The following is a 57,671-nucleotide window of genomic DNA, read 5'->3' on the forward strand; positions in this document are numbered from 1 at the left end:
CTCCAAGGCCCCGTTCACCGCCGTGGACGGCTGGCAGCGGGACGAGTACACCGTGCCGGCCGACGCCCTGGCCTGGACCTTCCTCCTCGACGAGCTGCCCGAACTGGCCTACCGGGCCGCCTCGGAAGCCACCTCCCCCGAGCACCGCGCCGGCCTTCTCGTGCTGCTGGACACCCTCGCCGCAGGTCCGCTGGCCGACCCGGCGGGCACGGTCCGGCAGGTGGAGCTCGTCGAGCCGTTCGTCGGAGGGGCAGCCGGGCCGGGACGACCCGAGGCCGTGCACCGCCTCGGCCAGGTGCTGCGCAAGGGCGCCCGCACCGTCGTCATCGTCGCCCACCGCGGCCGGAACTACCGGAACGACGCGGCGTGCTGGCTCGCCCTGGACCATGACCCGACCGGTGCCTTCGGCCCCGTCCCCGGCTTCACCCTGGACCGCGAGCACGTGTACCGGCAGGGCATCGCCCGCGACCGGCTCACCCGGCTCACCGCCCTGGTACGGAAGCAGGGCCCGGCACCCTGGCGCCCGGAGGCCGTCGAGGCGTTCCACACGGCCACCGGGATCGGTCCTCTCCAGGCCGCCGCCCTGCTGTCGGCAGCCGTCGAGGAGCCCGGCGCCGACGCGCTCGCGCTGCTCGGGGCGAAGACACGTGCCTTCGAGGCGACCCGGGCCAGGCTGGCCGCCCTGCCCCGTGACGACCGGCACGCCGTTCTCCGGGCTCTGCTGCCCGCGGACCCGGCCGAGCTGTGGTCCACGGGCCCCGACGTCCAGGCCGCCGCCGAGGTCTGGCAGAAGCGCCTGGCCTCCCTCGTCCGTGTCCCCGAAGAGCTGGACCTCGACCTCTCGGGCACCACCCCGGGCGCCGTCGACCTGGTCCTCAACGCGGGCCACCGGACCTGGCTCGCCCACGGCACCGACATGCGGGACGGAACCGGTCGCCCGGGCCTGCGCCGGGTGAGCGCACGCGGTGCCGTCCACACGGCCCTGACCGCCCTGCGCACCCTCGCCTACACGCTGCCGTACGGACACCCCCTGCGGGCGCACCTGCCCGTCGGGCTCGCGACCCTGCGTGGCCGCCTCGCCGACCAGGACCTGGTGCTGGACCTCGGTCTGGACTGGAGCGACTCGGGGGACTCCATCGGCGCCGCCATCCGCGCCGCCCACGGGCTCCCCGAGTCCGGCGGCGCCGACGCCGACGGTCTGGTCCGGGCCGGCACGGCGCTGCTCCTCGTCCCAGGCCACGGCAGCAACGAGAAGCTGCTGATTCGCCCGGCCGGCCTGACAGGCCCCGACGACCCGGCCTTCGGCCTCGTCGAAGGCATCGTCAGCCCTTACAGCACCGGCGATGTGCTCGCTCTGCGCGCGCTGCTGGGTGAGGAGACCGACGCGTTGGTCTCGGCGGGCGCAACCGACGGTTCCCCGCACCACCCGGCCCAGGACCCGACACGTGCGGTGCCCGACCTGGTGGCGGAGGTCGTCGACGTCCTCGGCCTGAGCGCGGACACCGCCGCCCTCTACCTGATGCTGCTCGCCCTGCCCGACCCGACGGACCGCAACTGCGTCCGCTGGACCGGGTGGAAGCCGGCACGGGTCAAGAAGGCCAGGGCTGAGCTCGCCGCCACCGACCTCGTGGTGGAGGCGAAGCGCTCCCGCGCCGGCCGCACCCTGTTCCTCCCCTGCGGCTGGCTCGAACGCGGCGCCCCCGGGCTGCCGCTGGAGACCTGGAAGGAACGCCTGTACCCCGTGGCCGGGTCCACCCGGATCCTGCCCCACCTCCCCGTGCCCGCACTGTTCGCAGCCGCCTGGGCACGGGCCCGGGGCGGCGACGCCCCCGCCTTCGAAGAACTCGACACCCGCGCAACCCGGAAGGGCCGCCGCCGATGACCGACGACACCACGACCACCCTGGACGGCACCACCACGGGCGGCATCCCGGACCAGGCGACGGCGCCCGGCCGGGAGCACCGCCAGATCACGCCGCCCGAGGACCGGTACGCCACCGAGCTGGCCTTCCTCGCCGCCCACGACTCCGGGCCCCGCCCTCCCGGCTGGCTGCTCACCCCGCGCGCCGTCGTCACCTTCGTGATGGGCAGCGCGGGCGAGGCACTGAGCCTGCCGAAGGGCGCCCTGCCCGGAGAGGGGGTGCCGCGCCGCCTGGCGATCGAGCAGAAGTTCGTCGGCGAGCGCGCACTGGTCGAACGGTGCGTGGTCACCCTTGCCGGAGAGCGCGGACTCCTCCTCGTGGGCGAACCCGGCACCGCCAAGTCCATGCTCTCCGAGCTGTTGTCGGCGGGCGTCTGCGGGACCAGCGCGCTCACCGTGCAGGGCACCGCGGGCACCACCGAGGACCAGCTCAAGTACGGCTGGAACTACGCACTGCTGCTCGCCCAGGGCCCCTCCGAGCAGGCCCTGGTGCCCTCCCCGGTACTCACCGCCATGACGCGGGGCGCCGTCGCCCGCGTCGAGGAGGTCACCCGCTGCCTGCCGGAGGTCCAGGACGCCCTCGTGTCGCTGCTCTCCGAGCGGCGGATCGCGGTTCCCGAACTCGCGGGCGGCGAGGGTGCCCAGGTGCACGCGGCCCCAGGGTTCACCCTCATCGCCACCGCCAACCTGCGGGACAAGGGCGTCTCCGAGATGTCGGCGGCGCTGAAGCGGCGCTTCAACTTCGAGACCGTGGGCCCCATCGGGGACGTGGACGCCGAGACCGCGCTGGTCCGGCGCCAGTCGCGGGCAGCCGTCGAACGCGTGGGCGCCGCCTACCAGGTGGACGACGCGGTCCTCGAAGCCCTGGTCACGGCCTTCCGGGACCTGCGCGAGGGCCGCTCAGTGGAGGGCTGGGAGGTCGAGCGCCCCTCCACGGTGATGAGCACGGCGGAGGCGGTCTCCGTCGCCGGCTCCCTGGGCCTGGCCGCCGCCTACTTCCCTGGCGACCGGGACGTGCTCTCCCTCCTGCCCGGCCATCTGCTCGGCGTCGTGCGGAAGGACGACCCCACCGACGCGGCACGGCTGCTGGGGTACTGGGACGGGCCGGTGCGCAGGCGCGCGGAACAGGGGTCGGCTACCTGGCGTGCTCTGTGGGACCTGCGCGCGGCGCTGGAGAACTGACGGATGAGCGAGCCGACCACCCCCGAGACGCGGTCCACTGCCGAGACTCGGTCCACTCCCGAGACTCGGTCCACCGCCAAGACGCGATCCACCCCCGGGACACGGTCCACCCTCGAGACGCCGTCCACACCCGAGGTGTCGCCCACCGCCGGTGCGCCGGCCGCTTCCCCGGCGCAGGGCCCGCCGGCCGAGGAGGCCACCCCGGAAGCCGCGGTGGCGGCCCTCGCGGCGACCGGACCCGGGGCACCGTTCCTGATCGGGGTGCGCCACCACGCGCCCTCGCTGGCGGCCGCCCTCCCGGCGCTGCTGGACGCGGCGGCCCCCGACGTCCTCCTCGTCGAGCTGCCCGCCGAGTTCCAGCCCTGGCTGGGCTGGCTCGCTCACGAGGAGACCGAGGCCCCGGTGGCACTGGCCGCCGTGCCCGCCGACGGGCCCGGCTCGGCAGGCGAACGGGGGCCTGCCTTCTACCCGTTCGCGGACTTCTCACCCGAACTGGTCGCCCTGCGCTGGGCAGCAGAGAACGGGGTCCCGGCCGTGGCCTGCGATCTGCCGCTGGCCGACCGCGCGTGGGCCGGGGGCGGCCCGGACACCCCCGCCCCTGCCCCGGGCGCCGACTCCGCGCCCGTGCCAGGAGAGGGGCGCGGGCTGTCCGCCGCGCTCCGGTCACGGCTCACCGGCCGGGACGGCGACGACCTGTGGGACCGGCTGGTCGAGGCACGCGCGCCCGCTTCGACACCCGAGGCGCTCCGCCGTGCCGCCCTGCTCACCGGCTGGGCGCTGCGGCACGAGGCCGAGGCACGGGGCGGGGTGAGCGGCACGGACCTGGCGCGCGAGGCGTGTATGCGCGGACATGTCGCCGAGACCCTGGCGGGCGGACGGCGGCCCGCCGTGGTGGTGGGAGCCTTCCACACCCCGGCACTGCTGCCGTCCGCCTCCGGGGACCCGGCACCGGACGCGCGCTCCGCGTCCGGAACCACGCCCGAGCCGGGCACGGACGCCCACGCGAACGGCGCTGCCGGGACGGCCGCGTGCACGGTCTCCCTGGTCCCGTACACGTACCCGCTGCTCGACTCACGGTCCGGCTACCCGGCCGGCATCCGGGACCCGGAGTGGCAGCACACCGTCCTGGACGCCGCCGGGGACCCGGCCGCGCTGCACGAGGCGCTGATCCGCACCGCGGTACGCGTCTGCGCCGCCCTGCGGGAACAGGGTCATCCCTACGGCCCGGCGGACGGCCGGGAGGTCGTCCGGGTGGCCGGCGACCTGGCCCGCCTGCGCGACCTGCCCGCCCCCGGCCGCGGTGAACTCCTGGAAGCCGTGCAGACGGTGCTGGGGCGCGGCGAGACCTACGGGACGGGCCGCGCCGTCGCCCAGGCCCTCGAACACGTACTCGTCGGAGCCCGCACCGGGCGGCCCGCGCCCGCCGCTCCGCGCGGCGGACTGGGCCCCGCCGTCGAGGCCGAGACCGCGGCGCTCTCCCTCCCCGGCCCGGAGGACGCGTACGAGAAGACACCGCGCGACCTCCGGCTCGACCCGGCCCGCTCCACGCTGGACCGGCGCCGCGAGCTGCTGCTGCGCAGGCTGACGGTGTGCGGCATCCCTTACGCGAGGGAACAGGCGGTGACCGGCGCGGCGGGCTCGGAAGGACTCACCACGCGATGGCAGGTGCGGTGGACCCCGGCAACGGCCGCGATGCTCACCGCGGCGGGGGCCCGCGGCGTCACGTCGGCCCAGGCGGCCGAGGGCGTGCTGCGGCAGCGGCGCGCGGCCGAGCGCGCGGAGGGCGGTCCGACGGCCGCCCAGGTCGTCGGCGGCCTCACGGAGGCCGCCGAGTGCGGGCTCCCCGCCCTGGCCGACGAACGGCTGACGGAGCTGGCGGCCGTACTCCCCGCGAGTGGCACCCTTCCCGAACTCCTCGCCGGGCTCGACCTGCTGGATCGCATCGACGCCGGCCACCTGCCGGGCCCCGCCGCGCCCGACGGCCCCTCGGCCCCGCACGCCACCGCCGCCGTATCCGCCCATGCCGCCCGCACCGCGCGCGCCGCCGAACTCCTGACCTCGGCTGCGGTCCGCCAGGTCGACGGCCTGACCGGCTCCGAGGAGACCGAGGACGCCCGGGCGCTGCTCGAACTGGCCCAGCGGGCCGACCGGGTGGGCGGCATCCGGCTCACCGACGCCCTCGCCCGGCTGGCCGCCGACGGCACCCCGTTGATCGCCGCGGCCGCCGGAGCAGTCAGGGTACTCACGGGCCACGAAGAGGCCGAGACCTTCGGGGGACGCGTCGCCTCCTGGGTGGACGGGGCCGTGGACAGCGCCTCCCGGGCCAGGCTCACCGCCCGCCTCACCGGCGTCCTGACGGTGGCGGGCCCGCTCCTGGCCGTCGGCGTCGGCGCCCTGGACCCGTTGCTGCACCGGGTCGTCGAGCTGGAGGACAACGCGTTCCTGGCCCGGCTGCCGGCCCTGCGCGGTGGCTTCGACACCCTGAGCCCGGCCGCCCGGGACCGGCTGCTGGATACCGTCGAGGAGCGGCTGGGCGAACGGGTGGACACCCTCGACGCGGACGATCCGGCCGAGCTGGCCCACCGCGCGGCCGCCGACCTCGCGGCCCGCGAGCTTCTGACCGGCCTCGGTCTGCCCCTCCCACCACTCGCGCACGACGACCCACCGCTGTCCGACGCCCCCGCAGGAACGCCCCCCGCCCTCGCACCCTCCACCGAGGCCGGCCCCGCGCGGACCCTCGCGCCCGCCGACCGGTGGCGGCTCGTGCTCGGGCGACGAACCGACCGGCTGCCGTCCGGCGCCGCCCGCCTGGCGACCGCTCTGGACGAGCTCTACGGCGCTGGACACGGCGAGGGATCCCGCAGCGGCCTGCCCGACCACGGTGGCGGCCCCGGACCGCGCGGCGGCCGGGAACCGTCGTTCCCCGGCGTCCGTGAGTGGTCCGAGGAACTCGCCGCGCTGTTCGGCCCGGGCGTACGCGAGGAGGTCCTCGCCGCCGCAGCCGCGACAGGGCGGCAGGACGTCCTCGCCGAACTCGACCCGGCGGCCACCACCCCCTCGGTGGATCTGCTCCGGACGATCCTGCGGTACGCCGGCGGCCTGCCCGAAGCCCGCCTCGCGGCGCTCCGGCCTCTGGTCCGCCACCTGGTCGACGAACTGACCCGGCAGCTCGCCACACGGCTGCGACCCGCCCTCACCGGCACCATGCTGGCCAGGCCGACCCGCCGGCCCGGCGGTCGGCTGGACCTGCCGCGCACGCTGCGCGCCAACCTGGCCACCGCCCGCCGGACGGCCGAAGGAACGGTTCAGGTGATCCCCGAGAGGCCGGTGTTCCGCAGTCGCGGCCGGCGGTCGGCCGACTGGCGTCTGATCCTGGTCACCGACGTCTCCGGATCCATGGAGGCGTCCACGATCTGGTCCGCGCTGACCGCCTCCGTGCTCGCCGGGGTGCCGACCCTGAGCACCCATTTCCTGGCTTTCTCCACGGAGGTCGTCGACCTCACCGGCCATGTGCGCGATCCCCTCTCCCTCCTGCTGGAGGTGAGCGTGGGCGGGGGCACGCACATCGCCGCCGGGCTGCGGCACGCCCGCAGCCTGGTCGCGGTGCCCTCCCGCACCCTCGTCGTCGTCATCAGCGACTTCGAGGAGGGCGCGCCGCTCGGCGGCCTGTTGGCCGAGGTGCGGGCTCTGGTAGCCACCGGCTGCCACGTCCTGGGGTGCGCGAGTCTCGACGACGCCGGCCGTCCCCGCTACTCGACGGGCGTCGCCGGGCAGCTCGTGGCCGCCGGCATGCCCGTGGCCGCCCTCAGCCCACTCGAACTGGCCCGCTGGATAGGGGAGAAGACCGCATGAACGCCGCCCCACTGCCACCCGTCGCGCCGGAGGTCACGGCCACGCTGGTGGAGCACCTCTCGCCCCGGTTGCGCAAGCGGCTGGACGCGGCAGTCACCAAGCTCGGCGCCCGCCCGGCGCACCGCGACGGGGACACGGTGACGATCGTGGTCGACGACGAGACCGAGTTGCGCCTGCACGCCCCGGGCGGCGTGGTGGCGACGGTGGACGACGTCGTCTGCGGTTGCCTCCTCGCCCCGGCATGCGTCCACCGCGCGGCCGCCGCCTGCGCCGCCCCCACAGCGGTCCCGGCGCCGGAACTCGCCGACCAGCCCACCCGGGCGGTCCCCGAACCCGCCTCCGCAACGGACTCCGCCCCTCCCCCCGACTCCGTCTCCTCGCCCGAGGTGGCGAGTCCGGCCCAGCGTGCCGCGGCCGATGCCCTGTGGTCGGCGGGCGCCGCCGTGCTGGAGGCCGGCGTCGACGGGGCAGGCGCCGTCGCCCAGTCGGCCCTTCTCCGCGCCGCGCACACCGCCCGGCTCCGGCACCTGCCGCGCGCCGCGGGCGCCGCGCTGTCCGTCGTCACACTGCTGCGCGCGGCCCGCGCCGGGGACCCGTCCTACCGCACCGCCGACCTCGTCACGGCCCTGGCCGAACTCCTGGGCACCGCACACCGAGTGGGGACGGCGTACGGGGCGGAGCTGGCCGCCGTCAGAGGCCGCGCGCGCCGCCCGTACAGCCCGGACGGGTCGCTGCGCCTGTACGGCCTGTTCACGGAACCCGTGGTCACCGACTCGGGGCACGGCGGCGTCCGCACCTGGGTCGCCACATCCGAGGGCCGCCTCTGCACGGTCGGCGACGTGGCCCCCGGGGGCGCCGGGCGTGCCCTGGGCGTGGCCGACCGGGCCGTGCGCCTGGGAGACAGCGCGCTCACCCACCGGGAGCTGGGCCGGGCCGGCCTGGCGGTCTCGGGGGCGACGGTCTCGCCGGACGGCAGGCTGGGCGCCGGGAAGGGTGTCAGGGCCGTCAGCGCCAGGGGCGCGGCATGGACGGAGCAGCCGCTCGCCTCCCTGTGGGAGACACCGCCGTCCGAACAGGCCGTTCGCGCCCTGCGGTCCACCTCCCGCTATGCGGACCCGGACGGCGGCGGCAGCGACCTGTTGTTCCTGGACGTCGAACTCCTCGGTGCCGTGCGGGAGTCGGGTGGCGCCTGCCTGCTCGCGCGGTGCGAGGGGGACTTTCCCGTCCGGCTCGCCGTCGCCGACGACAACCCCGCGCTGGCCCACCGCGACAACCTGATGCTGCTGGCCACGGCGCCGGGGACACGGCTGAGGATCATCGGCCGCCTGGTGCCCGCCCCTCACCCCCGGCTCATCCTCCTCGCCTGCTCGCACCCCACCGGCGAGGGCACGATCGACCTCGGCCTCGACCGCCTGCGCCGCGCCGACCTCCCGGACCCGGCTGCCCCCGTGTACCCGGCCCCACCACAGCCCGGAGGGACCGGCGCGCACTCGCCCCTGTACCTCCTGGAGCGCCGGGTCGAACAGACGGTCCCGGCGGGCCGCGCCGCCCTCGGCATGCTCGGCGACGTCACCACCGAGGCCCGCCGCATCCGCCGCGCGGGCCTCCCCACCGCCGCCGGACTCCTCACCGCCCTGGTCACCTCAGCGGCCCGACGCGATCGCGACCTCTTCGGCCGCCTCCTCCCTGTCGACACAGACGGCTTCGCCACCTCCTGGCTCACCGCAGCCCGTTACACAGCCGCCGTGGCCGAGTCCCTGTGCGCGGCGGCCTGGGAACCGACGCGGGAGGGTCCGGCCGCGGCGCCACCCGCCCCGGACCAGTGGCCGGAACGGGCCATGGCGAAAACCGTGCAGGGCTGAAGAGGCGCAGCGCAGGTCCAGTTCCCGCCCGCCCTGTCCGTATGGGGGCACCGGGGACTCTCAGCCGCCCCCTTCGGAGCGGGCTCGGGCGGCGGGTTCGGGGCGGCGGCACGTCGGCCCCTCGCAGAAGGCCGGATCCGCACCTGGGACCACGAGCGGATGTCCGAGGGACCGAACCCACTGCCCGACCTGTGGCCGCTCGTGCCGTCCGGGGCCACCGACTGGCTGCTGGACCTGTGTGGCGACGGTCCTACCGGGTTCATGCCCCCGGCGATGCCTGACGCGGTCTGGGTGCTCAACGCCATGTACGAGCACGAGCACGGGCCGGTCGACGTGTCGTACGACGAGTACCACCAGGCACGTCCTGCCGAGGGGAGCACCCAGCTCCACATGGTCGGGAGCAACGGCCTCGACGACGTGAGCATCGCCACGGGGGGGGGGGAGGTCTGGGCCGTGCCCGGCATCCCGGCCCTGGCTGGCGGCGGCTGCGTCGGGCCGAGCTTGCCCGGCGGACCGGCGACCCGATGGTGCCCGTCGGGCTGATGCCGTCCTACCGCTGCTTCCCCTCGGGCGAGAAGGAGGGCAGCCGGCCACTGAGCATGATCCCGCCCCGACCGAAGGAAGCCTGGACCGTGAGACCTGGAACCGGCTGATCGCCGTCCTCGTCCAGTACAGCCCCGCAGGCCCGGAAACCCGCTGTCTGGCCTACTACCACCCGCTGACGCTCGGAGCCACCGACTTCGACGACCTGCACGTGCGTGCGGGCCGGCTCGGCGACACCGGACTCCTGTACGACCAGTCCGACGCGGACTTCAGTCCGTCCAATCTCTGGGCCGCCGACCGCTCATGGGTCCTGTGCACGGATTACGACCTGTGGGCCACCAAGGTCGCCGGTTCACCCGCCCTCATCACAGCATTGCTGAACGACTCCGAAATCGAGGCGGTTCGTCTGCCCTGGGCACACTGATGACGAGCCGCGTGCCTCCTTTCCCAGCCCTGGAGCGCGTGCGCCTTCCATCTTCGTGTCCGCCTGGGCCTGACGGCCCCCTACGGTCCCGTGCACGGCGTCAGAGCCCTCCTGCGCTCAGGGTTTCGGGCCTGGGCCGAGGCGGCCCGTGGTGCGGGTGACCGAGTCGTAGTACCGCGCTTCGGTCCAAAGGCCCGTCGCGGCTGCCGTGCCGTCCGCCCTTGCGGGGAGCAGTCGGTCGTCGGGGACGGCCCACGCCGTGTCCCGCCCCCGGCCGAGTGTGATGTGCGGGACCCATCGGACAGGGTCGAGGAGGGGGTTTGGCCGGCCGCTGCGCGGTGCCTCGCGCACGACGCGCCACACGGTCTCCTGCAGGTGGACCAGTACGTCGTCGGGCTGGACCGCCCAGGCCAGCACCTGCGTGCGGCCGGAGAAGCGCAGGAGCCCGCCGAGACGCAGCGGAACGGGAAGACCTGCGAACGTCTGTCTCAGCCGGGCATGGACTCCGGCAGAGAGGGCGTCCGCCGTGGCGAGGGTGAGGTGCGGCCGGTTGGTCGGATGCCGGTGTGCGGCCTGGCTGGGCAGGCCCTCGTCTGCCAGACGGCGCCAGACGTCCCGGACGGCCCGGTCGGTCGCCTCGTCGGGCAGCAGTTCCACACTGTGCACGCGGGCAGCTTACGACCTCGTGTCGCCACGTGCGCGAAGGGCGCGGCGATGCCGGGTGAGCGGCGTCGTGCGGACCCGGGGCAGCCGGCCGGCGCAGGCCTTCACCGTCGGCAAGGGACGTGTCCCCGGAGGTCGCGTCGATGGACGCGTTCGCGCGCAGGACGATCGGCAACGGTGCACGGCAGACCGAGCCGCCGGCAGGCTCCCCTGCACGTACGGCCCGTCCGAGCGAACGTGCCTCGCCCGGCCGGGCCGGCCCGGCGTGCGGCCGGGGGTCGGGTGTGGATGGATAGCGGGGTCCCTGTCCGCCGGCCACGGAGTCCGCGTATGTCCGACGCCCTGCCGGAACCCGTTGCGGAACAGCCCGTCGGGGCGCCGCTGCCCGGTGCCGCCGTGGCTCAGGTCGCGCCCGCCGGACCGGGCGGCGAAGCCGCCGTACGCGGCGTATCGCTCGATCTCGCTGCGCCCGCGGTCGCCCGGCATCCGGGCCCCGACCGTATGCTGATACCCGAGGCCGTGGTCCTGCTCATCGCCTGAAGGCGCCTACCTGCGAGGCTCCCATCAACGACACCAGCCGTACGCCACCGCCGGATTCCCCGGCAGCTCCGGGCTCCCCGCGTGCTGGGCGTTCAGTGAGGTATGCCGAGGCGCTCCGCCTCGCGGTGGCGGAGGGGCTGCTCGGTGAGGAGCGCCCACTTGCGGGCTTCCTGGACGCGGACGGGATACGCGACTCCGTGGACGCACTACGGGACGCCTTCGCCGCCGAGCCGGGTGTACGGGTACTGCACACCTTCGCCGCGAAGGCCGCCTCACTGATCCCGGTGCTGCGGCTGCTCGCCGACTGCGGCATGGGCTGCGAGGTGGCCGGTCCGGGCGAACTGAGGCTCGCGGTCGAGGCGGGTTTCGCCCCGGAACACATCGTCCTGGACTCCCCCGCCAAGACCCGCGACGAGCTACGGCTGGCGCTGGCGCTCGGTGTCGCCGTGAACGCGGACAGTCTCGGTGAGGTCCGGCGTATCGACGAACTGCGCCCGCCCGGCTCGGCATCCGTCCTCGGACTGCGGGTGAACCCGCAGGTGGGGGGCGGTTCCATCGGAGCCATGAGTACGGCGACGGCGACCTCGAAGTTCGGCGTTGCCCTGCGCGACCCGGGCGCCCGTGAGCAGGTCGTCCAGGCGTTCGCCGAGCGTCCCTGGCTGACCCGGCTGCACGCTCACGTCGGCTCGCAGGGCTGCTCGCTGGAACTCATCGCCGCGGGCGTCGCGGAGACGTACCGGCTCGCCGAGGAGATCAACGAGGTGCTGGGCGAACGCCGGGTCACCGGGATCGACATCGGGGGCGGGCTGCCGGTCAACTTCAACGACGACGAGACCCGCCCCACCTTCGCGGAGTACGTGACGGCCCTCCGGACCGCGGTTCCTGGCATCTTCGACGGGCGCTACGACCTCGTGACCGAGTTCGGCAGGTCCCTGCTCGCCAAGAACGGCTTCATCGGAGCGCGCGTCGAGTACACGAAAGATGCGGGCGGGCGCCGCGTGGCGCTCACCCACGCCGGAGCGCAGGTCGCCACCCGCACCGTCTTCATGCCCGACGCGTGGCCGCTCCGGGTCGGGGCCTTCGACGGGCAGGGCCGCGCGAGGAGCGGTCCGCCGATGGTCCAGGACATCGCGGGGCCGTGCTGCTTCGCCGGCGACATCGTGGCCCACGCCCGCGAGCTGCCCGAACTGCGGGAGGGCGACTTCGTGGTCCTGTACGACACCGGGGCGTACTACTTCTCCACCCCATGGGCCTACAACAGTCTGCCCCGGCCCGCGGTGTACGGCTTCGCGGGGGTCTCCGGCGGCCTGCGCTTCGCCCCGGTGCGCGAGGCGCAGTCACTGGATTCGGTGGCGGCGGAGAGCGGACTGCGCTTCGCCGACGGGCTGACGGGACTCCGCGGGCGCCCCTAGGGACTCCGGATCACCCCGCCGGCTGGGGCGACGGTTCCGGCTCGGGGACCGGGTCGGGACTGGGGTTCGGCGGCTGCGGGATCGGGTCGGGAGCGGGACCGGGCGGCACGGGACCCGGCGGTACGGGGGGCGGCGAAGGCACCGGTGTCGGCGGTCCCGGAACGGGCGGGGGCGTCGGCGCGGGCGGTACGGGGTCGGGATTCGGGTGCGTCATCTCGGTCCTCCATCTGCGACGTACGGGGCCGGTGGATCTCATTTCCACCGTCTCCCCGTGCGGCTGCCCTCGCCTGCCGAGTCCACACGTACACACCGTGGCTCCCGTGCCGGGATGCCCCGGTCGGCCTCAGAACAGCTCGGGATGCGACGCGAGCTGCCGCTCGGCCCCACGCACCAGTTCCTCCGGAGCCTCCGGAGCCTGCTCGGGATGACGCCGGGCCCACATGGCGAGGTACGGGCAGAGGGGCACGACGGGAACTCCCTCACGGGCCGCCATGGCGTAGAAGTCCCGCGCGAGGGCTCCGGCGACACCCTTGCCCTCGTACTCCGGCGCGACGACGGTGTGCACGGCGACGAGGGCGCCGGGCTCGGGGTACATCGCGAAGTACGCGATGTACCCCGCGGCAGAACCGCCGTCGTACGCCACCAGCTTGCCGTTCTCGCGGTCGTCGCGGATGTCCACTGCGGTGCTCTCCGCTGCCATGGCGGTTGCTCCCTCGTACGGCGGACGCGCGGGCGGATCAGGTCCGCGCGGGTACGGCCTGCGGGCTGCGCTCGGTAGGGCTGCCCGGCACGGGGGCCGACGCGTCGGCGCCCAGAGCAATGATGCGGTTCCGCGCGTCGACATGCACGACGCTCGGCACCAAAGCACGAGCCTCGGCGTCGTCGACCTGGGCGTAACTGATGAGAATGACCAGGTCACCGGGGTGTACGAGATGGGCCGCGGCGCCGTTGATCCCGATGACGCCGGAGCCGCGCTCACCCTCGATGACGTAGGTCTCGAGGCGGGCGCCGTTGTCGATGTCCACGATGTGGACCAGCTCGCCGGGTAGCAGATCCGCGGCGTCCATCAGGTCGGCGTCGACCGTCACGGAACCCACATAGTGCAGGTCAGCCTGGGTCACGGTGGCTCGGTGGATCTTGGACTTGAACATGGTGCGCATCATCGGGGCACTCCTGGCCGTAGGCTCCCTGCCTGCGTTTTTGCAGGTCAAGTGCTGTTTCCTTACCTTACAACGAGTCGTGGGCCCCGTCAGCTGTCCCCGGGTTCTCGAGGAATGACACTGACCACTTCGGCGGCTTCCCGGAGGCACCGTCAGGCCGGCCGGAGGCCGTCCGCGGTGTCGCTGCCGTTCGGAGGCGCTCGGGCCGGTCCGGGGTCGGCATCGCTTCAGGTTCAGGCCGGGCAGATCACCTCTGGCAGCCCCGAGGGCAGGCCGAGGCGTTCGTCCCAGGTGAGGTCGTGGCCGACGACGTCGCACAGGTGGTGCTTCCAGAGTCCGGGATCGAGATGGATCAGGTCCAGGCGGCCTCGGTCTCCGTTGCCTCCTCCGAAGCCGCCCCCGGACAGGGTTCGCAACAAGGTCTTCCCGTCTTCGGTGGCCGCCACGAAGTACTGGTTCGCCGCAAAGTCGTACGTCTCGAAGCTGCTGGAGTCCGACAGTTGCTGGAAGCGCACGGAGCTCCCGTTGGCCACGTAGAACTCTCCGTCCCTTCCGGTGAAGCTGAAGGTGAACCCGTCGCCGGTGAACCTGTCGTTCGAGCCCAGCGGCCCGAGTGGGCCCACCATCCGGCTCGGCCGTCGTCCGGTCGCCGCCGACCACAGCTCGAGCATGCCGCCCGGCGTTTTCGCGACTGCGTAGCGGCCGCTGGTGTCGAGAAAGGCAGTTTCGACGTCCCGGCCGAGACGGACACGTCGTGCCTTGTCCTCCTCGCCCGTGCCCAGATCGATGGTGTACAGCACAGGGTCGCCGTAGACCGTGATCTGCGCGCGGCCGGCATGAGGGGGGCTGTTCAGTACGAATTCCGGGCCCGGGTCTCCCCCTGGCGAGTGGGAACGGGCCGGACGTCCTACGCCGAGCTCGAGGTCGCGGGCGTCGACGGTCTCGGACAGCCGGCTTCCGGACCGGGCATTCCAGTGCTCGATCCTGCTACCGGAGAGCGTCAGCAGTTCATCACCGCTCCGGAAGAAGGTGAGCGTCATCGGGTCCCCGATTCCCCGCTCGTCGACGGGAGGCATGAGCGTGGTGATCTCAGCCACCTTCCTCAAGGACGGGATCTGCCGGATCAGGATCTTGTTCCGGCCGACCACGTCCGCCACGAGGGTTCCCGCGTCGTTGACCGTCAACGAGTTCTTCGCCGCGGGGTCGAGTGCCGCGAGGCTTTCGGGTCGCTTCACCGAGGAGGTGATCTGGCCGGAGGCCGCGTCGATGAGCGCCAAGGTCTCCCCGCTGTCAGGCTCGTCCCAGCGTCTGACATGGGCCAGCAGGGTCTTCCCACCGTCGATCAGCCGGGGCGAGCTGACGACGATGTCGGAATTGTCGACATCGCTCGGAGTCAGAGACAGAGCGGTCAGCGCGACGTTGCCTTCAGCGACCGCCAGAACGAGTGGCTGGTGCGCGCCCTCAAGGAGACGGCCGATGGTCTTCTCGTGTACCGGGGTCTCGGTCACCTGCAGGCGGCGGCCCTGACGGGCGTCGACGACCGTCCACGTGTTGAACTCGTTCGCCGCGAAGCGCTCACCCTCCTCGTCGACGGCTATGGTTTCGCAACCGGAGGTTTCCCTCTTCTCGGTGTAGCTGCTCAGCACTCGCCCGTCCGTCACGCGCAGAGCCTGGTAGACCTTGGTCTCCTCGTTCTCACCTTCGCGGCAGACAACCAGCACGCCGCCGTCTCCCGACAGGCCGATGCCCGCACCGTACGACGAACCGTTCTCGACGTCATCCGCCAGCTTGCGAACCGTCCCCGTCTCGACGTCCACGGTCGTCAACGAGGTTCGGGTCGGGTCGGGGCTGCTCTGAACGATGAGCGTGTTCTTGTCCTGCCCGTACCAGACGGATTCGTCGTTCCTGGACGCTCGGCGGGGCACTTCATGGTGACGTTTCGTCACCAGATCCCACACCCACAGCCGTCCGTCCGCCATCGTGGCCACGTGTCCTGCGTCCGGGGAGAAAGCCATGAGGCTGCTGTCCGTGCTCGTCAGCTTCATCAGGCCGGCAATTTCCTCGAACGGACCGGCCCGCAGGGTGTGTGGCGCTCCGAGCAACTCCTCCGGTCCGTCAGCAGTGCGGTCGACGTCGTGCCAGACGAACGCCCCTGTCGCCGAGACGTAGGCGATCCGCCGCCCGTCCCGGCTGACGAGTGGATGGAAGGCCATCTCGTCGAGCCCCAGTTGGAGCCGTTGTGTCTTTCCGGCCCTGCGTACGAACAGAGTGGCGCGCCCGTTGTCGGACGTCGCCAGCGTCACCGCGCCGTCCACGCTCGTGGCCGCGCTTCGGATCTTCCCCTCGGTCCCGGTCAGCACCCACGCGGCTTCCTTGAACTGGTCGTACCTGCGGAGCACGGCGTTGCGGGCTTCGTCCGTCGGCGCGATCTCATAGGCCCCCATGGCGATCAGCGCAGCCTGCCCGGGATCCTGCTTCGCCACTTCGGCGGAGAAGTTGGCCAGCAGACGCGATCGTCCCTCCGCCTGTCGTTGGGTACTGATGTGGTGCTGAAGGACGAGAAAGGTGCCGAGGCCCGCGATCAGGGCAAGCACCAAGGCGGCTGCGATCCAGGCGGCGCGGATGCGCGCCCGGCGTCCGCGCTGACGCTGTCGTGCGCGAGACAGAAAATCACGCTCCTCCGCCCCGAGTTCGCCCTCACGATCCTTCAACCAGACCTCAATGGAGCCTAGTTGTTTCGCACCAGGCAGCAGATCCGGCGATCTGTCTTCCTTCGTCCAGCGTTTGTGGTCGTGGTTCAGCTCGGCCCGGCCGGCCAGGAACCTGCTGTCCTCCTTCACCTGCTCCTTCAGCGCCGGCCAGACGTTGATCAACGTCTCATGGGCCAGTTCGGCGGTTTCCGGTTCGTTCTTGGCACCACGCAGCACGAGCAGCCGCCGCGCGGCGAACGACCTGGCGAGTTCCCACCCGGACTCGCCCGCCTCTTCCCGGGTGAGCCTGCGGCGCAGTGGTGTCCCGCTTCCGGGCAGCACCCTGACGAGGCCCCTGAGCAGTCGCGCGGCGTCGGCCTTGTCGTCGTCCCCGACGCACTGCTTCCAGGCCTCGTTGCAGTGCTTCTCCAGTGCACCCTGCATGCCGTGCATGGCCTCGTACGCCGTCGTGCGTAGTCGCCCGGCGAACTGCTCGTCCCACAGCTGCTTCAGCACGAAGCCGAGGAGGGACATGCCTTCCGGCTCCTGGCACGCGTCGTCCAGGATGCGCTGAGCCAGTCCTGGGTCATAGGTCACCGCCGGGGCCTTCTCCAGCGGCTTGGTGATCACTTCTCTGAGCTGCTCGCGGGTCATCGGCGTCAGCGGGAGTGTCCTGCTGCTTCGCACCAGGGGGCCGAGCCTGGGGTGTTTGAGCGCCGCGTCCATGAAGTCGGACCGAAGCGTGACCAGCAACCGTGAGCCGGCACCCGCACCACCTCTTGGGAAAAGCAGTCCGGCGGCTTCTTCGACCTCTGCCTCGTCACGGTCCAGGAGCGCCTCGGCCTGGTCGAGAACGACGAGGTACCTGCCGCCCGCCCTGCCTCGCAGGCGGTTCAGTGTGTTCACAAGGCCCTTGTCCGCGAGCCACCCCTCCACCTGATCGACGCTTTCCGCCCGCGGGTCCCCGTACCGCCCCTTGCGAACGGCCTCGTAGAGATCGGTGGCCAGCCCGGACGACAAGGACCCTTCGGTCCCCGCGTTCACCACCACCGCGTCGTAGTTCTCCCGGTTCTCCCGCCGCATCCTGGGCACCACGCCGGCCAACGCCAGCGAGGACTTCCCGCAGCCCGACGGCCCGCAGAGGATGACGGCGGGGTGGTCCCCCTTCAGCGCTGTGACCACTTCGTCTACATCGGCGCTCCGCCCGAAGAAGATCTCCTCGTCGCTCTCCTGATATGTGGCCAGGCCGGGGAAGGGATCCCGGGTCAGGGCGCGAGCAAGGTCGGGCAGTTTCTGCAGTACCGCTTTCACACTGATCGCGAAGGCCTGTTGGGTGTCGTCCTGCTTCCTCTGGGCCGCGACGACGATGCCGACCACCGCACCCCGCTGATCGTCCCAGACAGGGCTGCCGCTGTAGCCCCCCGTGACATGAGCCGTCCGTGTGTCGGCTCGGGAGAGCTGGATCCAGTCGCCCGATGATTTCCCGCTGAGTTCCCCGCGGTGCCAGAGCATGCCCAGCTCACCTTCCGGAAAGCCGACCACGCGCACCGGGCTGCGTGAGAGCGCATCAGAACCGGCCAGAGGCAGCGGCCGTGTGCCGGGGACAGGTTCACGCAGCCTCAGGACCGCCAGGTCACCACAGTGCCTGGGCTGCTCCGGAATCCACTGCTCGACCTCGGCGGTGAAGCGCTCCCCGCCGGCCCCCTCGGCGAGGGGGAAGTCGAGCCGCACCGTGGTTCCGACGGCTACCTCGAGGTCCCGCTCCTTGCCCTGCGCGTCCGATACGACATGTGCGCAGGTCAACACACGGTCCCGGGTGACAAGGACTCCTCCACCGGCGATCGTGCCGTTCTCTCCCCTGACCCGGACGACAGCCGCGTTCAGAGTCTCGTCGGCACTCCGTGCGTCTTCCCCCGCCACTGCGACCTCCCCGTTCCCCAGTGAGCCGGTCAGGCCAACCTAGCTGGCCGCAGGACCACTTGGGTTCTCCGTGTCACTTCCGTGCCACGTCAGGCTCACGGAGAAGTTTGCCGCCGTAGCGGTGCTGGCGATGACCACGTCCGCCTCGGCCGAGAGTGACACGCCGAACTCCAGCGTGATCTCATCCGGTGCGTTCGCCATCCCCCGGAACCTGCCCACGAAGCTCTCCGCCACTGGCCGCACGGTGTCCAGCATCTGTCCGAACGACCGCTCCGCCCGGGCTACGGAGCGGCCCCCGCGGCCCACTCGCACGAGGGCTTCGTCCACCTCACGGATCTGGACGCGGATCGCTTCGCCGCTGCCGTCCCCCAAAGGCACCTCGACCGTGTGGACATGGTGTTCAGTCACCGCAACCTCCAGCAGTAGGAGCCGGGATCATAGCGAAGTCAACGATGTCCGTGCCGTGTTGAGGGCACCGCACACAGGCTGACAGGGCAGCGGGACCGGACGGGATCGCTGCCTCTCGCTGCTGGTGACACCGCCGCTGACCGGCACGCTGTGGTGGTCGACAGGGTGAGGGTGTCGTCGGCCGGTCGGTCCGTTCCGGAGTTCGCTCGGGCCGGCGGCGAGGACGTCACGGGCCCTGCCGACGAGCTCCCTGCCCGGACCGAGCGCACGTCCTGCGCGAGCTGCCCCTCGGGCGGTGATGCCCGCCCTCGAGGATCCGCAGCGGGTCCGGCGGTCGGCAGCCACCGGGGCGGCGGGCGGGAAGTGGGTCGAGGTCTCCCCCGGCCCACCGGCCTTCCGCACCACTCACCGGGCGAGTTCATGGCGTGAGGCGCGCAGTCCGGTCCTCCTCGTCGAAGTCGAAGGCGGAACCGCCGATGTAGGCGTCCCGCCCGTCGGCGACCCCTTGCCAGTAGCCGGTGCCCTTGAACTTCGCGGGGCGGGGCTTGTTGAGCTTCGGGTACTGGTCGGAGAGCCGAGCCTCGACCACCGTGGTCCGGTCGGCGAGGACCAGAGCGACACTGCGACTGCTCGTCCCCTCCGCTTCGCTGCCCTCCTCCGCGGCTGCACTCGCGGTCCGCTGGGCGGCACTGATCCGCACGGTCACCTCGCGGATGAAGCCGAGCATCCAGGAACGCTTGTAGGCGCGGGCGTCCTCGCCCGCGGGGCGGTGCAGGCGGTCCGCGCGGTCCGCACCCTCCAGCATCTGCAGGCGCAGGCTCGCGAACAGCACCTCGGTGGCCTGGAGATCGGTCTCGAACCCGAAGAGGTGGACGCGGTGACGGTTGTCCTTGCCACCGGGGTACACCGATCGGCACCGCATCTCGTAGCCGATCCTGGCGAGCAGCCGACGCCCCTCCTTGACGTAGGGCGGGTACAGATCGACGATCCGGTCCACCGGCCGCTCCCACTCGGTCACGTCGTCGCCGAGCATGGCCTGCTCGATGCCGTACTTGGCCATGAGCTCATAGGCCTTGTCCCGGTAGACGCGGGCCTCGTCCTCCGTGGCCCCCGGGTTCTCCGCCTTCCGCAGCAGCGCCCTGACTTTGCCTAGCAGCGCCTCGGGCAGCCCGTCGCGCACCGGCCGGGGACCGGGCCCGGGCCTGTCGGAACCGGAGGACGTCGTAGGGTCGTCGAAGCGCGTCCACGCGTCCGCCGGGTCACTCTCGTCAGTCCCGTCGTCCGCTTCCCGGGCGATCACATCAGCCAGGTCCTCCGGGTCCGGGACCAGCTCCGACAGGACCCCGAGGGCCCAGCGCCGCCAGGCGACGGTGTCGTCCTCACGCACCCGGGCCCTGACCGAGCGCAGCCGCTGGAAACTCCCGTCGGCGCGCCGCATCAGGAACTCCATGCGCGCGTGGCCGAGTTGGACGACCGCCAGCAGCGCGCACAGGTCGAAGGCGCTGTCCGCCGTGTAGTCGATCTCGATGCCGGGTGCGGGATACCACTCCTCATGCTCGTCGCCCGCGCCCCCGAGCCCGAACAGGTCGGACGACACGTCCTGGAGCACCGCGCCGGTCCTCACCCGGACGACGGACGTCGACGGCTTCCCGGAGTAGGCGAGGGCCGCTGCCCGCTCCTCCCGGGAGGTGACGATGCGGTACCAGACGGGAACCGTCCCCAGCATGCCGTGCCAGGTGGTCTCGCCCACTTTCACGCGTTCCCGCGCCTGCTGTTCGACGTCCGCGCTCAGCCGCTCGTCCCGCCAGGAGTCCTCGCCGGGTTGTTCCTGCGCGTCGAGGAACGCGTCCAGGTAATCGGCGGCGGAGCGCCGCGCGCCGTGCCTGCTGTCGCCGAGCAGGGCCCGCTCGCACGCGGAGAGGGCGTCGACCACCGGCTGGAGTACGAGCGACATGTATCTCTTGACCGCTTCGGACAACTCCGCCAGGAACGCCTGGGTGGCTTCCGATCCTGTGGCCTGATGTCTGCGACGCCACCCTTCGAGCTGTTCGACGCAGGCCTGCTGCTCGACCAGCCACACCAGGTGGCTCGCGCCCTGGAGATGCTCCCCCCGCAGCAGCACCGCGTCCTGGGCGGCGGCGGCTGTGCCGGGCGCGTCCAGCACGGCCTGCGCCAGAAGCCTGAGCGGCTCCGGCTCACCGGCGAAGAACCGGGCAGGTGTGAGGAGCTGCCTGCCGTGTCGGCGTGGCGTCGACTCCGGGCTGTCGATGTCACCGTTCCACGGGATCTCCGCCGACCACCGGGCCCGCCACCCCGCGAAGTCACCGGCCGGGTCGCCGGTTCGCGGCTGTACGCGCCTCCATCGCCAGAGCAGCAGTTCTTCCCAGCCCTCGGCGTTCCAGGACCAGAGGGCAGGTTCGCCGCTGAGCGCGAGCCGGGAGCGGAGTTCTCGCACCGCTCCCGCCAGGTCATGGCGGTGCCCCCCCGGGGATCAGCCGCTCCAGCCAGCCGACGCTCTCGGCCACCGGCTGGGCCCGCGCCTCGTCCGCAGCCAACCGCGCCACCGTCACCGCCGCCACGAGTGTCCGGTCTCCGAGATCGCCCGGCAGCAACTCGTACAGCCGGGGTCCCGCGGTCTCCAACACGCCGGCGAGGTCCCCGGCCCTGGTCGCCAGCCAGTGCGCGCGCCCCTGCCGGAACACCTCTTCCGGCAGTCCGTCCGTACCGCTCACTGACACGTGATCCCCTCCCGGATACATGAGGACATCGTAGAAAGCCGAGCCGGGGGCGTAGGGACCTGGGGTTCCGACGGGCGCCGGTGCGCCGCGGCGGGATCGGACCGAGGGATGCCGAGGAGGATGTCCACCGCCGACGTGTCTCCGGAGTTCGGCTGAGGTCGGTGGACGCGGGTGGGTGAGGACCCGTCGGCCGAAGCGAGCACGGAGCGTTGTCAGAGGCGGGTGGCAGCATCGGGCGCATGACAGACATCACCGCATTCGACTGGCGGGCCTTCCTCCTCGGCTGGAGCGGGGAGTGGGCCGATTCCCTCCCGGACCAAGGGACACGGGGCGAGGACGACGCGGCCGCCCAGCGGGCACGGTGGCTGGGGTTCCCGCCCGCGTCCGAGGAGCGAATCGCAGCCCTGGAGAAGCGTCTCGGCCGGCGAATGCCCCCGTCGTACCGCGAGTTCCTCGAGGTCAGCGACGGGTGGCGGCATGCGGGCGGGTTCGTGTGGCTGCTGGCGGGAACCACGGACGCGCGCTGGCACAACGACGAGTCCGGCCTGTCGGACATGTTCGAGGAGTACCTGGACGAGGACGCCGGGCCCGAGGAGCGCCAGGAGGCAGGCGTCTGGCGGCGCGGGCTCCAGCTCGACATCGACTCCGACGCCACCTTTGTCGTCATGGATCCCGAGGACGTGGACGAGAACGGCGAGTGGGCCGTGTACACGTGGGCGAGCTGGCGGGCCGCGCCACCCGAGCGGCACGCCAACTTCCGCGAGTTCATGCGGGAGATGCACCGGGAGTTCCACAACCTTCGGGCGCGCCCGGGCGACGGGGAGCCGGTGTTCGCCAACGACACGACGCGGGAACTGGACGCCTCGGTGGAGGACGCCCGGACGGAGGCACTGCGCGGCGGGTGGGAACGCGCCCAGGAGGCACTGGACGAGGCCAAGAGGTACGGCAGGCCGCGGGCCGCCGGGCTGGGCGACCAGATACGCCGCCTGCTCGGACAGACCTACATGGTGTACTTCGCGGACCTGGTGACGGACCCGCGGTACGCACCCGAGTTGCTGCCACTGCTGGTGGCCGAACACGCTGAGCACTCGTACCGGGACGACTCCACGCTGACGTTCCAGCTGCGGGGTGCCGACGAGAGTCTGGTGGCTCTGGCCTACGCGACGCTGGAGCGGGTGAGGAACGGCACGTACCGGTACACGCCGGCCGGACCGTTCGGGGAGGCGGTCGCGCGGGCGCGGGAGCTGGCCCGGTGGGGAGACACCGACGGGGCATGGCGGTTGCTGAGGGACGCGTTGCCCCTGTGGGAGCCCCTCGGACCGGACCACCTGGCGCCACTGGGATGGATGGCAGACCCCGTGCTCGGGCCATTGCTGACCCCGGAGCGGGGCCGCGAGCTGCTGTCCACGCCGAGGGCCGGCCTTGCGGGCGGGGAACCGCAGCCGACGGTCGGGCTGGACCCGGCCGGCCTGGCGTGGCTCGCGGAACCCGGCCCGGGTAACCACCTCACGTCCTACCGGTTCGTCCTGGTGGAGGGGGTGGAGCCGGAGGACTTGCCCGGACGGCTCGCGGGCGGGCACGGCACCGCGCTGGACGAACCCATGACCCGCGGGGAAGCACGCCGCAGGTCGCTGGAGAACCGAACGGAGTTCTCGTCCTACGACGACAGGGCTCTCATGGCGGTCGGCCGGGCCGGCACCGGCTGGAGCTTCGCCTTCGACGGCGACCCCGCCCCGTTCAACGGGCACCGGTTCGTCTCCCCCGCCGCGTCCGCCGGTGCGGGCACCCGTGCGGTGGTGGTGTGGAGCGGCCTGAGGACGCACCTCGGGGACCCCTTCTTCCACCTCTCGGTGGCGCGGGACGGTGTCGAGGAGTACGCGTTCACGTACACGGATGGAAAGGTCCGATCCAGCGGCGAGATACCAGGTGCGCTGACGCCGAGCCGGTTCCTCGGCGACCTGGAGGACGCCGCTGATGCGGAACGGTCGCTGCTGGAGGCGGTGACCGAGGAGTTCGGTGTTTGCCTGCCGCGTCACGCGATCGTGAACGGCCGGTTGCACACGTTCGTCAGCAGCTCATGGACGCGCCCGCCCGGGGACGGCGAGTCGTACGCGGTGATCCGCATGCACTGGGACGGCGCGCGCCAGGCGGGCGACGAGCGGACGGGAGACGACGGGCGGGGAAGCAGGTAACGAGCGGCAGGCCGCAGGGCTTCGCGGAGTGACGCCTGCTGAGCTCCGAAGATTGACGCATCCTCAGGCAGCAGAACACCGTCCAAGGACCGGCGAGCCCGCCTGGACGGGCCGCCGGCTGACCACCGTACGGCGCATCCCGGGAGCCGCCCCCCTCGCCGATCCCCACCGCACCGACACTTCCCTCTCCCCTGGACCCGGCTGGTGCGTCACCCGTACGCACGGGTGGCTTGAGGGCCCGGCATGGCGCTGGTGCCGGTAGACAGAGAAGGTCATCAATCGGTGGTTTGTGGGCACGGCACGTGCTCGAACTGCTGCCCCATGGGATGCAAAGGAAGCCCCGCACATGAGTGTGTCCACCACCGAGCCACCCACGCTCGTCCCTGTCGAAGGTCGTGGGGCCGGAAGTGTTTTGATCAGCTGGCTGACCACGACGGATCACAAGAAGATCGGTCACCTCTATCTGGGTGCGTCGTTCTTCTTCTTCATCGTCGGCGGCGTGATGGCCCTGCTGCTGCGTGCGGAGCTGGCCCGCCCCGGGTTGCAGATCCTGTCGAGTGAGCAGTACAACCAGACGTTCACACTGCACGGCACGATCATGCTGCTGCTTTTCGCGACTCCGACGTTCGCCGGCTTCGCCAACGCGATCATGCCGCTGCAGATCGGGGCTCCCGATGTGGCTTTCCCCCGGTTGAACATGCTTTCGTTCTGGCTCTTCCTCTTCGGTGGGCTGATCGTGCTGTGCAGCCTCCTGACCACACAGGGTGCGGCCGACTTCGGCTGGACCGCCTACACGCCGCTCAGCGGGGGTGAGCGCACCCCGTATGTCGGAGGCGACATGTGGATCATGGGACTGGCGCTGGCCGGGTTCGGAACCATTCTCGGCGCGGTCAACTTCATCACCACGATCATCTGCATGCGCGGTCCGGGCATGACGATGTTCCGGATGCCGATCTTCACCTGGAACATTCTCCTGACGTCCGTCCTGGTCCTGCTGGCCTTCCCCGTGCTGGCCGCGGCGCTCCTGGTGCTGGAGGCCGACCGGCGCTTCGGAGCGCAGGTCTTCGACCCGGGTAACGGTGGCGCACTTCTGTGGCAGCACCTGTTCTGGTTCTTCGGGCACCCGGAGGTCTACATCATCGCCCTGCCCTTCTTCGGCATCATCACGGAGATCCTCCCCGTCTTCTCCCGGAAGCCGGTCTTCGGATACGTGGGGCTGGTCGGGGCCACGATCGCCATCGCAGGTCTCTCCGTGACCGTGTGGGCCCATCACATGTTCGCCACCGGAGCGGTGCTGCTGCCGTTCTTCTCCTTCATGACCTTCCTCATCGCCGTTCCGACCGGGGTGAAGTTCTTCAACTGGATCGGCACCATGTGGAAAGGGTCGCTGTCCTTCGAGACACCCATGCTCTGGTCGATCGGCTTTCTCGTGACGTTCCTCTTCGGCGGGCTGACCGGCATCATCCTGGCCTCGCCGCCCTTGGACTTCCACGTCACCGACAGCTACTTCGTCGTGGCCCACTTCCACTACGTCGTCTTCGGCACGGTCGTTTTCGCGACATTCGCCGGATTCCACTTCTGGTGGCCCAAGATGACGGGCACGATGCTCGACGAGCGTCTCGGAAAGATCCACTTCTGGACCTTGTTCGTCGGCTTCCACACCACCTTCCTCGTCATGCACTGGCTCGGCGCCGAAGGCATGCCCCGTCGCTACGCCGACTACCTCGCCGCCGACGGCTTCACCGCCCTGAACACTCTCTCCTCCATCGGTGCGTTTCTTCTGGGTGCCTCCACGCTTCCGTTCCTCTACAACGTGTGGAAGACCGCCAGGACCGGCAAGCGCATCGACGTCGACGACCCGTGGGGCTACGGCCGCTCCCTGGAGTGGGCCACCTCCTGCCCGCCCCCGCGGCACAACTTCGTGACCCTGCCCAAGGTCCGCTCCGAATCACCCGCCTTCGACCTGCACTACCCGACCGTCGCGAAGCTGGACGAGGGCCGGCAGGCAGGCCGGCGGGACGTCTTCGAACCTGACGAAGGAGTCGCGCATCCGCTGGGCAAGGACCGTGACGACACATGAAGCCCGAACCCTTCGACGCCCCACCCCGTCGCCGCCGGGGCAGCGCAGGCCGGCACCACCCGTGCGAGGCCGGAGCACCGGAACCTCCCCGGCCGGCGAGGACCGCAGGGGTTCGACAGGTCGGGTTACTTTTTCCCGGCCGGCACCTGGTTTCCGACGTGGCGCCGGGTCGGGGAGGAGCGGCTTGGGTACCGTTCGTTTCCAGCTGTCATGGTTCCGGGACAACGGCACGCGGTCGCGGTCGTCGGCTGTTCAGGAGTCGCGCGGACCAGGGCGGCCATCTCCGGTGCCTCAATGCGGCGGCACCGAAACTCTCGTCTTGGAGGGCCAAGAATGGCTAGTGGGACCGTGAAGTGGTTCAACGCGGAAAAGGGCTTCGGCTTCATCGAGCAGGACGGCGGCGGGCCGGACGTGTTCGCGCACTACTCGAACATCGCCGCTCAGGGTTTCCGTGAGCTTCAGGAAGGTCAGCGGGTGAACTTCGATGTCACCCAGGGGCAGAAGGGCCCGCAGGCGGAGAACATCACCCCTGCCTGACGCGAGCATCGCATGGCGCCCGCCCGCGCCTGTGCCGTCGTCATGCACTCCGCGCGGGCACTCCCCCACGGCCGGGCCCACCGGCCTCGCTGTTCCGTCCGAGACGAGGCGGCTTCGCCGATCACCCGTTGTCGAGTGATCACGACGGCGGGGCGCTGACCTCACCGCCGTCGGCGAGCAATCATCACCACGAGAGCGGTCGCGGTCCGGCCCGGATCATGCCCGCTGCCGTCGAGTGGCCGGACAGCAGCCGCCACGAAGGCCGGCCCTGGACGGCCAGGCAGCTCCAGTCCCGCAGGGGGCACGTGTGCTGCCACGACGGGCTCGGCGCCCACCGTCGGCCCGCTGCTGCCACCAGGCCGCCGGACCTGCAGGTTGGTCAGCGGTGTTCGCTCGCGGGAGAGACGCCGGCCGCGCGAGGGCTCTAAAGCACCCATGTCCGCCCTCCTCGCGTTCCTGCGGTCCGCATCGCCGGCTTTCTGCGCCCGGGTGGACGAGGCGATCACCGTCCTCCCGGCGCACCTGGGCCGGGCATGTCAGCTGTCCCGATGCGACAAGCGCGCTCACAGCTTCCACGGCACCGTTACCGTCGCTTCAGACCGACTCCGGCTCCGCTCGTGAGCCACCGGGCCCACGGCCGTGACAGGAACCTGCGGCGCGTGGCCTGCCGTCAGCCGGCTACGCGGCCTCGACGCACTCCCCACCAGGACACGTACCGCCTCACCCTCATGCGCACGGTCGTGAGGAGCATGCTCGGACGGCTCGGTCCCCACTTGTTGATGGCGCACCGCGGGCGTGTTCTCGAAGCGCGGACGAGAGTGCGTCACGCGGGGGTGCGCGCCCTCGCCCACGCCGCCGGCCCGGTCATCGGTTGGTGGTCCCCTCGTCAAATCTTCCGGGCGGCGTGCCGCCACACCAACCCTTTACCCCCCTCAGCATTTCACGTCAACGAATGAACCCTATTAAGATGATCACCTTTCCGACGGTGCCCGATAGCGGTGACGTTGGGTCAGTTCTACCGACATGACGCCTGATAGTTTCTGGCGACATCGCAGGAAGCGGGCTGCAATCGTTGATGCCGGGACGGTCTCGTCGCCAGGGGGGCGACCGTGCCTGTTCGGGATTCGACTCCGCCTGTCGTGCGTTCCAGTCAGACGTTCATGCCTTGGGGGGCATCCATGATCGCCAGCCGTTCCGCTCGCGCCTCGATGACAGCCGACGCGGACTTCGCCACCTGATCGGCGCGCCGCTGCGGCCGTGGGCTGCCTGGCTCCGTCTCCTCGCTTAACCTCACCGGTGGCACCCGGCAGGCCTTCTCCGTAGTCCTGGCCACTTCTCCGGTCCGGGACTCGCCGGCCGAGGGGTTAGCGGGGGCGTAAGCCTCCGGCGTACACGCAGAGGGGCCACTCCGCGTCAGCCACACATCCAGATCTCGCTGGCGTGCGGCAGCACTTCGAGTGGGTTCCGCGCCGCTCCCGTCAGGGCCTGAACCAGCGCGTCCGACACCTCTGTGCCGCCCCCGGCCAAAAGGACGGAGGGAACGACTGTTGACGGGCACGGGCCATCCTGTCGCCCCACGGTGCGTGAGCGCGGAGGGCGGGCGTTCTCCGCACCCGGGTCCTGAACCTTCGTCACGGCTGCCTCAGCAGGGGCCGCCAGGAACAGTCGGCGAGCAGTCCGGGGTCCGGTTCGCTGCCGGCCCCTTCCCAGCATGACGGCACAGGTGCGGGTCGAGCCTCGTGCGCGGTTCACAAATGTCGAGGCAGGGACGGGTCTCCTCATGGAATTCCCGAGCTCTAGGGCAGGGAGTGCCATGAGGATATCCATATCCGCCTTGTTCCGTTTTTTCGATGAAAGGAAGTCTGATGAACATCAAGCGCCTCGCCGTGGCCGGCAGCCTTGCTCTGGCTGTCACCGGATCGGCTCTCGTCTTCGCGGCTCCGGCCAGTGCCATCATCTCGTGCAGTGACTACCACGCCTGCCTTCACTACAACTCCGACTACAAGGGCGCGCTCTACGATCAGCTGTACGACACCCCGGACTACGCCGGCCGCACCTTCGAAGCGAGCCTCGGCGGCAGCAACGGGGCGGGGCAGCAGGTCAAGAACAACGCAGCCTCCGTGGACAACTGGGACCAGGTGAGCCGGGTGCGGATCTACTACAACTCGAACTACGACGGCTCCTACGCCTACCAGACCATTGCGAAGTACGGAAAGGCGAACCTCAACGCGACGATGAAGAACAACAACGCCTCCGGAGAGTTCATCGACTACGGATCGGCTGCGCGGTAGTCACCTCGATGCTGCGGGACTCGTACCGACGGGTCTCCGGAACGGCATCGGAGAGCATTTCATGACGGAGGGCGCTCCGCCTGGCGGCATCTGGCGGAGCGCTCCTCACACGTCCCACCACCGCACCGAAGTCCTGAAGGAAAACGCCAATGGGAATCTCCCTTCCCCGCACTCTCTCGGTTGTTGTTCCGGTCTCGCTGGTAGCAGCACTGCTCGCCGGCTGCGGCAACCCACTCGCCGATCGGACAGGCGGGGATGCGAAAGGCTCCGGCCAGGGCGTTCCTCCTGAGATCGAGATCCCGACGATAACCACGGCAGTGCTAGACCCCGTCCCCGTCGAGGCATACCTGCTCACCGAGGAGCAGTGGACAGAACTCGGGAAGGCCGAGTCCGTGCTGCGCGCGCGGTGCATGAAGAGTTTCGGCATCGCGTACGAGGAGCCTGCCTTTGCCGTGCCGTCCGCCGGCCAGACCATCTCGCAGTACCGTTACGGCAAGCTCGATCCTGCAAAGACCGCTGTCTACGGTTACAAGAATCCCGAAACCCAGTCCCCCGGTGCTCTGTCCGATGCCGAAAGCAGAGCTGCCAAGGAAAGGCAGATGAGGACCCACGCCAATATGCGTAGGGTCCTCCACGGCACCGACAACCCTGCGGAGAAGACCGGCGCGGGCGGCCAGGATGTGAACGGCCGGAAGGTGCCCGCGGGGGGCTGCATCGGTGAGGCGCAGCAGAAAATGGGCAACTACGGGGACGCGAAAGTCGCCAACGACGTGAATCTGGACAGTTTCGGTAAGTCGCTCCAGGACGAGCGGGTACTGGCCGTCTTCGCCAAGTGGTCTCGCTGCATGGAGGAGAAGGGGTACAACTACAGGACCCCGATAGAAGCCTCCGGCGACAAGAGGTGGTTCGGCGAGAGGGCCACCGCCCAGGAGAAGACCGTCGCCACCGCGGACGCCGAGTGCAAGATCGAGAACAACGTCGCGGGTGTCTGGTACGCGGTCGACGTCGCCTACCAGAAAGAGGCGATCGAGGGGAACGCCGAGGAGCTCGACCAGGTGCAGAAGGCAGTGGAGGACCAGCTGAAGGTCGCTGCCGAAGTCCTGGGAGGCTGACGGTGACCGTCACGAGGAGCGTGGGCGACGACGTCGGTGAGGAGCCGAGCCGGGACGACGGACCGGCGGTCTCCGGGACGGTCCTGTCGCGGCGGCGGTGGGTGGTGACGGCGGCGGCAGGTGCCGTGCTGCTGGCAGGGGCGGGCGTCGGGGCCTCGACTCTGATCAAGTCACCGGCACAGGCCGCGGCGGACGCGGCGGCGCCCGAGCCCGATGTCCTCAGTGCGGTGGTGGACGAGCGGGTGCTGAAGGATTCCGTGATCCTGCGCGGGACCGTGACTGCGGGGCAGTCCGTCGAGGTCACACCCGTGTTGGCGGAGACCGGGGACAGCGGGACGCGGACCGTGGTGACCAAGTTGCCGGTAGGGGCTGGGGACAGGGTCTCCGAAGGCCAGGTCGTGCTGGAGGTCTCCGGTCGGCCGGTGTTCGTGATGAAGGGGACTCTGCCGGTGTACCGGGACCTCAAGCCCGGCAGTGTGGGCGACGACGTCAGGCAACTGCAGAAGGCCCTCGCGTCCCTCGGACACCACACCGGGCGCGACGCCCCAGGAACGTTCGGAGCCGGTACGAAGACCGCGTTGAGCGCGTTCTACCGGGACATCGGTTACGACGCGCTGCCCGCCTCGCCGGACGAGGAAGACAAGATCGGGGCGGCCCGGGAGGCGGAGACCACCGCCCGACGCGCTTACCAGGACGCCCGGAAGGCGCTCGAATCCACCTCCGGCCCCTCTCGCACGGCTGCTGCTTCCGACGGTGCGGAGGACGGTAAGGGAGGCACTGATCCGGAGACGATCCTGGCGAGGGCCGCCGAGGACCTGCAGAAGGCCGAGGATCTGCTCGCCGAGGCGGAGGCCGCCGCGGGGCCGATGCTGCCTTCCGGAGAGGTGGTGTTCCTGCGCGGGTTTCCGGCACACGTCGCGAAGGTGTCCTCTGCCATCGGGTCGCCGGCAGACGGAGCGGCGCTGACCCTCGCCGCAGGGGAACTGGTGGTGCACGGTTATGTACAGGAGACCCAGAAGGGGCTGATCAGGGCCGGACACCCCGTCGAGATCCTCTCCGAACTGTCGGGAGCGGTGGTGAAGGGTGAGGTCAGCTCGGTCGCTGACTCCCTCTCCCTCTCCGCCGGCACCGACCCGGCATCCGCCGGCGGGGAGGAGGGGACGGCGTCGGGCGCCGTACCCGCCACGCCCGACGGGTATCTGATCGTGGTCAAGCCGGGCGAGGCCTTGTCCTCGAAGGTACTCGGCGAGGACATGCGACTCACCATCGAGACGGGGTCCACCGAGGGGAAGGCGCTGGTGGTCCCGGTCACCGCTGTCTCTTCGGGTGCGGACGGCAGGAGCACGGTCACCGTGCTGGAGGAGAGCGGCAAGCAGCGCCGCGTAGCAGTGAGGGCCGGCACCAGCGCAGACGGCTTCCTGGCCGTGAACCCGGCCGACGACGGTGCTCTGGCCGCAGGTGACAGGGTGATCACGGGCGTGAAGGGCACTACGGGGATGCAGAGGTGACGGCACGGCACCATCACGTCCCGCCGGTGATCGAGTTCAGGAGCACGGCGCTGACCTATCCCGGCCCACCACCGGTGGAGGCCTTCAAGCCCTGCACACTGCGCGTCGGGCGCGGCGACTTCGTGAGTGTGGTCGGGCCTTCCGGATCGGGTAAGTCGACGTTCCTGAACATCGCGGGGTTGCTGGACGCGCCCACCGGCGGCACCTATCTCCTCGACGGCATGGACACCGGGGCGCTGAAGGACGCGGAGCGCACCGCCCTGCGCGGCCGAAGGATCGGTTTCGTGTTCCAGTCCTTCCATCTGCTGCCGCACCGCACCGCGTTGGAGAACGTGATCCTTGGCATGACCTACAACGGCGTCCCGCGCACCGAACGCGCCGCCCGCGCCCGGCAGACGCTGGTACGGGTCGGGCTCTCCGGCCGGCTGGACGCTCTTCCCACCCGTCTGTCCGGCGGTGAGCGTCAGCGCGTGGCGATCGCACGAGCCGTGGCGGGCCGGCCGTCGTTGCTTCTCTGTGACGAGCCCACCGGAAACCTGGACACCCGGAACGCCGAGTCCGTGCTGACGCTGCTCGAGGAGTTGCACGCGGACGGCATGACGGTACTCGTGATCACTCATGACCCGGCCGTCGCCGCCCGTGGGAGGCGGACCATCACCATCCGGGACGGGGTACTGGACGAGCAGGGACCGGGAGTGGCCGCGTCATGAGTGAACGACTCGACGAGGTACCCGACGCGTCTCAGCGAGCAGGCCGTGAGGCCGGCGGGGAGTCGGCACACCCGCGTCCGGCCCTGCAGAAGCGGCGGTTCGGCCGACGCATGCGCAGAAGCCGCAGCGCCGCTGTTGCACCCTCCACCTTCGACATCCGCGATCTGCTGTCGGAGTCGCTGGCCGGGCTGCTGCAACGTCCGGCCCGCTCGGCGCTCACAGCCATGGGTACGGTGCTCGGGGTCGGCACCTTCGTCGCCATTCTTGGGCTGACTTCGACCACGTCCTCCCAGATCGACGCCCGCTTCTCGGTCCTCACCGCCACCGAGGTGAACGTCGAGGACGTCGCGAGTGACCGGAACCCGTATGCCGGCCTGGCGTTCCCGAAGGATGCCGACCGACGCATCGAGGCACTGAACGGGGTCAAGGACGCCGGCGTCTACTGGACGGTGCGACTGGACGAGGCGAACTCCGTGAGATCTTCGCCGGCCTCGAAGGAGGGAGAGCGGTCCACGGTGGTCGCCGCCTCTCCTGGTGTCCTGCGAGCCGCGGACCCGACGATGGCTCAGGGCCGCACTTTCGACGCCTTCCACGAGGAGCACGCCGAGCAAGTGGCGGTCATCGGTGCGGGGCTCGCCTCCCGGATGGGCATCACCACCCTGGAGACCCACCCGGCAATCTTCATCGGTGACACACCTTTCACGGTGATAGGCATCGTCGCCGATGTCGAACGCAAGGCCAACCTGCTGCTGTCGGTCGTGGTTCCCCGCTCCACCGGGCTCGCGCTCTGGGGGGAACCCACCGATGAACCCGCGAAGATGCTGATCTCCACCCAGATCGGCGCGGCCCGGCAGATCGCTCACGAGGCACCCACGGCGCTACGCCCGGACCACCCCGAATACCTCCGGTCCATACCTCCGCCCGACCCGAAGACACTGCGGGCCGACGTCACCAGCGACCTGAGCCAGCTCTTCCTCCTCATGGCCGCCGTCTGTCTGGCCATCGGCGCAGTCGGCATCGCCAACACCACCCTGGTCGCCGTCCTGGAACGCACGGGCGAGATCGGCCTCCGCCGCGCGCTGGGCGCACGGGGTCGGCACATCACACTCCAATTCCTCGCCGAATCGGCTGCCCTCGGCTCGTGGGGAGGGCTCTTCGGCACCAGTCTGGGCACCCTCACCGTCCTTCTGGTGGCCGTCCTGCGCGACTGGACCCCTGTGATCCACCCCGGCACCGTCGCCGCCGCGCCGCTCATCGGCCTGTGCACCGGGCTGCTCGCCGGTCTCTACCCGGCGCTGCGTGCGTCCCGCGTCCAACCGGCAGAGGCCCTGCGCCGATAGGCGAGGGCCTTCCGCCGCACAGGACATCACGCCCCTCGAGGTGGCCCGGGCACTGCCCACACGCGCCCGGGCCGAGGGCTGGCCGCCCCTCAGCTTCTACGGCACGCCGCCTCCCGTCGCTCTGAACCGACGCCGAGGGACGCCGGGCGGTTCAACCAGCCGGAATTCCGGAGAGTGGCCCCGTGTGCCAGGGGTGGTGGCGCCGGTCGGCCGTGCACCGAGAACGGCCGCGCACGAACGGGGCTGCGGGGGTGGGTCGTCCACTGAACCCACCTGAGGTGACTGCCGGTTGCCCCGTCGAGGCACAGGCCCGAAGGACGCCGCGTGGCAGGCGTGCTGTCTTCGGTGGTGGCGAGAGAGGCGAGCAGAAGCAGGCCCTCTTCCGAGGGGCAGCCTGGCGCGGCGGTGCAGGCGGTCATGTGGAGGCCGGTTCCACGGCCAGGTCGAGGGACTCGTAGGCCAGGGCGAGTACGCCGATGGCGGGGTGCTGGAACCGCTTGGTGCCGGTGCCGTGCCGACGGACGTCGTGTGCTCCCCAGCGGGTGCGGAGTTCCACGGGCCCCGGCCGGCGTGGGCCCGCAGATGGATCCCAGGATGGGGGGTCCCGTGCTCGATCGGAGCCGAGAGCTTGGGAAGGAGGCGTGACCCAGGTTCCCACCCCGGGACCCGGGCCCCCCGGGGAGGATGCCAGGATCGGTTGCCATGTCGATGGGGTGGCAGTTACGCGCTCTGCGGTCCGCGCTGTTCGCGGCCGTGTGCGTGGCCCTGGCATCATCCGGCCACGTCCTCATGTCGGGACGACCGGTCCCCTGGTGGGCCCTGGCCGTGTGCGCGGGCGGTGTCGGGGCGCTGGGGTGGCTCGTGGCGGGCAGAGAACGGGGGCCCGCCGGCGTCGTCGGTCTCACCCTCGCGGTGCAGGCGGCCCTGCACGGTGTCTTCGTACTGATCCAGACGGAACAGCAACCGGCCCGGGCCGGCAGTCCCGTCCTGGCACTGCGATGGGCGGATGCTCTCCTGTGCGGTCCGCACCAGGACCCGGCGGCGGCGGCACGCGCCTACGACATCGCTGAACAGGCCGGCCTCATCGACAGCATGCGGCTCCCTCCGCTCGAGGGCGGATCCTCCGCCATACTCGCCCTCGGCCACGCGTCACACGGCGTTCAAGCGGGGCAGCACCTGCACGACATGGACACGATGACCGGGGCCATGTCCTGGGGCATGCTCGCCGCGCACGCCATCGCGGCCCTGCTGTGCGGGCTGTGGCTCGCCTGCGGCGAGCGCGCGGCGTTCCAGATCCTGAGGGCCGTGGCGGACCGGTTCCACATCCCCCTGTCACTCCTCAGTGCGCTCAGGCCCCTGCCGACGCCTCCACCGGCGCCTCCTGTGGACCGTCCGGGAAGCCGACCGCGCCTCCTTCCGCTCGTGCACACACTCGTCACGCGGGGACCCCCGCGGGAGACCGCTGTCTGCTGACAGCCGGATCACGTCGACCGCGGACCACGCCGTCGGCGTACGCCCGTGCGCGCAGCGCGGGCGATTCTCCCTGCCCCGGCTCCGAGGTGTGCCCGATCGATGCGCCCTCGTCCGGGTTTCCCGGAAGGAACCGTTCCGATGATCCATGCACTGCTCCACCACGCGGTGACCGAGGACGATGTCACCGCGTGGGCCATCGACGCCGCGGCCGGCGACGGTGATGCCTTCGGGCGCGTCTTTGTCGCGCTCCACAGTGACGTGCGGCGCTACGTGGCCTGCCTCGCGGACGACGCCCAAGCAGCTGACGACCTCGTGCAGGAGACGTTCCTGCGCGCCGTGAGCAACGTCCACCTCTTCGAAGGCCGTGGTTCAGCACGGTCCTGGCTGCTGACCATCGCCCGGCGGGCCGTCGTCGACAGCCTCAGGCGCGCCGCCTCCCGGCCGCGGCCGGCCGACACCTCCGACTGGCAGACAGCCGCGGAGCGCAGTCAGCCCCGCAACCTGCCCGGCTTCGACGAGGGAATCGTCTTGATGGCGCTGATCGAATCGCTGCCGGGCGAACGCCGTGAGGCGTTCTTCCTGACACAGGTGCTGGACCTGCCCTACGACGAAGCCGCCCGCACCAGCGCGTGCCCGGTGGGCACGGTCAGATCGAGGGTCTCGCGCGCCCGCTCGATGCTCACCGCAATGCTCGACGAGAAGGCGGAGCCCGCACCGGCCTGCTGACCGAGGAGGGTGGTCACCTCGGCTGCTCGGGACCCGCACCGGAAGCAGCCTGGTCGTGGACGGCCTCGACCAGCCGCTCCCGCCTCTCGCCGACCCCGGGAAGCATCTCGGGTCGGCGAGGGGCGGGGCGCCACGGCCGGGCGGCCTGCCGGCCGGCCCCGCCCCATGGCACGCCTCGTCTCCTTCTCCCCGCGGGGGTGCTTGATCACTGGTGGACCGTTGCGGTGAGGCGTCGCAGGGCGGCCTGGGCGGGCGGGCCCCAGGTGGGTTTGCCTCCGGGGCGGCCGTGGACGCCGGCGTCCCCGATGTGGATGCCGCCGAGGGCGCGCAGCACCGCCCAGCCGCGGGCGCGGCGCAGGGTCGCGGTGTCCGGGCTCGGCCGGTAGGCCGCGTGGAAAAGGTCGACGGCGCCGTCCGGCAGCAGGACCCAGGCGGCGGCGAGGTCGCAGGCGGGGTCACCGGCGAACAGGTCACCGAAGTCGATCACACCGCAGAAGGTGCCGTCGCGGTGAGGATGTTGGCTGGATGGAGGTCCCCGTGGAGCCACACTGCCGGGCCTGCCCATGCGGGCGCGGCGGCGGCGTCCTCCCAGACCGCGCGGACGGCGTCCGGGTCGCGGACCAGCCCTCGTCCGGCGGCCGAGGCCAGCCCTCGGGTGAAGGATTCGGCGGTGTCGGCCAGCGGGCCCCCGCGGTCTCGTCCTGCGGGCGCCCCGTCGGGGGCGGGGCGGTGAAGGGCTGTCAGGAAGGTGGCCAGGGTGACGGCCGATTCCTCGGCGCGCGTCGCGGGGGCGCGGTCGGCGGGCTCGCCCGGCACCCAGGTGGTGACGAGCCAGGGCCGCGGAAGCCTTCCGGAGGGCTCGCCGAGACGCTGGGGAACGGGGATCTGCAGGGGAAGGTGCGGGGCGAGGACGGGCAGCCAGGCATGTTCCCCTGGTCAGGGGGCGTCAGGACTGCCCGGCCCGACAGCTGCACCGTGGGCGCCGGGGCACGGCATCGTCGCGGACCGAGGAGGGGGCAGCCGGATCAGGGTGCGTCGTGATGCGAACATCCTCGGCATGCCCGTCAGTTGTGCCACACCGCACATCAGGGGTTCCGGGCGTGCCACCCGTCATCCGCCCCCCGCGCCGGTCGAGCCGCGGAGCGGCAGCCCGGCCTACTCCCCGGGCGCGGCCCGCACCGCCTCGGAGGGGGGAGCGTCCCGCAGTCCCAGTCGCAGGTGCTCCACGTGGAAGAGCGCTTGCTCCAGGAGCTCGGCGACGTGGTGGTCGTAGAGGGCGTAGACGATGGAACGGCCATGGCGCTCGCCCGTGACCAGTCCGAGGTTGCGTAGCAGGCGGAGTTGGTGAGAGCAGGCGGATGCCTCCATTCCGACCGCTTCGGCGAGGTCTCCGACCGCGCACGGGCCTTCCTGGAGGCGGGCGAGGATGTACAGCCGTGACGGCGTGGCCAGCGCCTGAAGGGTGGAGGCGACGTCGGTGGCACCCGCGGCGTCCAGGCGTTCGCGGGGGGTGGCGTCGTTCCTGCTGTCGGCTCCGTGACCCATGAGGGTCATCTTACCGACAACACATGAAGACCTGTTCATATGTTCCTGTACGGTGGTCGTGTTGCCCCCGTCCGCCCGTGAAGGGTTGTCCCGTCATGCCTCCTGCCCTGCGCCAACGCCCCGAGAGGACGGCGCCGGCCTCCCCCGGCGCGGCTCCACGGCGTCGCACCCGGGTCTTCGCCCTGGCCGAGGCCCGCTGGGCCGCGGCCGCCCTCCTGTTGTTCCTGACCGCTCTGCCGCTCCAGCTGACCGGCGCGCCGGCCTGGCTCTGGGGGCCGCTGTATGCGGCGGCCTACATCACGGGCGGCTGGGAGCCCGCCTGGGCGGGGCTTGCGGCGCTGCGGGAGAAAACGCTGGATGTGGACCTGCTGATGATCGTGGCGGCGATCGGCGCGGCGTCGATCGGGCAGGTGATGGACGGCGCACTGCTGATCGTCATCTTCGCCACCTCCGGCGCTCTGGAGGCACTGGCCACCGCGCGCACGCAGGATGCCGTGCGCGGGCTGCTCGACCTGGCCCCGGCCACGGCCGCCCGTCTGGCCGACGACGGAACGGAGGAGACGGTCGCCATCGCGGAACTCGCGGTCGGTGACACGGTCCTCGTCCGGCCGGGCGAGCGGGTCGGCGCTGACGGACGGGTGCTTGCGGGAGCCAGCGAGATCGACCAGGCGACCATCACCGGAGAGCCGCTGCCGGTGCCCAAGGAACGCGGTGACGACGTCTTCGCGGGCACTCTCAACGGAACCGGCGCTCTGCGGGTCAGGGTGGAACGGGACGCCTCCGAGTCCGTGATCGCCCGGATCGTCGCCATGGTCGAGGAGGCCTCCGGGACCAAGGCGCCTACGCAGTTGTTCATCGAGAAGGTCGAGCAGCGCTACAGCATCGGCATGGTCTTCGCGACCCTGGCCGTCTTCGCGATTCCTCTGGGCTTCGGCGCCGACCTCACCGGCTCGCTGCTGCGGGCGATGACCTTCATGATCGTGGCCTCGCCGTGTGCGGTGGTGCTGGCCACCATGCCACCGCTGTTGTCCGCGATCGCCAACGCGGGGCGGCACGGCGTGCTGGTGAAGTCCGCCGTGGTGATGGAACGACTCGGGCAGGTCGACACGGTCGCCCTGGACAAGACCGGCACGCTGACCGAGGGCACCCCGCGCGTCACCGACATCCACCCCCTGGCCGGCTCAGGCCTGGACGAGGACGCCCTGCTGAGCCTCGCCGCGGCGGCCGAGCGCCCCAGCGAGCACCCCCTCGCGCGTGCCGTGGTCGACGCCGCACGCAGCCGCGACCTGAGTGTCCCGGAGATGCGGGACTTCACCTCGACGCCGGGCGTGGGCGTCACCGCCAGCGTCCATGGCGCCTCCATCGCCATCGGCGCCCCGTCCCGCCTGTCTGACGCCCGGGACGATCCGGCCGCGGTTCACGCCTCGGCTGTGGCAGCCGCCCTGGAGGACGGCGGGCGCACCGCTGTGATCGTCCGACGCGACGGCCTGCCTGTCGGCGTCCTCGGCGTCTCCGACCGACTGCGTCCCGACGCCGCCACCACTGTTGCCGGCCTGGCCGCACTGACCGGCAGGGGGCCGGTCCTGCTCACCGGCGACAACCCGCGCGCCGCCGCCCGCCTGGCCGCGGAGGTCGGTATCAGCGACGTCCGCGCCGAACTGCTGCCGCAGCACAAGGTGAGCGCCGTCAAGGAGCTCGAGAAGGCCGGACGCAGGGTTCTGGTCGTCGGAGACGGGGTCAACGACGCTCCCGCGCTCGCCGCCGCTCACACCGGCATCGCGATGGGCCGCGCAGGCTCCGACCTCGCCCTGGAGACCGCGGACGCAGTCATCGTCCGTGACGAACTGGCCACCGTCCCCGCCGTGGTGAACCTGTCGAGGGCCGCCCGCCGTCTGGTGGTGCAGAACCTGGTCATCGCCGGAGTGTTCATCTCGGGTCTGGTCCTCTGGGACCTGGTCGGCCATCTGCCGCTCCCGCTCGGAGTGCTGGGCCACGAGGGCTCCACCGTGATCGTGGGACTCAACGGCCTGCGCCTGCTGCGCGATGCGGCCTGGGACCGGGCCTGCGCACCCGTAGGGGCCGAGCGCTGAGCCGTCGCGGCCGGGAGACGGCAGCAGCCCCGGTAGGCGGGCTGCGGTCGCCGCCTACCGGGGCAGCTGCCGTACGGAGGTGATGGTCGCCCCGCCACCCACCGGCGAGGCCCGCCCCGACACCCGGCTCCCCCGCGAGCAGCGGGTACGGGGCAGGGGGCAGAGGCCCATGCCCCCTCCCCGCCCCCGCGCCGGCTTCCGGCCGGTCGGCAGGACTGCCTCCAGAGCGTGCCGGACGGCCTGCTCGTGGAGCCGCACTCCGGTGAGGACGCTCTCGGTCCGCCATCCCCGCAGCAGTCGTGCCGGAGCCACGACGCGAGGGTGCGCCTCTGCGCGTGGCACTCGACGATGCCCGCCCGCGGGCCCCTCAGGAGGATGGCCGGTGCCGGGGAGGAGGAGCCCGGCACCGGCCCGAGGAGAGCGCCGGCGGCTCCGGCGGCCGCCCGGCACTCGCTCAGGGCCCGGGCGGCCAGGGGAGACAGACGGTGACCGGCGGCGTCACGGCCCGCCACCGCACTCCCACCCGCCACCGGCCCCGAGGTGTCACCAGGAGGACTTGGTCACTCCTGGAAGGAATCCGGCGTGCGCCTGTTCGCGCATCCGGACCCGGGACAGGCCGAACTTCCGCAGGTGGCCGCGGGGGCGGCCGTCGACGCTGTCCCTGTTGCGCACCCGGGTGGCACTGGCGTCACGCGGCTGGCGGCGCAGTTCCTCGACCGCCGCGACCCGCTCGGCCTCCGTGGCGCCGGGCCGGCGGATGATCTTCTTCAACCGCGCACGCCGTGCGGCGTACCGCTCGACGGTCGCCCTGCGCTTCTCGTTCTGCGCGATCTTGCTCTTCTTGGCCATCAGACGTTCACCCCCCGCGCCCGGATGCGGGCGACGGCCGCCTCGATGCCGATGGTGTCGATCGTCTTGATCGCCTTGGCGCTCAGCACCAGGCGTACGTGCCGTCCTTCACCGGGCAGCCAGTAGCGCTTGCGCTGGATGTTCGGATCGAACCGGCGCGATGTGCGCCGGTGCGAGTGGGAGATGTTGTTGCCGAAGCCCGGCTGCGCGCCGGTCAGTTGACAGTGGGCGGACATGAAGTTACCTGCCTCTCATCGACCTGGGCCATATTGAAAATGGAAACCATTGTCATATAGTAGCGGCATGGCTCGCAACGAACTACGCCCGATCATCAAGCTCCGCTCCACCGCGGGAACCGGCTACACCTACGTCACCCGCAAGAACCGCCGGAACGACCCCGACCGGCTGGTGCTGCGGAAGTTCGATCCGCTCGTCCGCCGTCACGTCGACTTCCGCGAGGAACGCTGACACCGCGACTCCCCCGCCCCACACCCTCCGCCCCCGACCCCCAGGGAACCGCCGTGAAGCAAGGAATCCACCCCGCCTACCGTCCCGTCGTCTTCCGCGACAGGGCCGCCGACTTCGCCTTCCTGACCCGCTCCACCCTGACCAGCGACCGGACCGTCGAGTGGGAGGACGGCAACACCTACCCGGTCGTCGACGTGGAGATCTCCTCCGCGAGCCACCCCTTCTACACCGGAACCGCCCGCGTCATGGACACCGCTGGACGCGTCGAACGCTTCGAGCGACGCTACGGCCGTGAGGGCCGGTGATGGAGGACAAGCGCAAGCTCCCCGTCGTCCTCGTCGACGGGCTGCACTCGGACGCACGCCACGAGGTCGTGGAGGGGCTGCTGCGGGAGGTGCCTCACAGCGTCGCACTGCACCACGACCTGGCGACGGCGGAGACCGGCACGGTGCACCGGACCGTAAGGGACACCTCCGGGGTCGTCTCCAGCGGCGAGGCCCCATTGGTGAACGACTGCGCCTGCTGCGCCCTGCGTGAGGACCTGTTGCCCGAGCTGGCACGCCTGGCGGCCGACGGGGTGACCCGGATGGCCGTCGTAGAGCTCTGGGACTCCGTCGAACCCCGGGCGATGGCCGAGGTCGTCGCCGCACACGGCAAGGGCGTGCTCCAACTGACCGGCGTGATCACCGCCGTCGATCCAGCCCTCGTCCTGCCCTACCTCGCCAACGGCGACGACCTCGCCGAAGCAGGTCTCGCAGCCGCGGCCACCGACCGGCGGACCGTCGGCGACACCTGGGCCCGGCAGTTGGAGTACGCGTCGGCGATCGCCCTCGTCGACGACGGCCAGGCGGACGAGGCGGACCGCGCGCTGATCAGCCAGTTGCACCCGACGGCACCTCAGGCTTCGGCGGGATCGGCCGAGTTGACGGAACTGGCTCTCGCCGGGTTCGACGTGGACGCTGCCGGCGCCGGCCAGCATCCGGCCTGCGCCCTGCTGCCCCAGGACGCCGAGGAGGCCGGCGTCAGCACTCTCGTGTGGCGCAAGCACCGTCCGTTCCATCCGGAGCGCCTGTACGACGCACTGGAGGACCTGAGTTGTGCGGCCGCCCGCAGTCGGGGCCGGTTCTGGCTCGCCGACCGCCCCGACACCCTCCTGTCCTGGGACGCCGCAGGCGGCGCGCTCTGCGTCGAGGACAACGGCCCCTGGCTCGCGTCCCTGCCGGACGCCGCCTGGGACATGGTTCCACCGGTCCGACGGGCGGCCGCCGCCCTGGACTGGCATCCGGAGCACGGAGACTGCTGCCAGCACCTGGTCTTCATCTCTCCCGGCCTGGACCGGGACGGGCTGACCGCTCTACTCGATTCCTGCCTTCTGACCGACGCCGAGTACACAGCGGGCCGTGCGGCGTGGAAGAACCTGCCGGCCGCCTTCGACGAGTTCCTCGACCCGGTTCGCTGACCGCCTCGCCCAACCACACCCAGCCCCATGAGGAAGGACCCATGGCTCGCCACCAGGAACCCCGTAAGCCCGCCAAGGACCGCCCGAACCCGATCGACACGGCGAAGATCACCTACATCGACTACAAGGACACCGACCTCCTGCGCAAGTTCATCTCCGACCGGGGCAAGATCCGCAGCCGCAGGGTCACCCGCATCAGCGCCCAGCAGCAGCGACAGGTCTCCACCGCGATCAAGAACGCCCGCGAGATGGCGCTGCTGCCCTACTCCGGCTCCAGCTCCGGCAAGTGATCCGAGGCCCGGGGGCTGCCGCTCCGGAATGACACGGAGTGGTGCCCGAAGACCCTTGGTGACCGGACGGAGCCCCGGCGGCGCGCCCGGAGGTGTCGCGGCGGCCCGACAGGCTTACGCTGCCAGATATGCCGGAAATATCCGCCAATTCTCCTCCGGCGGACCAATCCGGGTTCTTCAGACAGCGAGACCACGAAGGAGTCAGCGAGATGTCCACGACCACGGCGCACCACCCCCACCCCGCGCACGCTCACCAGCACGCCCCAGGATGCGGCCACGTGGCGATCCCGCACTACGACCACGTCGACTACGCGCACGACAATCACCTGCACCGCGCCCACGAAGACCATGTGGACGAGTGCGTGAGCCCGGCACACACGATGCACGAGGGGCACGAGCACGCGCACGGACGGGACTGCGGCCATGTGGCCGTGCCGCACGAGGACCACGTCGACTACGTCCACGACGGCCATCGGCACGCCTCACACGACGGGCATTGGGACGATCACTGACCGGCCTTCACGACTGAAAGCCGGCCGGCATCGTCCGATCGGGTGGCATGCGCGGACATGACAGGCGCCGGTGCGGAGACATCGCACCGGCGCCTGTCGCTGTACACGTTCATGCATGCAGCAGGCATAGAGGCCGCTCGGCCTGGACATCATGGATACGACAATCGTCCCGATGAGCTGACCCATCACTTGCGGCGGCGCCACCAGTGCCACCGGCAGTCGAGTCGTCGCTGCCCCACTGAGAGGCGAGTGCCGCTGTTGGCTGTCCCCTTGTTCCTGGACCCGAAGCTCGAACAACCACTGACGTCCTTACTGACCTCACCCCGCTTCCTGCACGACCTCGTCGACGGGCTGGGGTCCCCCCTCAATGTGGTGCTCCCGGATCGGATCGTCGAGAACGTCTCCCGGTTCCGCTCCGTGTACCGCCGCCACCGTCTGGAGGGGGAGATCTGCTTCGCCCACAAGGCCAACAGGTCGAGCGCACTGGTACGCCGTCTGGCGGCCACCGAGGCGGCCATGGATGTGGCGTCGCTCGGCGAACTGCAGCACGCGCTGGCCTCCGGGTTCACCCCGGAGCGCATCGGCGCGACGGGGCCGAAGGAACCGGAGTTCCTCTGGCTGGCCGCACGCACCGGCGTCACGGTGAACATCGAGGGACACGCCGAGCTGGAGTCCCTCGCCACGCTGGTGCGCCACCACGGCCTGCCACGGGTGCGGGTGCTGCTGCGGCTGTCGGACTTCTCCGGCACCGGGGTGAAGTTCCTGAGCCGCCGCAGCAGGTTCGGCTCCCCGGCATCGGAGTTGACCGGGCTGCTGGACGCCTGCGGGCAGCACCACGACGCGGTGGAGGTCATCGGCGTCTCCTACCACCTGGACACCACCAGCCTCGAGGAGAAGGCCCTGGCCCTGGAGGGGTGCGTACGGGCCATGGACGAATGCCGTGCGCGGGGAATGCGTCCGCGGGTGATCGACATCGGCGGCGGATTCGGGGTCAGCTATCTCGCCGACGGAGCGCAGTGGGAGCGCTACACCAGCCAGCTGACCTCGGCTGCCATGGGCAGACGCGAGGCTCTCGCCTGGCGCAGCCACTCGTACGGGCTGAGCAGTGAAGGAGGAACCCTCCGTGGAAGCCTGGAGCTCTACCCCTCCCATCGCTCGCTCGCCGGGGCCGACTACCTGGACGAGCTCCTGCGCACCCCCGCCCCCACGCTCGGGCGCCCACTGGCGACCTTGCTGCTGGAGAACCTGTACGACCTGTGCGTCGAGCCCGGCCGGGCGCTGCTGGACCAATGCGGGCTGACCCTGGCACGCGTGCTGGAGACGCGGCGCGAGTCGGACGGCACGCACGCGGTGAGCCTGGCGATGAACTCCGACGACTGCGCCCTGGAGGAACACGGCATCCTTCTGGATCCGATCGTCCTTCACCGCGACAAGCCGTGGGAGGCGGCAGAGGACACCGCGGAGCCCTTCGGGGTCCACCTGCACGGGAATCTGTGCCTCGAGTCCGATCTCATCACACGCAGGACGGTTTTCCTCCGCCGCCTGCCGGCCCGGGGCGACCTCCTGGCGTTTCCCAACACAGCCGGATACTGCATGGACTTCAGCGCCCAGCACGCCCAGCGACGGCCGCTCGCCCGGAAGGTGGCGGCCTACCGGGACGCCGACGGCTGGCAGTGGCGTCTGGACGACCAGTACTGGCCCATACATTCCGCGGGGGACGCACATGAGGTTTGAGAGCATCATCGAGACGGTCGGCGACACACCCTTGGTGCGCATCGCCCCTCACGTCCACGGCCTGCAGAACATCGACCTCTACGCGAAGCTCGAGTTCTGCAACCCCTTCGGTTCGCTGAAGGACCGGGCAGCCTGGAACATGGTCCGCCCGGGCCTCTCCGCGGCCGTCGAACGGGGAAGTCAGATCGTCGAGCTGTCCAGCGGAAACACGGCGAAGGCACTCGCCGCCATAGCCGGGATGCACGGCATCGGCTTCAAGAGCGTCACCAACCGGATGAAGATTCCGGAGATGAGGGAGATGCTCCTTCTCCTGGGAGCCGAGATCGAGGAGCTGCCGGGCCAGAGCGAATGCCTCGACCCCACGAACCCGGAGGACCCCCTCACCCTGTTCCACCGGAGCCTCGACGAACCTGGGAACACGTACCTCCACACCGATCAGTACTACAACGCACGCAATGCGGAGGCCCACGAAACCGGCACCGGACCCGAGATCGTGGCCGACCTCGACGGCCGGGCGCCGGACTGGTTCATCTCCGGTGTCGGGACCGCCGGGTCCTCCACCGGGGTGGCACGGGCGTTACGGGACCGGAACCCGAAGGTCGGTGTGGTCGGACTGGTCGCGGACAAGTCGGACTTCGTTCCGGGGATCAGGAACATCGACGAAGTACAGGAAGTCGGCATCTTCGATCCCCTCACCTACGACACCATCGAGAAGGTCACGTCCGCCGAAGCCATAGACGGACTTCTGACGCTCGTCCGGCGATGCGGGATCCTTGCCGGACCGACCGGCGGAGCCGCGTACTTCGGAGCGGTCCGGTACCTCCGGGACATAGGACCGCAGCTCACCGAACCCGCGACAGCCGTCTTCATCGTCTGCGACCGTGTCGAGAGTTATCTGAGTTACATCAGGAAGCGCCGTCCCGAACTCCTCGGCCTGCGACCGCGGAACGACTCGGCCGCGTCCGTCACCCCCGAGGAGCTGAGCGGAACGGCCGCCGTGGGAGTGGCCGAGGCCCGGGAGTGGATGGCGAAGGAGAGGCCACTCGTCGTGGACATGCGCAGTCCCTACGCCTACGCGGCGCTGCACATCGAGGGGTCGATCAACATCGTCGACGAACTCTTCGCGGATCTCGTGCGTGGCGGGCTGCCGTTCAGCAAGGCCCGGCCGGTGCTGCTCGCATGTCCCGTCGGCGAGCAGTCCCTGAGATACGCGGCCCTGCTCACCCGGATGGGCCATCCGAACGTGCGCAGCCTGGACGGTGGCATCATCGCCTGGCGCGACGCGGGCGCACCGCTGGTACGGGAGTGACTCCCGCGCACGGTGAGGCGGCGGACAGGAACGCGGACGATCTGACCGCCTGGAACAGCGCCCTCCGCGCGCAGTTCCCGATCGTCACCGGTCACCCCGAACTCGCCTATCTGGACAGCGCCGCGACCACACAGAAGCCGCAGGCGGTCCTGGACACGGTCCAGGAGTACCTGACGACGTCCAACGCCAACGCGGGACGCGGCACCTACCCGTGGGCCAACAGGACCACGAGTCTGATCGAGGAGACACGCGAGCGGGTCAAGGCCTTCCTCGACGACCCGGATCCGGACACCTCGGCAGTCCACTTCGTCAGCGGCACCACCGAAGGGCTGCGCCGTGTGGCCCTGGACTGGCTCACCCGCGAACTCCGCGACGGGGACGAGATCGTGGTCCCCTTCGCCGATCACGAGGCGAACGCCTCACCCTGGCTGGAGGCTGTGGAGTCGCTGGCCCGGCAGGGGACCCGGATCACCGTCCAGGAGATGCCCTACCAGGCCTCCTCCGGTGACTACGACACGGACGGGCTCGCCGGGCTCGTCTCCCCCCGCACGCGGTTCGTGGCGGCCACCCACGTCCATCACGTCTATGGCGGGGACATGAACGTGCACCGGATCCGGCGGGTGGTGGGGCCTGACGCGGTGATCTGCCTGGACGCCGCCCAGAGCGTCGGCCACCTTCCCGTCTCCGTGAAGGAGCTGGACGTCGACTTCGCCGTCTTCTCCGGGCACAAGGCACTGGCCCTGCCAGGCTCCGGGGCCGTGTGGTCCCGCGGCGTGCGCGGGACGCCGTTCGCGCCGCGCGGCTGGAGCGGCACGCCGAACACCGTGGGCGTCGCGAGCCTGGGTGCCGCCCTGGACTGGCTCGACCGGGCCGGGCTGGAGCGGATCGAACGGTGGACCGTCGGGCTGGCCGCGCGGCTGACGGAGGGGCTGAGGGCGCTGGCGCCGTACGAAGTGGTGGGGTGCCAGCTGAGCCTGGCAGAGCACTCTCCCGTGCAGCAGCGGCACGGCATCGTGACGTTCAGACACCGGGACGTCCATGCGGTCGACCTGGGGTTCATCCTCTTCAGCCACGGCTTCATGGTGCGGGCGGACGGTCTCTGCCAGGGCCGGGCCGGTGAGAACCGCAGCTCCGTCCGGGTCAGTGTGCACGCCTACAACACCCGGCACGAGGTAGACCGGTTGTTGGAGGTCCTCGCCGGGTTGACCTAGTGCCGATGACAATCGTTTTCACCTGTAGATTCGGAGGCACACAGCGGAACGAACGCGTAGAGGTGGTACTGCAAGATGAGCGTGAGCACGTCGACGGCCCGGCTGTGGGTGGACCGCTGGGAGCAACAGCAGCAGCGTTACGCGATCGACCGGGAGGAACGCTTCACCGTGGTCGCGGACGTCGTGGAACACGTGACGTCCGGTCACCCCAGCCCCCGCGTGCTGGACCTGGGGTGCGGCCCCGGCTCGCTGCCCGCACGACTGACCGAGCGCCTGCCGCAGGCGGAGATCGTCGCCGTCGACATGGACCCGCTGCTGCTGGCGCTCGCCCGCGCCCGCCATCCGGACGCCGCCCGGTACGTCGAGGCGGTGATCGGCGACGAGGGCTGGACCCGGGCCCTCGGACTCCAGGGGACGGTCGACGCGGTCGTGTCGACCACGGCGCTCCACTACCTCCCCGAGAGTGTGCTGCGTACCACCTACGCGGAGCTGACCGCACTGCTGCGGCCCGGTGGCGTACTGATCAACGCCGACCACCTGTCGCAGGAAGAGGCCGGCTTCGCCGAGATCGCCGAGTTCGTCGGGGTCCGCCGGGCCGAGCGCCGGCACGCCTTCGATCATGAGGACTGGGAGGCATGGTGGTCCGCCGTCGAGAACGAGCCCGAGCTGAGGGAGCTGTGTGCCGAACGCCGTAAGCCGGGACCCGTCCATGCCGACTGCGCCGTCACGCTCGGCAGACACGTCGAGCTGCTGGCCGAGGCAGGTTTCGGCCATGCCAGCCCGGTCTGGCAGGTGGGCAACAGTTACGTCCTCGTCGCCATCCGTCAGTAGCGGCGGAGCGCGGTCGCACAGAGCGGGGAACGCCTCCGGGGCGGCGCCTCCGTGCCCGCGAGCACCGGGGCAGCAGGCCCGGCACCCGACCCGGCCGGTGGTACCTCCGAGGCCCGCCGGCGTGCGGAGAGCCCCGCGAGCACGTCCCGTGACCGGAGCCACGGCCTCCGTCGCCGTGCGCGGGGAGCGCACAGCCGCGATCCTGGCTGTGCCGGGCCGCGAACGCCGGCCCGGGTCCGGCCACGGCCGACCGGCGGAAGGGCCTCACCATGGCGGAGCAGGACAGGAACGCGGTCCACGAGCCGGAGTCGCCGCACAGGAAGGGCTGGGGGTCATGAGCGACGGAGACGACGAGGAGCGGCAGGAGACCCTCGACCGCTTCGGCGAGGCCGTGAACATGACCGCCGGCGAGCTGGAGAAGTGGCTCGACACCGAGCAGTCGCGGCAGGCCGGTCAGAAGAACGGCGGTGGGGAGTCCACCGGGCATGCTTCCGGCCGCCGGATCGTGGCGCTGCTGCGTACCCGGAAGGGTGACCTGACCGAGAGCGATCTCTCCCATATGCGCAAGGTCACCGGCTATGTGCGGCGGCACGTCCAGCAGCGTCCCGAAGGTGACGTCAGCGACACCCGCTGGCGCTACTCCCTGATGAACTGGGGCCACGACCCCGAGAAGTGACCTCTTGTTCTCCACGCGGATCCGCGTGAGCGCCATGGGTCACTCGTCGGAACGACGCGTCGCACGCCCTGTCGGCTCTCACCGGTTCTCGGCGTCCTTCGCCACTCCCCCGTCGGACGTCGCCGTGAGCCCGGATGCGCTGTCCGTCTGCGTGCTCGAGGCCTGCGGTGCTGCGGGCTCCCCCTGGTCCGGCCCGTCGGCCCCGGGAGCGGGAGCCTCGGTGGCCGGGGTCCCGCGGTGTGCCCCTGCCTCGCCCCCCGCCTCCCCCGCGGCCTCCCGCAGCACCTGTGCGAGCCCGTCCGCGCCCAGCACCATGCTGACCTGGGCCGAGCTGTTGATGCACAGGCCGTGGTCCGGAGGGATGCGGGCGATCAGGTCCGCGACCGGCAGGCGTTCGAACCCCAGCCGCCCGGCGGCCTGGAGGTAGCGCGGGGACGTGTAGACCGGGACCACCGCCGTGCCGTCGGGCGCCGACGCGCTCACCGGTTCACCCCCCGCCGTGACCAGCACCGCGACCTCGGCCCTGGCCAGGGCCGCCGTGACGTCCTCCGCCGGGCCGTACCCGGTGGTGGCGAGCTGGACGGCGCGGTCCACGTCGTCGGCGGGCTCGGGCCACCCCATCGCCTCGGGGGACGGCCTGTAGTCCTCGTTGTCCTCCCACTCGACGATCTCGCCCTCGGAGTCGGAACGCCACTGCCCGACCACGGCCCACTCCGGCGGCGGGCCCTCCCCCTGCCAGGCGGGATCGGGCAGGTAGAGCCAGTGGTCGGGTGCGAGCCTGGCGGCCTGGAGAAACTCCTCGGGAGGGGCGGGGTCCAGGGGGGCGGCGGGGGTTCCGGTGCCGAGCTCACTCATCATGTCCTCGCTTGCTGGGGGTACCTGAGTCGGTGTGGGGGCGCCCGGCGGCCCGGGCCGGGGCGTCGGGTCCGGATCCGCCGGTCACCTCCGCCCACCGTGCCCGCAGATCGTCCGCCGGGACGAGCAGTGCGGCCGGAGCGGAGGCGCTGAGGAACATCACGTCCCGGCCGGCCGGCAGCCGGTCGAGGAGGTCGGGGAGCGCCATCAGCACGTGCACGGGAAGGCGGTCCGCCGACGCCTGCGGCGCCACAGGGAAGACGGGCGCCGCGAGGGCGCCGCCGGGTGCCCGCGTCCACGCCGGCTCCCCGTCGTCGGCCACGCACACCGCCACGGTGCCGGCCTCCGCGAGAGCCTCGGCGACATCCGCGTCCGGACCGTAACCGGTGGCAGCCAGGTGCACGGCGGCGTCGGCGTCGCTGACCGGTGGGGCCCACCCGAGTGCGGCGGGTGAGGGGCGGTAGTCCGGGTTGGCCTCCCACTCGGCGATCTCGCCGTGGGCGTCGCTGCGCCAGCGGCCGAGCACGGCCCAGGGGGGCGGGGGCTCGTCGTCCGTCTCGCCGAGCCAGTGCCGGTCGGTCACCGACAGCCAGTGGTCGGGAGCGGTGCGGGCCGCCGCGACGATCTCCTCGGGCGGCGCCGGGAAGTGCGCGTGTTCCCGCCCTACGGGTACGGACGGACGCACGGACACGCCCGCGGGCGCCGCGCCGGGAGGAGGTATCGGCCCGCGGACGGCGTCCGGCCGTCCGTCAGAAGTCGGCATGGGGGTCGCTCCATACAGTCACGCCGCGCGGATGCCCGGCTGGCAGAGGAAGACACGAGGACATCTCATCACCCGTGCGCACGGTCGTCGCTCCCCGCCCCCGCTCCGGCGGCCTTCCCGGACTCCTCCGCCCGCCCGGCCTCCAACTCGGCCAGCAGCGCGCGGGCGTGCTCGTCCGGGAACAGCCCTTCGCGGGCGACGTAGGCCCGCAGTTCCTCCTCGGACAGCGGGTGGACGTCCCAGTACCGGCCCCAGTTGTTCACGTAGACCGACGCCGCCGAGCGGTCGAACTCGTCCAGGGCGTGCTGGGCTCCGGTCATCACCTCGTGGAAGCTGTGGTGGCCCACACCCACCAGGATGCTCACCAGTCCGGACCTGATGAGACCGAGGTCCACGGGCACGCCCGCGAGCCGGGTGAGCCGGGCCACGTGCGTGATGATCCGGTAGGCGCTGCCCGAAGTGCCGGTCAGCACGAGGCCACCGGAGTCCTCGGAACGCGCCTGGAAGTCCGCGGCCATCGGCAGCGTGTGCGTCAGCCCGGCGGGCGACCAGAGCAGCGTCCCCTCCCGGACCGCCAGGCGCCGCTCGGCCGGGCTCAGCGCGGGCCAGACCTCGTGGGGCCGCAGGGGTGTCCGCAGAAGCGCGTCCAGCTCGTCCATCTCCTGTTCCTCGTCCTCGGGGTCCAGGCCCGCCGCGAGGAGTTCGGCACGCTCGCGCTCGTAACGCCTGAGCTGCTCGCTCCGGTGCCGGTCACGGCGCTCCAGCCCGATCACCGGATGCTGCGGCTCTACACCTCCCATCAGGTACGGGACGAGGTCCCTCGCCACGCCGTTGAACAGGAACGTCACCCGTTCACGCAGGTTGCCGGACTCCACGACTCTCGCGAGTTTCTCGTACGAGGTCCCGACGGCTCCGGCGTCCTCGCCGCTTCTGCTGCCGAACTGCCGGTAGTCCGTGCGGTTGTGCAGGGCGATCGCCCAGAACGCCCGCACGACCTTGCCGAACTCGTCGTTGACCTGCTGGTCGTCTCCCAGGTACGCGGCGAGCCGCTGCTCGAAGTACAGGGCCTCCTGCGCGTAGCGGACGCGGGCCAGGGCCCAGGAGGGCGCGTCGAGTTGCCCGGCCTGCTCGTCGGGCTCCGAGGAGTCATCCCGCTCGGTGCCTCCTCGGGAGTTCCCGGGCACCGGGGTGCCCTCACGGTCCGTGGACGGTTCCCGCCTTCGCGGCAACGGCGCCGGGTCGTCGTCCGAGTCGGAGTGGTCGTCCCTCGACAACAACGGCCGCGGATCGTCGTCCGGGTCCGAATCCAGGGACAGGGCCGGGAACGATTCGAGCACCGGGCCGGCGAAGTCCGCGTCCACGACGGACGCCCCGCCGCTTCCGGTGTGCGGCGCGAAGTACGGGTTGGGGACGTACGGCCCGACCGGCATGCCGTACGCCATCGGTTGCACGCCACGGATGTACCGGCGGTGGATGCCCCCGGGGAAGAGCACCTCCTCCTGGTCGGGGAAGGGCGAGGCCAGCCCCAGAGTGGCGTTCACGTCGATGCCGCCGGGGACCTGCATGTCGTAGCGCCAGCGGTAACGGCGGTGCAGCGCGTCCGCCCCCATCGGGTTCGCGCGGGCGCTGTCGCGCACGTAGTCACGGTTCGCGGTCGCGCTCGCGAAGACGGTGTTCGGAACCAGGGCGCTGCCGCCGTAGACGTGGTCGACGAGGTGCACCATCTCGGGCCCGTACGGCTTGAGCCCTTCGCGGAAGACCTGCTCGGGACCGTCAGGACTGAAGCGGAACAGCGGGCCCTCGTGGTCACGCCACAGCGCGTCGGGGAGCGTGCTGCCTGCCAGCGCGGCCGGGTCGGCCGCGACGACGGCCGGGTCGACGGGCGGGGTCGGGCTCACCGGCCCGGTGGCGGGCCAGCCGACAGGTACGGGCTCGGCGCCCTGGTCCGTCAACAGACGGGAAGAGGCGACGAGTCCACGACCGGGCAGGTACCAGTCCCAGGCCGGACCCTTGGAGTACACCCGCCCGGCCATGTCCGTGACACCACCGGCGGACGGGCCGTCGGGGTTGTACTCGCCGCGCAGTCCGAGCGACGGAATCTCGGCCACGAACACGTGGAGGTCCGGATCGTCCTGGCCGTAGCCCCACACGGTGTGCCGGTCGGTCGCGACGGCCACGGGGAACGCCTCCAGCGTCTCCTCGTACCGCCCGTCGAACTGCCCGTCCGCCGAATAGGGCAGGGCCTGCTGCCCCGCCGAGGCCGTGTCGGCGGCGGGCGCGGTGCCGGCGCTCCACTCAGCGGTCCCCGCGGTGTTCACCGTGCCCGGAGCGACGGACGGATCGGCGGACGGCATCCGCGGGACGGTCCGGTGCCAGACGCCGGGCCGCCCCGCGTCCGCAGCGAGAGCCGTCACGACGCCCGGCCGCGTCGTGCCTCCCTCGGACACCGTGAGCGCGCCGTCGTAGCTCCATACGGTCCGGTCGTTCGTGAGGGAGAAGCCCTGCTGTGCGCGCAGCTGCCCCGTTCCGATACCGGGCACCAGCAGGGCAAGGGGGCGGTGATGGTCGATCAGCGGCAGCTCCGGGTCGGATTCCAGCAGTGCGAAGAACTCCTGCGAGGTGACCTGCACGGTGCCGCCCGGCAGTCGCAGGACCACCGCACCGGCGTCCGTCGTGTCCGCGTACACGAAGTACGGAGCGGCGGCGCCCTGCTGGGTCCACGGGGCGAACTCCAGCGAGCCGGTGTTCCCGGCGGTGCCGGTCCTGTCGGCGTACAGGCGGGAGGGCTCCAGCCCTCCGGGGGTCGGCGTGGGCCCCCAGTTGCGGCCCTGGAGGAGGCCGCCGGGCGTGCGGATGCGGCCCTCGTCGGCGAACGCCCCCAGCGTCTCCAGGTGGAAGACGGCGAGTTCACCCGGGTGGCCGGAGTTCCGCCCGGTGGCGAAGGCCTGTTCGGTCAGCTCCCTCAGCCGGGCCTCCGTGGACGCGTCCCACCCGGCCTCGGCGGGCAGGTGGAGCGCCGCACGCCCCAGTTCCTCCCGTCGCGCGGGTGTCCTGGCGTCCAGCAGCTGTGAGGCGCCGGTCATCGCCCACAGTGCGCGGGCGTACTCACGCGGCGTGAGTGGACCGGCGGGCATCCGCAGCACCGCCCGCACTGCGGCGTCGCCACCTGAGGCGATCCTGTCCAGCGCGTCCCGCAGCGCGGGCGCGTCCCATACGTCGGTGAGCGCCACGTCCCGTGGTGCGGCCAGGGCGCTGTCGAGCACGGCCTCGAAGTCGGCCGGTCCCGGGTCGTTCCCGTCGGGAGGCGACGCGAGGAGCTGCCACAGCTCCATGCGCAGCGGGGTGAGCGCGCTCAGCGCCGGGTCGTTCGCCCGCAGCGTCTCCAGTGCGCCGATCCCGCGCAGCAGCCGCTCGTAACGGCCGCCAGGCACACCCCGGTCGGCCTCCACCTCGTTGCCGAAGACCTGCTTCAGCGCCCGTACCAGCCTCAGGGCGCGCGGCCCCTCGTCGTCCCAGGCGGGAAGGCCCGTGGGATGCGGGAGGGGGCGCAGGCCGGCGGCCTCGCTCAACTCCGCCGTCGAGAGCACCGGTTCGGGCAGGAACGTCTCCATGCGTGCCAGGGTGCCGTCGGGCGTCGCCGCGAGCAGCCGCGTGGTGTCGTTGTAGCCGGTCCTTCCGGTGGCGGCGGTGGTGGTGCGCCCGCTGCTGTTGGCGGCGTGCTGCGCGAGCGCGACCTCCTCCAGGGGGTCCTCGACGAGCGGCGCGGGCCTGATGAGGGACTGGGGGCGCAGCGGGTCACCCGCCACGGCGCCGTAGCAGCTGGCGACGTGCAGTTCGTCCCCGGCCGCCCGCTCGACCACCTCGGGCAGCCCGCCGATGTAGCGTCCGCCGTCCTCGGCTCCGAGCAGCAGCACCCGGCCGTCCTTGCCGGCCAGCTTCAGCCCGCCGGGTACGCCGTGGGCGTGGAAGGTGTAGACCGAGGCCTCGGGGTCCGGGGCGGTCTCCTCGGTGCCGACCGTGTGGAAGGTGTCGCCGAGGCGGAGGACGTGCGCGCGCTCCCGCATGCCCCGGTACAGTCTCAGCCGCCGCTCCCGCAGCCGCCTGCGGCCGTCGTCGGGCATCGACTCCCGGCCCTCGAAGCGGTGGTCCGCCCCGACCAGCGGGCGGGTGTCCACATCGCTGTCCCGGAACCGGATTCCGTCCACGGTGACCCATTCGCGGTCCACGGACTGCCCGTTCGCGGCCGACGGCGGGTCGAAGAGCACCCAGTCGCCGTACGCGTCGCCGGGGTCGGAGTCGACGAGCGACAGCACGTGGACGGCCGGCCCGGCGGCCGTGTGGGGCTCGGTCTCGGGCCCCATGAGGCGTCCGTCGCCGCTGGGCGCCCAGACCCTGCGGCCCAGCCGCTCCGCCACGGCCCGTGCCAACTGGCCGTACTGGGCGCCCGCGTACGGGCTCGCCAGCACGACCGGGACGTCGAGCGGCAGCGACGCGAGTACGGGATCGGCTGCCAGCAGGTCGGCCACCGCCTGCGGGCCCAGGTCCCTGCCGTCGGCGAACAGCGCCTCGTCGTAGCCGCCCTCGGCCGCCACCACGTAGGCGCCTTCCCCCCAAGGGGCGGCCTCCTCGGAGACCCTCCGCAGCTCACCGACCCGCTGTTCGTGAAGCTGGATCCGCGTGGCGTCGACGCTGCTGATGCCGGATCCGGTCCAGTCGCGCCCGCGCGGAGCGCCCTGGGTGTCGCTCATCAGCGTGTCGCCGGACAACAGCGGGTCCACGGCCGCATCGACGGCTCCCACGGGCGGAAGCGAGTCCGTGGACCACGACCCGGACGTGTCCGAGGAGGAGACGGGTGAGGCCGGGGCCGACGCCGTGTCGGTCCCCGGGGCGAAGGCCCAGTCGGGGCCGGACGGCGACGTGAGTGGCGTCAGGGAGCCCCGGGGCCCGCTGTCCGCAGCCGGGTCCGGGTGCGTGGCGCCCCGTCCCGTGGACCGGGGCACCGGCGCGGGCAGCGGGCGGGGCGCGTCCTTGGGCGCGGCGTACTGGACCGGGCGCGCCTCGTGCCAGACACCGCCCCCCGGCACACCCCCCATGACGGCCGAGTGGTGCATGGTCAGCACCGGCTGCCCGGAGTCCCCGGTGCCGGACAGGTCCGCCGGGAAGTCGGTCCACCACACGGTGCGGCCCAGCCGCTGGGCGAGCCGCTCGGCCACGTCGCCCGCGTCGGCGGGCGGTCCGGTGAACGCCAGGACGACGGGGGTGGTCAGTTCCCTGCGCGTCAGCATGGGGTCGTGCGCGAGCAGCTCCACGAACTCGCGGGGGGACACGGCGGCCGTCTCCCCGTCGTAGGTCAGCCGGAGGAGCTCCGGGTCGTACGCGTCGGGGGCGACCCGCACCAGGTACGGGACCCGCGTGCGCCCGCCCTGCGTCCACGGCGCGTCCGCCACCACGGCGAAGGTGCGGAACTGTGCCAGATCCACGTACGACTGCGGCTGTCCGCCGGTGAAGTCGCGGCCGAGCCCGCGGGCGCCGCCCTGCACCGTGCGCAGACCGGACGTGGCGTACACCCCGGACTCCTCCAGCTCGTACACCGCCGCCACGTCCGGGTCGGACGCCTGGCGGCCCACCGCGAAGGCGCGGGTGAGCAGATCGAGCGCTTCCCCGAGTTCGTCGGGGCCCGGCCGTGCGCCGGGCGTCAGGTGGAGGACCTGCGCGACGAACGCGTCCTGGTCCGGGCCCCGGGTGTCCAGCGTCTCCTCGGCCTTGACCCGGGCCCAGAAGATGCGCGACAGCTCGGTCTCCCCGACCGCGTCCTCGTCGATGTCCAGGGCGGTGGCCGCCTCCTCCTCGGGGTCGGCGTCCCGCATCCACCGGGCGGCCGCCTCCACGGCGGGGAGGTCCACGAAGCCCACCAGCTGGTCGCCCGGCCACATCGACCACTGCTCGGCGGCGGCGGCCAGTACACGTCGGGTGACGTCCTGGTTCACACCGGACGCGGCGTCGGGGTGCGCCTCGACCACCCGGCGCAGGAGGTCCAGCGTGAACGGGCCGGCGGTGTCGAAGTCGGAGTCCGCACGCCACATCTGGTCGACCGCCGCCGCGCCGCGCAGCAGGCCGTCGTAGTCGGGCGCGTCGTCCACGTCGTGCCCGAAGGTGAGCCGCAGTGCCCGCACCAGGCGCAGCGTCCTCTCGCGCGTCTCCTCCGTGAGGGGTCCGTCGGCCGGGCCGAACCCGGCGGCCCCGGCGAGGCGGTCGAGTCCGGGGCCCGCGGGCTCCGGCCGGAACAGGTCCCAGGCCCTGTGGCGCCCCTGCGCGTCGGCGAACAGCGTGCGGGTGTAACGGCCGTTGTCCGACCTCGTCCCCTGCGAGCTGTAGGCCAGGCGAACGGTGCGTCCCGTGGAGTTCGCCACGTGCTGTCCCATGGACACGTCGCGCAGCGGGTCGGGAACGAACGGGCCGGGGAAGGCGTCGCCCGCGGTGTTCGGGGCCGGCACCGCACTGTCCTTGGGCGCTCCGCTCCAGCAGACCACCAGGTCGACCCAGTGGTCCTCGGGCAGGTTCGCCAGGCTCTTGCGGCGCTTGAGCCACGGCCCGGCCTCCCGCTCGTCGACCAGCCGGACGGTGCCGTCCCGCAGCGCCAGCTGGAGGACGCCGGGTTCGCCGTGCATGTCCAGGCGGTAGGCGGTGTCCTCGGGGCCCGGACGCGGCAGGTCGTACTCCTGGGACATACCGTCCGTGGCCGGGTAGTGGTGCACGAACGTCGTCATCCGGTCGAGCTGGCGGCCCTCGTCCTCGAAGTGCTTCGCGTACTCGGCGGGGTGGTGCGAGGCACGGCCGATCTGCTTCCCGCTCAGCGAGCTGACGATGGGCCGGGTGACCACGTCGCGGTGCCAGTCCGGTGCCTCGTCGTCGGGGTCGGGCGCCAGGCCGGGCTCGCTCGCGATCCAGTCGCCCTGGGGGACGCCGGAACGGCGGACGGTGTCGATGGTGCTCGCCGCGCCGGGGGCCGAGCTGAGCATCGCCTCGCCGCTGTGTGCCCAGACCGTCAGGCCGGTGCGGTCGGCCAGCTTGCGCGGCAGGTCGAGGTAGCCGTCCCCGGCGAAGGGGATCGCCAGCACGATCGGTGTGCCCCGCGTGAGCCCTTCCCGTGCCACGTCGGCCGCGACCAGTTCCACGAACTCCTCGACGTCCAGCTCAAGCGTCGAGTCGTCCGGCAGCCGTGCGTCCACCCGGTCGTGCCCTCCGTCGGCGGCCACGACGTACGGGGTCGTGCCCTGCGGCCAGGGGGCCGGGGCCGTGTCGAGGACGTCGTACGTGCCGGACGGCGCGTCCTCCAGTACGTCGCCCTGGGCGGTGTCCAGCTCCGCGACGGCGTCGTCCTCCCAGTTGAGGCCCGGTACGCGACGTCCCTGGACGGTGAAGTGGCGGGCGCGGCCCGGCGCCAGCACGCCCAGCTCGGCGAGGTGGAAGGCCCCCAGTGCGGCGAGGCTCGTCGCCGCGCCCGCCGCCGTGGCCCGTTCCACCAGCGCGAACAGTTCCGCGCGAACGTCCGGCCCGGCGCTCGCGTCGGAGTCCAGGTGCAGTACGCGGCGGGCGAGCGCGTCCACGTCCAGCGGACGGTCGCGCAGCGAGGGCTCCCGGCGGCGCAGGGTGTCCAGCGTCTGCACGGCTGCCGCGTCCGGCGACTGGGAGACGCCGATCGTGGCCTGCCGGCCGAGTGCGGCCCGGGTCACACCCTCGAGCGCCCCCGTGCCCACCCAGTCACCGGGGACCCGTGTCAGGCTCTTCGCCCCGAT

The 57,671-nt window shown here is 71.6% G+C and carries 44 protein-coding genes and 1 pseudogene (2 of these 45 only partly in view); 29 read left to right on the plus strand and 16 right to left on the minus strand.

Going from position 1 to position 57,671, the window contains the following annotated elements; genetic code table 11:
* The 6 genes from OO67_RS22620 to OO67_RS40020 all read left to right on the plus strand — a co-directional run.
* Positions 1–1,882, plus strand: the 3' end of a protein-coding gene (locus OO67_RS22620; protein WP_033302968.1) for a hypothetical protein. 3,308 nt of this gene lie to the left of the window's left edge; only the last 1,882 of its 5,190 coding nucleotides appear in the window; its start codon lies off the left edge, out of view; its stop codon occupies positions 1,880–1,882.
* On the plus strand, positions 1,879–3,102 hold the full coding sequence (locus OO67_RS22625) for an ATP-binding protein (protein ID WP_033302970.1): 1,224 nt from the start codon (positions 1,879–1,881) through the stop codon (positions 3,100–3,102). Before OO67_RS22620 ends, OO67_RS22625 begins: the two co-directional genes overlap by 4 nt.
* 3 nt (positions 3,103–3,105) lie before the next feature.
* A complete protein-coding gene (locus OO67_RS22630) occupies positions 3,106–6,954 on the plus strand; it encodes a vWA domain-containing protein (protein ID WP_033302971.1) in 3,849 nt (1,282 codons plus the stop codon).
* Positions 6,951–8,816, plus strand: coding sequence for a hypothetical protein (locus OO67_RS22635; RefSeq protein WP_033302972.1), 1,866 nt, complete (start codon positions 6,951–6,953; stop codon positions 8,814–8,816). Before OO67_RS22630 ends, OO67_RS22635 begins: the two co-directional genes overlap by 4 nt.
* Before the next feature lie 159 nt (positions 8,817–8,975).
* Positions 8,976–9,359, plus strand: coding sequence for a hypothetical protein (locus OO67_RS40015; RefSeq protein ID WP_244300294.1), 384 nt, complete (start codon positions 8,976–8,978; stop codon positions 9,357–9,359).
* Between the two features lie 211 nt (positions 9,360–9,570).
* Complete coding sequence (locus OO67_RS40020; protein WP_244300295.1) at positions 9,571–9,783, plus strand: hypothetical protein; 213 nt, start codon at positions 9,571–9,573, stop codon at positions 9,781–9,783.
* A gap of 117 nt (positions 9,784–9,900) precedes the next feature.
* Here the strand turns inward: OO67_RS40020 and OO67_RS22645 are convergent, their stop codons facing one another.
* Positions 9,901–10,449, minus strand: a complete 549-nt coding sequence (locus tag OO67_RS22645) for a 2'-5' RNA ligase family protein (protein WP_033302974.1) — start codon at positions 10,447–10,449, stop codon at positions 9,901–9,903.
* A gap of 327 nt (positions 10,450–10,776) precedes the next feature.
* Between OO67_RS22645 and OO67_RS22650 the strand changes: the two genes are divergently transcribed.
* Together OO67_RS22650 and OO67_RS22655 are read left to right on the plus strand one after the other, a co-directional pair.
* Positions 10,777–10,986, plus strand: a complete 210-nt coding sequence (locus tag OO67_RS22650) for a hypothetical protein (protein ID WP_033302975.1) — start codon at positions 10,777–10,779, stop codon at positions 10,984–10,986.
* A gap of 95 nt (positions 10,987–11,081) precedes the next feature.
* Complete coding sequence (locus OO67_RS22655; RefSeq protein WP_051709668.1) at positions 11,082–12,398, plus strand: type III PLP-dependent enzyme domain-containing protein; 1,317 nt, start codon at positions 11,082–11,084, stop codon at positions 12,396–12,398.
* Positions 12,399–12,741: 343 nt separating this feature from the next.
* On the opposite strand, the gene OO67_RS22660 is transcribed toward OO67_RS22655, so the two are convergent.
* The 6 genes from OO67_RS22660 to OO67_RS22685 all read right to left on the minus strand — a co-directional run bounded on the left by OO67_RS22660 (position 12,742) and on the right by OO67_RS22685 (position 21,308).
* Positions 12,742–13,098 carry a GNAT family N-acetyltransferase gene (locus tag OO67_RS22660; RefSeq protein ID WP_033302978.1) on the minus strand — a complete coding sequence of 119 codons (357 nt, stop codon included), beginning with the start codon at positions 13,096–13,098 and terminating at the stop codon, positions 12,742–12,744.
* Between the two features lie 37 nt (positions 13,099–13,135).
* Complete coding sequence (gene panD, locus OO67_RS22665) at positions 13,136–13,561, minus strand: aspartate 1-decarboxylase (RefSeq protein WP_033302979.1); 426 nt, start codon at positions 13,559–13,561, stop codon at positions 13,136–13,138.
* Positions 13,562–13,791: 230 nt separating this feature from the next.
* On the minus strand, positions 13,792–18,168 hold the full coding sequence (locus OO67_RS22670) for an nSTAND1 domain-containing NTPase (protein ID WP_033302980.1): 4,377 nt from the start codon (positions 18,166–18,168) through the stop codon (positions 13,792–13,794).
* Between the two features lie 39 nt (positions 18,169–18,207).
* On the minus strand, positions 18,208–18,576 hold the full coding sequence (locus tag OO67_RS22675; RefSeq protein ID WP_033302982.1) for a CU044_2847 family protein: 369 nt from the start codon (positions 18,574–18,576) through the stop codon (positions 18,208–18,210).
* A gap of 418 nt (positions 18,577–18,994) precedes the next feature.
* Positions 18,995–21,031 carry a DUF2786 domain-containing protein gene (locus OO67_RS36985; protein ID WP_051709671.1) on the minus strand — a complete coding sequence of 679 codons (2,037 nt, stop codon included), beginning with the start codon at positions 21,029–21,031 and terminating at the stop codon, positions 18,995–18,997.
* Between the two features lie 13 nt (positions 21,032–21,044).
* Complete coding sequence (locus tag OO67_RS22685; protein ID WP_033302984.1) at positions 21,045–21,308, minus strand: hypothetical protein; 264 nt, start codon at positions 21,306–21,308, stop codon at positions 21,045–21,047.
* A 245-nt stretch (positions 21,309–21,553) separates the two neighbouring features.
* Here OO67_RS22685 and OO67_RS22690 point away from each other — a divergent pair, with 245 nt between their 5' ends.
* The 8 genes from OO67_RS22690 to OO67_RS22730 all read left to right on the plus strand — a co-directional run bounded on the left by OO67_RS22690 (position 21,554) and on the right by OO67_RS22730 (position 33,084).
* Positions 21,554–23,506 carry an SMI1/KNR4 family protein gene (locus OO67_RS22690; RefSeq protein WP_033302986.1) on the plus strand — a complete coding sequence of 651 codons (1,953 nt, stop codon included), beginning with the start codon at positions 21,554–21,556 and terminating at the stop codon, positions 23,504–23,506.
* A 346-nt stretch (positions 23,507–23,852) separates the two neighbouring features.
* Positions 23,853–25,586 (plus strand): aa3-type cytochrome oxidase subunit I, encoded by a 1,734-nt coding sequence (ctaD, locus tag OO67_RS22695; protein WP_033302988.1) that lies wholly within the window; start codon positions 23,853–23,855, stop codon positions 25,584–25,586.
* A 333-nt stretch (positions 25,587–25,919) separates the two neighbouring features.
* Positions 25,920–26,123: a cold-shock protein gene (locus tag OO67_RS22700; RefSeq protein WP_033302989.1), complete on the plus strand. Its 204-nt coding sequence runs from the start codon at positions 25,920–25,922 to the stop codon at positions 26,121–26,123.
* Positions 26,124–27,988: 1,865 nt separating this feature from the next.
* A complete protein-coding gene (locus OO67_RS22710) occupies positions 27,989–28,414 on the plus strand; it encodes a peptidase inhibitor family I36 protein (protein ID WP_051709672.1) in 426 nt (141 codons plus the stop codon).
* Positions 28,415–28,563: 149 nt separating this feature from the next.
* Complete coding sequence (locus OO67_RS22715; RefSeq protein WP_157841714.1) at positions 28,564–29,526, plus strand: hypothetical protein; 963 nt, start codon at positions 28,564–28,566, stop codon at positions 29,524–29,526.
* 2 nt (positions 29,527–29,528) lie between these two features.
* Positions 29,529–31,034, plus strand: a complete 1,506-nt coding sequence (locus OO67_RS22720; protein ID WP_244300296.1) for a peptidoglycan-binding protein — start codon at positions 29,529–29,531, stop codon at positions 31,032–31,034.
* Positions 31,031–31,744 carry an ABC transporter ATP-binding protein gene (locus OO67_RS22725; protein ID WP_033302991.1) on the plus strand — a complete coding sequence of 238 codons (714 nt, stop codon included), beginning with the start codon at positions 31,031–31,033 and terminating at the stop codon, positions 31,742–31,744. The genes OO67_RS22720 and OO67_RS22725 overlap by 4 nt, the downstream gene beginning before the upstream one ends.
* A 110-nt stretch (positions 31,745–31,854) precedes the next feature.
* Positions 31,855–33,084, plus strand: coding sequence for an ABC transporter permease (locus tag OO67_RS22730; RefSeq protein WP_106972792.1), 1,230 nt, complete (start codon positions 31,855–31,857; stop codon positions 33,082–33,084).
* 415 nt (positions 33,085–33,499) lie between these two features.
* Here OO67_RS22730 and OO67_RS40880 read toward each other — a convergent pair whose 3' ends face one another.
* The gene (locus tag OO67_RS40880) at positions 33,500–33,640 is read right to left on the minus strand and encodes an MmyB family transcriptional regulator (protein WP_382055948.1); all 141 of its coding nucleotides are present in this window, start codon (positions 33,638–33,640) and stop codon (positions 33,500–33,502) included.
* Between the two features lie 146 nt (positions 33,641–33,786).
* Here OO67_RS40880 and OO67_RS22740 point away from each other — a divergent pair, with 146 nt between their 5' ends.
* Together OO67_RS22740 and OO67_RS22745 are read left to right on the plus strand one after the other, a co-directional pair.
* Positions 33,787–34,557 (plus strand): hypothetical protein, encoded by a 771-nt coding sequence (locus OO67_RS22740; RefSeq protein ID WP_033302992.1) that lies wholly within the window; start codon positions 33,787–33,789, stop codon positions 34,555–34,557.
* 138 nt (positions 34,558–34,695) lie between these two features.
* A complete protein-coding gene (locus tag OO67_RS22745) occupies positions 34,696–35,283 on the plus strand; it encodes a sigma-70 family RNA polymerase sigma factor (RefSeq protein WP_033302994.1) in 588 nt (195 codons plus the stop codon).
* Positions 35,284–35,488: 205 nt separating this feature from the next.
* Here the strand turns inward: OO67_RS22745 and OO67_RS22750 are convergent.
* Positions 35,489–36,213, minus strand: a pseudogene (locus OO67_RS22750) (phosphotransferase); the annotation flags it as partial.
* A gap of 225 nt (positions 36,214–36,438) precedes the next feature.
* Positions 36,439–36,828: an ArsR/SmtB family transcription factor gene (locus OO67_RS22755; protein ID WP_033303034.1), complete on the minus strand. Its 390-nt coding sequence runs from the start codon at positions 36,826–36,828 to the stop codon at positions 36,439–36,441.
* Between the two features lie 95 nt (positions 36,829–36,923).
* Here OO67_RS22755 and OO67_RS22760 point away from each other — a divergent pair, with 95 nt between their 5' ends.
* Positions 36,924–38,918, plus strand: a complete 1,995-nt coding sequence (locus OO67_RS22760; protein WP_033302996.1) for a heavy metal translocating P-type ATPase — start codon at positions 36,924–36,926, stop codon at positions 38,916–38,918.
* Positions 38,919–38,972: 54 nt separating this feature from the next.
* Here the strand turns inward: OO67_RS22760 and OO67_RS38680 are convergent, their stop codons facing one another.
* The 3 genes from OO67_RS38680 to rpmB all read right to left on the minus strand — a co-directional run bounded on the left by OO67_RS38680 (position 38,973) and on the right by rpmB (position 40,003).
* On the minus strand, positions 38,973–39,230 hold the full coding sequence (locus OO67_RS38680) for a hypothetical protein (RefSeq protein WP_157841715.1): 258 nt from the start codon (positions 39,228–39,230) through the stop codon (positions 38,973–38,975).
* Between the two features lie 231 nt (positions 39,231–39,461).
* Complete coding sequence (gene rpsN, locus OO67_RS22765) at positions 39,462–39,767, minus strand: 30S ribosomal protein S14 (protein ID WP_033302997.1); 306 nt, start codon at positions 39,765–39,767, stop codon at positions 39,462–39,464.
* The gene (gene rpmB / locus OO67_RS22770) at positions 39,767–40,003 is read right to left on the minus strand and encodes a 50S ribosomal protein L28 (protein WP_033302999.1); all 237 of its coding nucleotides are present in this window, start codon (positions 40,001–40,003) and stop codon (positions 39,767–39,769) included. Before rpmB ends, rpsN begins: the two co-directional genes overlap by 1 nt.
* A gap of 67 nt (positions 40,004–40,070) precedes the next feature.
* Between rpmB and rpmG the strand changes: the two genes are divergently transcribed.
* The 10 genes from rpmG (at position 40,071) to OO67_RS22820 (ending at position 48,257) form a co-directional block, all read left to right on the plus strand.
* Positions 40,071–40,235: a 50S ribosomal protein L33 gene (gene rpmG / locus OO67_RS22775; protein WP_033303001.1), complete on the plus strand. Its 165-nt coding sequence runs from the start codon at positions 40,071–40,073 to the stop codon at positions 40,233–40,235.
* 53 nt (positions 40,236–40,288) lie between these two features.
* On the plus strand, positions 40,289–40,540 hold the full coding sequence (locus OO67_RS22780; protein ID WP_033303002.1) for a type B 50S ribosomal protein L31: 252 nt from the start codon (positions 40,289–40,291) through the stop codon (positions 40,538–40,540).
* The gene (locus OO67_RS22785) at positions 40,540–41,694 is read left to right on the plus strand and encodes a CobW family GTP-binding protein (protein WP_033303004.1); all 1,155 of its coding nucleotides are present in this window, start codon (positions 40,540–40,542) and stop codon (positions 41,692–41,694) included. The genes OO67_RS22780 and OO67_RS22785 overlap by 1 nt, the downstream gene beginning before the upstream one ends.
* Before the next feature lie 41 nt (positions 41,695–41,735).
* Entirely contained in the window at positions 41,736–41,984 is a 249-nt protein-coding gene (gene rpsR, locus OO67_RS22790) for a 30S ribosomal protein S18 (RefSeq protein WP_033303006.1), read from the plus strand.
* Positions 41,985–42,193: 209 nt separating this feature from the next.
* Entirely contained in the window at positions 42,194–42,496 is a 303-nt protein-coding gene (locus OO67_RS22795; protein ID WP_033303007.1) for a hypothetical protein, read from the plus strand.
* Between the two features lie 258 nt (positions 42,497–42,754).
* Entirely contained in the window at positions 42,755–44,230 is a 1,476-nt protein-coding gene (locus OO67_RS22800) for a Y4yA family PLP-dependent enzyme (RefSeq protein ID WP_382055953.1), read from the plus strand.
* On the plus strand, positions 44,220–45,539 hold the full coding sequence (locus OO67_RS22805) for a pyridoxal-phosphate dependent enzyme (protein WP_033303008.1): 1,320 nt from the start codon (positions 44,220–44,222) through the stop codon (positions 45,537–45,539). Before OO67_RS22800 ends, OO67_RS22805 begins: the two co-directional genes overlap by 11 nt.
* A gap of 41 nt (positions 45,540–45,580) precedes the next feature.
* Positions 45,581–46,750, plus strand: a complete 1,170-nt coding sequence (locus OO67_RS22810; RefSeq protein WP_382056018.1) for an aminotransferase class V-fold PLP-dependent enzyme — start codon at positions 45,581–45,583, stop codon at positions 46,748–46,750.
* A 75-nt stretch (positions 46,751–46,825) separates the two neighbouring features.
* Positions 46,826–47,581 carry a class I SAM-dependent methyltransferase gene (locus OO67_RS22815; RefSeq protein WP_051709678.1) on the plus strand — a complete coding sequence of 252 codons (756 nt, stop codon included), beginning with the start codon at positions 46,826–46,828 and terminating at the stop codon, positions 47,579–47,581.
* Between the two features lie 334 nt (positions 47,582–47,915).
* On the plus strand, positions 47,916–48,257 hold the full coding sequence (locus tag OO67_RS22820; protein ID WP_033303010.1) for a DUF3140 domain-containing protein: 342 nt from the start codon (positions 47,916–47,918) through the stop codon (positions 48,255–48,257).
* Between the two features lie 78 nt (positions 48,258–48,335).
* On the opposite strand, the gene OO67_RS22825 is transcribed toward OO67_RS22820, so the two are convergent.
* The 3 genes from OO67_RS22825 to OO67_RS22835 all read right to left on the minus strand — a co-directional run.
* Positions 48,336–49,112 (minus strand): type VII secretion system-associated protein, encoded by a 777-nt coding sequence (locus tag OO67_RS22825; protein WP_051709681.1) that lies wholly within the window; start codon positions 49,110–49,112, stop codon positions 48,336–48,338.
* Positions 49,105–49,875: a type VII secretion system-associated protein gene (locus OO67_RS22830; RefSeq protein WP_033303011.1), complete on the minus strand. Its 771-nt coding sequence runs from the start codon at positions 49,873–49,875 to the stop codon at positions 49,105–49,107. The genes OO67_RS22825 and OO67_RS22830 overlap by 8 nt, the downstream gene beginning before the upstream one ends.
* Positions 49,876–49,943: 68 nt before the next feature.
* Positions 49,944–57,671 carry part of the coding region annotated (locus tag OO67_RS22835; RefSeq protein ID WP_078598176.1) for a lonely Cys domain-containing protein on the minus strand (this coding region is incomplete at its 5' end). The annotated region continues 24,523 nt past the right edge of the window, so 7,728 of the 32,251 annotated nt are shown.

Source organism: Streptomyces atroolivaceus (assembly GCF_000717025.1).
GTDB classification, from domain to species: Bacteria; Actinomycetota; Actinomycetes; order Streptomycetales; family Streptomycetaceae; genus Streptomyces; species Streptomyces atroolivaceus.

Coding starts and splice junctions, on each gene's coding strand:
- OO67_RS22625 (WP_033302970.1), top strand. CDS start 1,879: ATGACCGACGACACCACGACCACCCTGGACGGCACCACCACGGGCGGC.
- OO67_RS22630 (WP_033302971.1), top strand. CDS start 3,106: ATGAGCGAGCCGACCACCCCCGAGACGCGGTCCACTGCCGAGACTCGG.
- OO67_RS22635 (WP_033302972.1), top strand. CDS start 6,951: ATGAACGCCGCCCCACTGCCACCCGTCGCGCCGGAGGTCACGGCCACG.
- OO67_RS40015 (WP_244300294.1), top strand. CDS start 8,976: ATGTCCGAGGGACCGAACCCACTGCCCGACCTGTGGCCGCTCGTGCCG.
- OO67_RS22650 (WP_033302975.1), top strand. CDS start 10,777: ATGTCCGACGCCCTGCCGGAACCCGTTGCGGAACAGCCCGTCGGGGCG.
- OO67_RS22660 (WP_033302978.1), bottom strand. CDS start 13,098: ATGGCAGCGGAGAGCACCGCAGTGGACATCCGCGACGACCGCGAGAAC.
- panD (WP_033302979.1), bottom strand. CDS start 13,561: ATGATGCGCACCATGTTCAAGTCCAAGATCCACCGAGCCACCGTGACC.
- OO67_RS22690 (WP_033302986.1), top strand. CDS start 21,554: ATGACAGACATCACCGCATTCGACTGGCGGGCCTTCCTCCTCGGCTGG.
- ctaD (WP_033302988.1), top strand. CDS start 23,853: ATGAGTGTGTCCACCACCGAGCCACCCACGCTCGTCCCTGTCGAAGGT.
- OO67_RS22700 (WP_033302989.1), top strand. CDS start 25,920: ATGGCTAGTGGGACCGTGAAGTGGTTCAACGCGGAAAAGGGCTTCGGC.
- OO67_RS22710 (WP_051709672.1), top strand. CDS start 27,989: ATGAACATCAAGCGCCTCGCCGTGGCCGGCAGCCTTGCTCTGGCTGTC.
- OO67_RS22715 (WP_157841714.1), top strand. CDS start 28,564: ATGGGAATCTCCCTTCCCCGCACTCTCTCGGTTGTTGTTCCGGTCTCG.
- OO67_RS22730 (WP_106972792.1), top strand. CDS start 31,855: ATGCGCAGAAGCCGCAGCGCCGCTGTTGCACCCTCCACCTTCGACATC.
- OO67_RS22740 (WP_033302992.1), top strand. CDS start 33,787: ATGTCGATGGGGTGGCAGTTACGCGCTCTGCGGTCCGCGCTGTTCGCG.
- OO67_RS22745 (WP_033302994.1), top strand. CDS start 34,696: ATGATCCATGCACTGCTCCACCACGCGGTGACCGAGGACGATGTCACC.
- OO67_RS22755 (WP_033303034.1), bottom strand. CDS start 36,828: ATGGGTCACGGAGCCGACAGCAGGAACGACGCCACCCCCCGCGAACGC.
- OO67_RS22760 (WP_033302996.1), top strand. CDS start 36,924: ATGCCTCCTGCCCTGCGCCAACGCCCCGAGAGGACGGCGCCGGCCTCC.
- rpsN (WP_033302997.1), bottom strand. CDS start 39,767: ATGGCCAAGAAGAGCAAGATCGCGCAGAACGAGAAGCGCAGGGCGACC.
- rpmB (WP_033302999.1), bottom strand. CDS start 40,003: ATGTCCGCCCACTGTCAACTGACCGGCGCGCAGCCGGGCTTCGGCAAC.
- rpmG (WP_033303001.1), top strand. CDS start 40,071: ATGGCTCGCAACGAACTACGCCCGATCATCAAGCTCCGCTCCACCGCG.
- OO67_RS22785 (WP_033303004.1), top strand. CDS start 40,540: ATGGAGGACAAGCGCAAGCTCCCCGTCGTCCTCGTCGACGGGCTGCAC.
- rpsR (WP_033303006.1), top strand. CDS start 41,736: ATGGCTCGCCACCAGGAACCCCGTAAGCCCGCCAAGGACCGCCCGAAC.
- OO67_RS22795 (WP_033303007.1), top strand. CDS start 42,194: ATGTCCACGACCACGGCGCACCACCCCCACCCCGCGCACGCTCACCAG.
- OO67_RS22805 (WP_033303008.1), top strand. CDS start 44,220: ATGAGGTTTGAGAGCATCATCGAGACGGTCGGCGACACACCCTTGGTG.
- OO67_RS22815 (WP_051709678.1), top strand. CDS start 46,826: ATGAGCGTGAGCACGTCGACGGCCCGGCTGTGGGTGGACCGCTGGGAG.
- OO67_RS22820 (WP_033303010.1), top strand. CDS start 47,916: ATGAGCGACGGAGACGACGAGGAGCGGCAGGAGACCCTCGACCGCTTC.
- OO67_RS22825 (WP_051709681.1), bottom strand. CDS start 49,112: ATGAGTGAGCTCGGCACCGGAACCCCCGCCGCCCCCCTGGACCCCGCC.
- OO67_RS22830 (WP_033303011.1), bottom strand. CDS start 49,875: ATGCCGACTTCTGACGGACGGCCGGACGCCGTCCGCGGGCCGATACCT.